This is a genomic window from Rhodoflexus caldus (assembly GCF_021206925.1).
In the GTDB taxonomy this organism is placed as follows: domain Bacteria; phylum Bacteroidota; class Bacteroidia; order Cytophagales; family Thermoflexibacteraceae; genus Rhodoflexus; species Rhodoflexus caldus.
Window position 1 is genome coordinate 461,373 of record NZ_JAJPRF010000001.1, and the last position, 57,671, is coordinate 519,043.

General features: G+C 47.7%; 51 protein-coding genes and 1 pseudogene (2 of these 52 cut by a window edge). 23 read left to right on the top strand and 29 right to left on the bottom strand.

What is annotated here, in order from left to right:
* Nucleotides 1-384, bottom strand: partial view of a proline dehydrogenase family protein gene (locus NDK19_RS01935; protein ID WP_250630141.1) — the beginning only. Its footprint begins 843 nt before the window's first position; the window shows 384 of its 1,227 coding nt (coding positions 1-384); it begins with the start codon at nt 382-384; its stop codon lies off the left edge, out of view.
* 77 nt (nt 385-461) lie between these two features.
* Between NDK19_RS01935 and NDK19_RS01940 the strand changes: the two genes are divergently transcribed.
* Genes NDK19_RS01940 through NDK19_RS01955 form a run of 4 tightly spaced genes read left to right on the top strand, consistent with a single transcriptional unit; the run spans nt 462 to nt 4,510 of the window.
* Nucleotides 462-1,493, top strand: coding sequence for a dipeptide epimerase (locus NDK19_RS01940; RefSeq protein WP_250630142.1), 1,032 nt, complete (start codon nt 462-464; stop codon nt 1,491-1,493).
* 51 nt (nt 1,494-1,544) lie between these two features.
* On the top strand, nt 1,545-2,285 hold the full coding sequence (locus NDK19_RS01945; protein ID WP_250630143.1) for an NfeD family protein: 741 nt from the start codon (nt 1,545-1,547) through the stop codon (nt 2,283-2,285).
* An 18-nt stretch (nt 2,286-2,303) separates the two neighbouring features.
* Nucleotides 2,304-3,035, top strand: coding sequence for a tetratricopeptide repeat protein (locus NDK19_RS01950; RefSeq protein WP_250630144.1), 732 nt, complete (start codon nt 2,304-2,306; stop codon nt 3,033-3,035).
* Between the two features lie 14 nt (nt 3,036-3,049).
* On the top strand, nt 3,050-4,510 hold the full coding sequence (locus tag NDK19_RS01955; RefSeq protein ID WP_250630145.1) for a S1C family serine protease: 1,461 nt from the start codon (nt 3,050-3,052) through the stop codon (nt 4,508-4,510).
* Between the two features lie 224 nt (nt 4,511-4,734).
* On the opposite strand, the gene NDK19_RS01960 is transcribed toward NDK19_RS01955, so the two are convergent.
* The gene (locus tag NDK19_RS01960; RefSeq protein ID WP_250630146.1) at nt 4,735-5,934 is read right to left on the bottom strand and encodes an aminotransferase class V-fold PLP-dependent enzyme; all 1,200 of its coding nucleotides are present in this window, start codon (nt 5,932-5,934) and stop codon (nt 4,735-4,737) included.
* A gap of 129 nt (nt 5,935-6,063) precedes the next feature.
* Here NDK19_RS01960 and NDK19_RS01965 point away from each other — a divergent pair, with 129 nt between their 5' ends.
* Nucleotides 6,064-6,528 (top strand): Lrp/AsnC family transcriptional regulator, encoded by a 465-nt coding sequence (locus tag NDK19_RS01965; RefSeq protein WP_250630147.1) that lies wholly within the window; start codon nt 6,064-6,066, stop codon nt 6,526-6,528.
* 85 nt (nt 6,529-6,613) lie between these two features.
* A complete protein-coding gene (locus tag NDK19_RS01970; RefSeq protein ID WP_250630148.1) occupies nt 6,614-7,321 on the top strand; it encodes a hypothetical protein in 708 nt (235 codons plus the stop codon).
* Nucleotides 7,322-7,351: 30 nt separating this feature from the next.
* Here the strand turns inward: NDK19_RS01970 and NDK19_RS01975 are convergent, their stop codons facing one another.
* Together NDK19_RS01975 and rpoN are read right to left on the bottom strand one after the other, a co-directional pair.
* A complete protein-coding gene (locus NDK19_RS01975; RefSeq protein WP_250630149.1) occupies nt 7,352-7,972 on the bottom strand; it encodes a hypothetical protein in 621 nt (206 codons plus the stop codon).
* Nucleotides 7,969-9,480, bottom strand: a complete 1,512-nt coding sequence (gene rpoN / locus NDK19_RS01980) for an RNA polymerase factor sigma-54 (RefSeq protein WP_250630150.1) — start codon at nt 9,478-9,480, stop codon at nt 7,969-7,971. The genes NDK19_RS01975 and rpoN overlap by 4 nt, the downstream gene beginning before the upstream one ends.
* 118 nt (nt 9,481-9,598) lie before the next feature.
* Here rpoN and NDK19_RS01985 point away from each other — a divergent pair, with 118 nt between their 5' ends.
* Nucleotides 9,599-10,846: a tetratricopeptide repeat protein gene (locus tag NDK19_RS01985; RefSeq protein ID WP_250630151.1), complete on the top strand. Its 1,248-nt coding sequence runs from the start codon at nt 9,599-9,601 to the stop codon at nt 10,844-10,846.
* Nucleotides 10,847-10,853: 7 nt separating this feature from the next.
* On the opposite strand, the gene porV is transcribed toward NDK19_RS01985, so the two are convergent.
* The 3 genes from porV to NDK19_RS02000 all read right to left on the bottom strand — a co-directional run bounded on the left by porV (nt 10,854) and on the right by NDK19_RS02000 (nt 17,304).
* Complete coding sequence (gene porV / locus NDK19_RS01990) at nt 10,854-12,038, bottom strand: type IX secretion system outer membrane channel protein PorV (RefSeq protein WP_250630152.1); 1,185 nt, start codon at nt 12,036-12,038, stop codon at nt 10,854-10,856.
* A gap of 147 nt (nt 12,039-12,185) precedes the next feature.
* Nucleotides 12,186-15,557 carry a type IX secretion system sortase PorU gene (porU, locus tag NDK19_RS01995; protein ID WP_250630153.1) on the bottom strand — a complete coding sequence of 1,124 codons (3,372 nt, stop codon included), beginning with the start codon at nt 15,555-15,557 and terminating at the stop codon, nt 12,186-12,188.
* Between the two features lie 607 nt (nt 15,558-16,164).
* On the bottom strand, nt 16,165-17,304 hold the full coding sequence (locus NDK19_RS02000) for an acyl-CoA dehydrogenase (RefSeq protein ID WP_250630154.1): 1,140 nt from the start codon (nt 17,302-17,304) through the stop codon (nt 16,165-16,167).
* 193 nt (nt 17,305-17,497) lie between these two features.
* Here NDK19_RS02000 and NDK19_RS02005 point away from each other — a divergent pair, with 193 nt between their 5' ends.
* The 3 genes from NDK19_RS02005 to NDK19_RS02015 all read left to right on the top strand — a co-directional run bounded on the left by NDK19_RS02005 (nt 17,498) and on the right by NDK19_RS02015 (nt 20,049).
* Nucleotides 17,498-18,226 (top strand): TerC family protein, encoded by a 729-nt coding sequence (locus NDK19_RS02005; RefSeq protein ID WP_250630155.1) that lies wholly within the window; start codon nt 17,498-17,500, stop codon nt 18,224-18,226.
* Between the two features lie 81 nt (nt 18,227-18,307).
* Nucleotides 18,308-18,565 (top strand): 30S ribosomal protein S20, encoded by a 258-nt coding sequence (rpsT, locus tag NDK19_RS02010; protein ID WP_250630156.1) that lies wholly within the window; start codon nt 18,308-18,310, stop codon nt 18,563-18,565.
* A gap of 65 nt (nt 18,566-18,630) precedes the next feature.
* Nucleotides 18,631-20,049, top strand: coding sequence for an NADH-quinone oxidoreductase subunit N (locus tag NDK19_RS02015; RefSeq protein WP_250630157.1), 1,419 nt, complete (start codon nt 18,631-18,633; stop codon nt 20,047-20,049).
* 100 nt (nt 20,050-20,149) lie between these two features.
* Here the strand turns inward: NDK19_RS02015 and NDK19_RS02020 are convergent, their stop codons facing one another.
* Nucleotides 20,150-22,069: an ATP-binding protein gene (locus tag NDK19_RS02020; RefSeq protein WP_250630158.1), complete on the bottom strand. Its 1,920-nt coding sequence runs from the start codon at nt 22,067-22,069 to the stop codon at nt 20,150-20,152.
* A gap of 334 nt (nt 22,070-22,403) precedes the next feature.
* Between NDK19_RS02020 and NDK19_RS02025 the strand changes: the two genes are divergently transcribed.
* On the top strand, nt 22,404-23,258 hold the full coding sequence (locus NDK19_RS02025) for a DUF2911 domain-containing protein (protein WP_250630159.1): 855 nt from the start codon (nt 22,404-22,406) through the stop codon (nt 23,256-23,258).
* A gap of 70 nt (nt 23,259-23,328) precedes the next feature.
* Here the strand turns inward: NDK19_RS02025 and NDK19_RS02030 are convergent, their stop codons facing one another.
* The 6 genes from NDK19_RS02030 to NDK19_RS02055 all read right to left on the bottom strand — a co-directional run bounded on the left by NDK19_RS02030 (nt 23,329) and on the right by NDK19_RS02055 (nt 30,219).
* Nucleotides 23,329-24,771: a sensor histidine kinase gene (locus NDK19_RS02030; protein ID WP_250630160.1), complete on the bottom strand. Its 1,443-nt coding sequence runs from the start codon at nt 24,769-24,771 to the stop codon at nt 23,329-23,331.
* 1 nt (nt 24,772) lies between these two features.
* On the bottom strand, nt 24,773-25,816 hold the full coding sequence (mltG, locus tag NDK19_RS02035; RefSeq protein WP_250630161.1) for an endolytic transglycosylase MltG: 1,044 nt from the start codon (nt 25,814-25,816) through the stop codon (nt 24,773-24,775).
* A gap of 270 nt (nt 25,817-26,086) precedes the next feature.
* Nucleotides 26,087-27,331 (bottom strand): beta-ketoacyl-ACP synthase II, encoded by a 1,245-nt coding sequence (fabF, locus tag NDK19_RS02040; protein WP_250630162.1) that lies wholly within the window; start codon nt 27,329-27,331, stop codon nt 26,087-26,089.
* 7 nt (nt 27,332-27,338) lie between these two features.
* On the bottom strand, nt 27,339-27,896 hold the full coding sequence (locus NDK19_RS02045) for a TetR/AcrR family transcriptional regulator (protein WP_250630163.1): 558 nt from the start codon (nt 27,894-27,896) through the stop codon (nt 27,339-27,341).
* A 127-nt stretch (nt 27,897-28,023) separates the two neighbouring features.
* Nucleotides 28,024-28,722 carry a head GIN domain-containing protein gene (locus NDK19_RS02050; RefSeq protein ID WP_250630164.1) on the bottom strand — a complete coding sequence of 233 codons (699 nt, stop codon included), beginning with the start codon at nt 28,720-28,722 and terminating at the stop codon, nt 28,024-28,026.
* An 81-nt stretch (nt 28,723-28,803) separates the two neighbouring features.
* Entirely contained in the window at nt 28,804-30,219 is a 1,416-nt protein-coding gene (locus NDK19_RS02055) for a hypothetical protein (protein ID WP_250630165.1), read from the bottom strand.
* A gap of 227 nt (nt 30,220-30,446) precedes the next feature.
* On the opposite strand from NDK19_RS02055, the gene atpD reads away from it, so the two are divergent.
* The 3 genes from atpD to carA all read left to right on the top strand — a co-directional run bounded on the left by atpD (nt 30,447) and on the right by carA (nt 33,437).
* Nucleotides 30,447-31,955: a F0F1 ATP synthase subunit beta gene (atpD, locus tag NDK19_RS02060; protein WP_250630166.1), complete on the top strand. Its 1,509-nt coding sequence runs from the start codon at nt 30,447-30,449 to the stop codon at nt 31,953-31,955.
* 11 nt (nt 31,956-31,966) lie between these two features.
* Nucleotides 31,967-32,218, top strand: a complete 252-nt coding sequence (gene atpC / locus NDK19_RS02065) for an ATP synthase F1 subunit epsilon (protein WP_250630167.1) — start codon at nt 31,967-31,969, stop codon at nt 32,216-32,218.
* A gap of 106 nt (nt 32,219-32,324) precedes the next feature.
* The gene (gene carA / locus NDK19_RS02070; RefSeq protein WP_250630168.1) at nt 32,325-33,437 is read left to right on the top strand and encodes a glutamine-hydrolyzing carbamoyl-phosphate synthase small subunit; all 1,113 of its coding nucleotides are present in this window, start codon (nt 32,325-32,327) and stop codon (nt 33,435-33,437) included.
* A 157-nt stretch (nt 33,438-33,594) separates the two neighbouring features.
* On the opposite strand, the gene sucC is transcribed toward carA, so the two are convergent.
* From sucC to NDK19_RS02095, 5 genes are all read right to left on the bottom strand, one after another.
* On the bottom strand, nt 33,595-34,809 hold the full coding sequence (gene sucC, locus NDK19_RS02075) for an ADP-forming succinate--CoA ligase subunit beta (protein WP_250630169.1): 1,215 nt from the start codon (nt 34,807-34,809) through the stop codon (nt 33,595-33,597).
* 66 nt (nt 34,810-34,875) lie between these two features.
* Entirely contained in the window at nt 34,876-35,505 is a 630-nt protein-coding gene (locus NDK19_RS02080) for a 3'-5' exonuclease (RefSeq protein WP_250630170.1), read from the bottom strand.
* A gap of 442 nt (nt 35,506-35,947) precedes the next feature.
* Nucleotides 35,948-36,304, bottom strand: coding sequence for a hypothetical protein (locus NDK19_RS02085; protein WP_250630171.1), 357 nt, complete (start codon nt 36,302-36,304; stop codon nt 35,948-35,950).
* Between the two features lie 72 nt (nt 36,305-36,376).
* A complete protein-coding gene (locus NDK19_RS02090; RefSeq protein WP_250630172.1) occupies nt 36,377-38,299 on the bottom strand; it encodes an OmpA family protein in 1,923 nt (640 codons plus the stop codon).
* Between the two features lie 77 nt (nt 38,300-38,376).
* Nucleotides 38,377-39,366 carry a glycosyltransferase family 2 protein gene (locus tag NDK19_RS02095; protein WP_250630173.1) on the bottom strand — a complete coding sequence of 330 codons (990 nt, stop codon included), beginning with the start codon at nt 39,364-39,366 and terminating at the stop codon, nt 38,377-38,379.
* Between the two features lie 100 nt (nt 39,367-39,466).
* Between NDK19_RS02095 and NDK19_RS02100 the strand changes: the two genes are divergently transcribed.
* Nucleotides 39,467-40,258 (top strand): SDR family oxidoreductase, encoded by a 792-nt coding sequence (locus tag NDK19_RS02100; RefSeq protein ID WP_250630174.1) that lies wholly within the window; start codon nt 39,467-39,469, stop codon nt 40,256-40,258.
* A gap of 44 nt (nt 40,259-40,302) precedes the next feature.
* Here the strand turns inward: NDK19_RS02100 and NDK19_RS02105 are convergent, their stop codons facing one another.
* The 3 genes from NDK19_RS02105 to NDK19_RS02115 are packed head-to-tail and all read right to left on the bottom strand — an operon-like array spanning nt 40,303 to nt 42,992.
* Nucleotides 40,303-41,385, bottom strand: coding sequence for a hypothetical protein (locus NDK19_RS02105; protein WP_250630175.1), 1,083 nt, complete (start codon nt 41,383-41,385; stop codon nt 40,303-40,305).
* Between the two features lie 12 nt (nt 41,386-41,397).
* Nucleotides 41,398-42,531: a TerC family protein gene (locus NDK19_RS02110; protein ID WP_250630176.1), complete on the bottom strand. Its 1,134-nt coding sequence runs from the start codon at nt 42,529-42,531 to the stop codon at nt 41,398-41,400.
* Nucleotides 42,532-42,536: 5 nt separating this feature from the next.
* A complete protein-coding gene (locus NDK19_RS02115) occupies nt 42,537-42,992 on the bottom strand; it encodes a GNAT family N-acetyltransferase (RefSeq protein ID WP_250630177.1) in 456 nt (151 codons plus the stop codon).
* Between the two features lie 55 nt (nt 42,993-43,047).
* Here NDK19_RS02115 and NDK19_RS02120 point away from each other — a divergent pair, with 55 nt between their 5' ends.
* Nucleotides 43,048-43,521: a DUF4293 domain-containing protein gene (locus tag NDK19_RS02120; RefSeq protein WP_250630178.1), complete on the top strand. Its 474-nt coding sequence runs from the start codon at nt 43,048-43,050 to the stop codon at nt 43,519-43,521.
* Here NDK19_RS02120 and NDK19_RS02125 read toward each other — a convergent pair.
* Both NDK19_RS02125 and NDK19_RS02130 read right to left on the bottom strand, forming a co-directional pair.
* On the bottom strand, nt 43,518-44,561 hold the full coding sequence (locus tag NDK19_RS02125; RefSeq protein WP_250630179.1) for a vWA domain-containing protein: 1,044 nt from the start codon (nt 44,559-44,561) through the stop codon (nt 43,518-43,520). The two genes, NDK19_RS02120 and NDK19_RS02125, sit on opposite strands and share 4 nt — an antisense overlap.
* Nucleotides 44,554-45,450, bottom strand: coding sequence for a hypothetical protein (locus NDK19_RS02130; RefSeq protein WP_250630180.1), 897 nt, complete (start codon nt 45,448-45,450; stop codon nt 44,554-44,556). The genes NDK19_RS02125 and NDK19_RS02130 overlap by 8 nt, the downstream gene beginning before the upstream one ends.
* A gap of 127 nt (nt 45,451-45,577) precedes the next feature.
* On the opposite strand from NDK19_RS02130, the pseudogene NDK19_RS16985 reads away from it, so the two are divergent.
* A pseudogene (locus NDK19_RS16985) lies at nt 45,578-45,880 on the top strand (hypothetical protein); the annotation flags it as partial.
* A gap of 3 nt (nt 45,881-45,883) precedes the next feature.
* Here the strand turns inward: NDK19_RS16985 and NDK19_RS02140 are convergent.
* A complete protein-coding gene (locus tag NDK19_RS02140) occupies nt 45,884-46,624 on the bottom strand; it encodes a geranylgeranylglyceryl/heptaprenylglyceryl phosphate synthase (protein ID WP_250630182.1) in 741 nt (246 codons plus the stop codon).
* A gap of 98 nt (nt 46,625-46,722) precedes the next feature.
* Here NDK19_RS02140 and pyk point away from each other — a divergent pair, with 98 nt between their 5' ends.
* Both pyk and NDK19_RS02150 read left to right on the top strand, forming a co-directional pair.
* Nucleotides 46,723-48,159 (top strand): pyruvate kinase, encoded by a 1,437-nt coding sequence (gene pyk / locus NDK19_RS02145; RefSeq protein WP_250630183.1) that lies wholly within the window; start codon nt 46,723-46,725, stop codon nt 48,157-48,159.
* A 63-nt stretch (nt 48,160-48,222) separates the two neighbouring features.
* Nucleotides 48,223-49,191 carry a PhoH family protein gene (locus tag NDK19_RS02150; RefSeq protein ID WP_250630184.1) on the top strand — a complete coding sequence of 323 codons (969 nt, stop codon included), beginning with the start codon at nt 48,223-48,225 and terminating at the stop codon, nt 49,189-49,191.
* Here the strand turns inward: NDK19_RS02150 and NDK19_RS02155 are convergent.
* The 4 genes from NDK19_RS02155 to NDK19_RS02170 all read right to left on the bottom strand — a co-directional run bounded on the left by NDK19_RS02155 (nt 49,188) and on the right by NDK19_RS02170 (nt 55,623).
* Nucleotides 49,188-49,568, bottom strand: coding sequence for a DUF423 domain-containing protein (locus tag NDK19_RS02155; RefSeq protein WP_250630185.1), 381 nt, complete (start codon nt 49,566-49,568; stop codon nt 49,188-49,190). The two genes, NDK19_RS02150 and NDK19_RS02155, sit on opposite strands and share 4 nt — an antisense overlap.
* Nucleotide 49,569: 1 nt before the next feature.
* Nucleotides 49,570-51,870, bottom strand: a complete 2,301-nt coding sequence (locus NDK19_RS02160) for a peptidylprolyl isomerase (RefSeq protein WP_250630186.1) — start codon at nt 51,868-51,870, stop codon at nt 49,570-49,572.
* Nucleotides 51,870-52,799 carry a M28 family peptidase gene (locus tag NDK19_RS02165; protein ID WP_250630187.1) on the bottom strand — a complete coding sequence of 310 codons (930 nt, stop codon included), beginning with the start codon at nt 52,797-52,799 and terminating at the stop codon, nt 51,870-51,872. Before NDK19_RS02165 ends, NDK19_RS02160 begins: the two co-directional genes overlap by 1 nt.
* Nucleotides 52,800-52,869: 70 nt before the next feature.
* Nucleotides 52,870-55,623, bottom strand: a complete 2,754-nt coding sequence (locus NDK19_RS02170; RefSeq protein WP_250630188.1) for a DUF3352 domain-containing protein — start codon at nt 55,621-55,623, stop codon at nt 52,870-52,872.
* Between the two features lie 111 nt (nt 55,624-55,734).
* Between NDK19_RS02170 and NDK19_RS02175 the strand changes: the two genes are divergently transcribed.
* The 4 genes from NDK19_RS02175 to NDK19_RS02190 form a co-directional block, all read left to right on the top strand.
* Nucleotides 55,735-55,998 carry an autorepressor SdpR family transcription factor gene (locus tag NDK19_RS02175; RefSeq protein ID WP_250630189.1) on the top strand — a complete coding sequence of 88 codons (264 nt, stop codon included), beginning with the start codon at nt 55,735-55,737 and terminating at the stop codon, nt 55,996-55,998.
* 24 nt (nt 55,999-56,022) lie between these two features.
* Complete coding sequence (locus tag NDK19_RS02180) at nt 56,023-56,673, top strand: SdpI family protein (RefSeq protein ID WP_250630190.1); 651 nt, start codon at nt 56,023-56,025, stop codon at nt 56,671-56,673.
* A 96-nt stretch (nt 56,674-56,769) separates the two neighbouring features.
* Nucleotides 56,770-57,171: a hypothetical protein gene (locus NDK19_RS02185; RefSeq protein WP_250630191.1), complete on the top strand. Its 402-nt coding sequence runs from the start codon at nt 56,770-56,772 to the stop codon at nt 57,169-57,171.
* 11 nt (nt 57,172-57,182) lie between these two features.
* Nucleotides 57,183-57,671, top strand: the 5' portion of a protein-coding gene (locus tag NDK19_RS02190; protein ID WP_250630192.1) for an LON peptidase substrate-binding domain-containing protein. The gene runs 138 nt beyond the window's last position; only the first 489 of its 627 coding nucleotides appear in the window; its start codon is at nt 57,183-57,185; the stop codon falls past the right edge of the window.

Genomic DNA, 57,671 nt, shown 5'->3' on the forward strand with positions numbered 1-57,671 from the left:
GTAGTGAATGGTGGCTATGGTTTCCTGACGTGTTTTGTCAAAACCTGCTTCTGTTTTTTCTCCCTCTACCGAGTAGTCCAAAATAGCACCTACGCCAAATTTTGCCATTTGGCGAATAACCGCCTCGCAATCGTTGATGCTCTCACCGCCGCAAAACTGCTTGAACAGTGTTGCTTTGAGCAAGCCTTTAATGGGCAAACCCACTTTCAGCCCCCATTGCACGAGGCCTGTACCCATATTAACCAACCAATTGTAGTTGATAGACTTGAACAACAAATAGCTCTGATACAACTGCGCATCGGTTTTCATGGCAAAAGCCACGGCTGTATCTTCAAAAGAAACGGCTGTACCGAACTTATTGGCGGAAAAAGTTTGCGTGTGCATGGCCTCCATTATGTGTTTGGGTGTGCAATATTAGAACCAAAACCGTAATTTTAAGTTTAGGCTTTATCTTTTTCCTTATGCAAATTTTTCTGCGCCGCTACGTGCTGGAACTGCGCAACCGATTTACCATCGCTCATGACTCGCGAACCCATCAAAACACCATGATTCTCGCACTTTCCGACGGTGAAACCGTGGGTTACGGCGAGGCAACCGAAAACCCCTACTACGGCGTTACTTTTGAAAAATTGGAGCAGGCGCTTGCCTCTTTGCAGCCGTTGTTGAGCAGCTATCGGTTTTCCACTCCTCAACAATTGTGGGCAGATACCAACCCCTATTTACAGGATTTGCCCTTTGCACAGTGTGCGCTGGACGAAGCCGCATGGGACTACTACGGGCGAAAAACAGGCAAACCCGTGTACGAAATCTTAGGGTTGAACCCTGCCCATGCGCCCGTTAGCAACTATACCATCGGCATTGATACGGTTGAAATAATGGTCGCCAAAATGCAGGCGCAACCTTGGCCGATTTACAAAATCAAATTGGGCACGGCGCATGACTTAGAAATTGTTCGCGAACTGCGCCGCCACACCGACGCGCGTTTTCGGGTAGATGCCAACTGCGGCTGGACTGCCGAACAAACCATTCGCTACTCGGAAGCATTAGAAAAATTGGGGGTTGAATTTATTGAACAACCGCTCAAAGCCGACGATTGGGAAGGCATGAAAGAAGTTTTTGCGCATAGCCGCCTGCCCGTCATTGCCGACGAAAGTTGCATCACAGCGTCCGACGTGGCACGTTGCAAAGGCTACTTTCACGGCATCAACATCAAACTGACCAAGTGCGGCGGCCCGACTGCCGCCCTGCGGATGATTGCACAGGCGCGGGAGTGGCATATGAAGGTGATGATGGGCTGCATGACCGAATCCAGCGTCGGTATTTCTGCCATTGCACACCTTGCCCCGCTGCTGGACTATGTGGATATGGACGGTGCGCTGCTCATCAAAAACGATTTGGCCGAAGGTGCACAAGCAACTCCGCACGGCGTTGTTTTTGCCAATCGCAACGGCACGGGCGTGCAGATGCACGACGGTTTTCCGAACACGGACTAACGCATTCCGTCAATTTTGCGTATATTTAACCAAGGATTTTAACTCGTTTCAATGATGGCAAACAGCGGCTTATTATACGATATGGCTTTTTTCTTCACCCAGCCGTGGGTGAGCGCATTCCTGATTCTGACGCTGATGGCAGGTATGATTCTGGAACTTAAAACGCCCGGCACTATCATCCCCTTACTTACCGGACTGTTAGCTGCGGCGGCCTATTTCGGCTCTTACTACCTGATGGGGCTGACCGAGTGGTGGGAAATCCTGATTTTTGCCGTTGGCTTCCTGTTGATGGTTGCCGAAATTTTTGTTGTCCCCGGCTTCGGCGTGGCAGGCATCAGCGGCGTTATTTTGCTGGTGAGCGGCCTTGTGCTGGCTGCATTGCCCAACGAGGGCATGGATTTTGAACAAGTACATACTGCCGATGCCGTTACATCGTTAACTATGGTACTGGCAGGCGTATTGGGCGGCATCATTGCCTTGCTTTATGCGGCCAAAAACATCATCAATTCTCGCTTTTTCCGAAAAGCAGCACTCAATCAGGCACTGGATGCCAAAGACGGGTACTCTATGGGAGTAGCACTGCAAAGTTTGGTAGGCAAACCCGCGCTGGTGCGCACTGTGCTGCGCCCTTCGGGAAAGGTAGAAATTGACGGGAAATTGTATGAAGCCACTTCGTTTGATTCTTTTGTGGAAGCAGGCAAATGGGTATATGTAACCGATGTGGAAGGCAGTATGCTGCGCGTGCGTGCGGATGAGTCAGCGGCAACAGGCTCTGCCATTATGAAAGCATAAATCTGAAATCAATCATTCATGAAATCAATTTTTTCTATTGCAATTGCTCTGGGGGTATGGGCTGTAACGCTGCAAGTAAACGCCCAAACCAAACATTTGGAGAAGTTAGAAATCGGCAACGCATTGTTTCGCGAAGGCAGCTATCAGGAAGCCATTGATGCTTACACGGAAGCAATTGAGTTAGACAGCACACTTACACAGGCCTACAACAACCGCGGCAATGCGTACTTTCGGCTCAATCAGTTCATCAATGCCTTATCAGACTATGACAAGGTCGTTTCCCGCAGCCCCAAAGATGCCGACGCGTATCTGAACAGGGGGAACGTGTATGCCATCATCGGCGATAACTGGCGCGCCGTCCGCGATTACAACACGGCTATTAACCTGAATAACAAAAACGAAGAAGCCTATTACAATCGGGGGTTGACCTATTTTTCGTTAAAAAACTATATCAAAGCCAAAGAGGACATGATGCAATGCGTCAAGCTCAACCCCAAAAATGCAGAAGCACAGAATTATTTGGGCATTTGTCTGTATTTTGAAGGAAAAGCCACCGAGGCGCTCACACACATAGGCAAGGCCATTGAAATTGCTCCTCAATACGCCGAGGCATATTATCATCGTGCCACCGTATATTTCGGGGAAGAGATGTACGGGCAAGCACTGCAAGATATAGAAAAGGCCATCAAACTGGCACCCGATATTGCCGAATACAAGGCATTAAAAGTTGAAATTGAAAAAGTTAAGTAAACCGAAAAAAACTTATGGCCGGTATCAGTAAACGTTGGTTTTTTGCATCGGTGTTTGTGGCTGCCATTATGGGCGGGGCGTTTTCGCTGGGCACTTATTTGTTGTTTTTTCAACAAAAACCATTGCCTCAGCCTGTTTTGGGAGGAACTAACAGTGCAGCAAAATTTACAAGTGCATTTGAGAAGCTGACGAAAAGTTTTACTGTACCCGAAGGTATGAACTTTCTGTTGGCAGCCGAGCGAAGCACGCCTTCGGTAGTCCATATTCGCACACAGTACAAAGGCAGCGCAGGCGCTATGATGGGTTTTTTTGACGATAGCGACGAAAGCAGTCGCCGCGGCATGTCCACAGGCTCGGGAGTCATTATTTCGGAGGATGGCTTTGTGCTTACCAATCACCATGTGATTGATGAAGCCGATGAAATCGTTGTTACATTAGACGATAAGCGGCAGTTTAATGCTACCGTTATTGGGCAAGACCCGACAACTGACCTTGCACTCATAAAAATTCAGGCAAATAATCTTGTGCCCATTGCCTACGGCAACTCCGATGAAGTAAAAGTCGGGGAGTGGGTGCTTGCCGTAGGCAATCCGTTTGACCTGACCTCTACCGTTACGGCGGGCATCATCAGCGGTAAAGCACGCAATATCAACCTGCTGTTCAGCAACGATGGGCTGGCAATAGAATCTTTTCTGCAAACCGATGCGGCCGTAAATCCGGGCAACAGCGGCGGGGCATTGGTCAATCTGAAAGGCGAATTGATAGGCATTAACACCGCCATTGCCACCCGCACGGGAGGTTATGCAGGATATTCGTTTGCCGTACCGGTGAATTTGGCAAAAAAAGTAGCGGAAGACTTATACCGCCACGGTCAGGTGCAGCGCGCCCTGCTCGGCGTAAGCATCAACGAAGTAACGGACGAAGTTGCCCGCAAGTACAATTTAACGGCCATCCGCGGCATATTTGTTACCGGCGTTAATCAGGGCAGCGGGGCTGCCGATGCGGGCATACAAGCCGGTGATGTCATTATTTCCATAGACGGAAAAGAGGTTAATACCGTATCGGGTTTACAGGAGATTGTAGCACGCCACCGCCCCGGAGACAAGGTAGATATCATCATAGAAAGGAAAGGCGAGGAGAAAAAACTTCGCGTTACGCTCAAAAACAAACGCAACAGCATAGGGCTGATAAGTGCTAATCTGCAAGTTCCGCAATGGAATGCAGAAATTGAAGAGCTTAGTTCGGATGAAAAAAAACAACTCAAACTGGAAAGCGGCTTAAAAATCACCCGTCTCGGTGATGGATTGCTGAAATCTAACCGCGTGCAAGAGGGGTTTGTAATTACGCATATTGACAAAAAAGCCGTGCGCTCCATTGCAGAGTTGCAGCGCCTGTTGGCACGCAAAAAGAATAAATTCCTGCTGGAAGGGATTAACAAACAAGGCGAACGCGCATTTTTTGGTATCGGGTTTTAAGGATGTCGGTTAAACTTATACAAAAATGCAAGTGATTTGCGAAAAATGCTTTGTGTAAGTTATTGAAAATCAAATATTTAAACCTGACAGGTCTTACATACCTGTCAGGTTTGTGTATAACAGGGAGGCAGGACGCACCTTGCCCCCATTGAGCAAACAAGCAAAATCAACCGATATTCGGATTTAACCCGTATTGCAATCGGCGCTTCGTAAAATCTGATTTTCTAAATTGTTACGGCTTCCACACAACGGGCAATCCGTCGGAAAATCTCTTCCATATCGTTGTCCAAACCCACCGAAATGCGCACCAGCCCGTCGGTAAGCCCCATTTGGATACGCTCCGCCTCAGGGATTTCCGAAGAGGTGCTGCTGCCCGGCGAGCTGAACAGTGTGCGGAAGAATCCTAAACTCACTGCCAGATAGCCTACTTTTTCCTCCTGCATGGCTTCCATCAGGTCATAAGCGGCCTGTTTGGTACCCATGTCAATAACGACCATACCGCCGTAGCCATAGCCCGGGTTGAGCAGAGTGCCAAACAAACGGTGCTGTGGATGAGTAGCAAGCCCCGGATAAATAGTGCGCACTCCCATATCAACAAACGACTGGGCAAGGTAGGCCGCATTGTGGCTGTGCTGCTTCATGCGGACGTGCAGGCTGCGCAGGTTTTTCAGCACACTCGCCGAACGCATACTATCCATTACAGGGCCGAGCAGCATGGTTGCGCCAAAATTTACATCGCTCAGGTTGTTGATAAATGCCTTTCTGCCGCAGATAACGCCTGCTACCGTATCGCTTGTGCCGTTGATGTACTTTGTCAAGCTGTGGATGACCACATCGGCTCCTAATTGGGCAGGAGAAACCAGCATGGGGGCAAATGTGTTGTCCACTACCAATTGCAGGCCGTTTTCGTGTGCCAATTGCGCCAGTGCGGGGATATTGGCCACTTCCAGCAGCGGATTGCTGACTGTTTCACAATAAATAATCTTTGTGCGCGGCGTAATGGCTGCGCGGATTTTATCGGGATTGGTAATATCCACAAAGTGCGTAGTGATACCAAAGCGCGGCAGGAAATTTTTGAGCAGCGCATAGGTGCCGCCATAGACCATGCGCCCGCAGATAATCTCATCGCCATTGCCGCAAAGTTGCATCAGCGTAGCACTGATAGCCGCCATACCCGAAGCAGTAACTTGTGCAGCTTCCGTACCTTCCATCGCCGCCAGCGCATCGGAAAGGTAGCGGTTCATCGGGTTCCAGTGGCGTGAGTAGAGATAGCAGCCCGCCATCTCTTTCTCAAACATTTCTTCCATTTTGTCGGCATTGAGGAACGTATAGGTAGCCGAGTCTTCAATGGAAGGATTCACACCTCCAAATTCGCCGAAATATTGGAGGTCTTGCAGGCGCATAGCAGGGTCTTGGCTTTGCATAATCGTGTGTTGTTTACCGGTGAAGGACTAATGACAAGTGTTTGACAAAGCAAATAAAAATTCCGATTGATTTTTCAGAGGCAGAAAAAAATGCTGTTAATTTGACCAAAGCAGAAAAACATACTACAAATGGAGGATTTAGACGCAATAGACCTAAAAATTTTACGGATGCTGCAAGCCGATGCCCGCATGACGCACAAACAACTTGCCGCAGCCTTAGACCTGACCATTACGCCGGTGTTTGAGCGGGTGAAAAAATTGGAACGGCGCGGCTTCATTCGCGGCTACGTAGCCCTGTTAGAGCCGCAAAAAGTAGGTAAAGGCTTAATTGTATTTCTGACCGTTCGCCTTTCGCAACACAAAAGCGAGGTTTTGCAAGGGTTGCGGGAAGAGGTCATGCGTTTGCCCGAAGTAATGGAGTGCTACCACATAGCAGGCGAGGAAGATTACCTGCTCAAAGTAATGGTGCGCGATATTGCCGCCTACGAGCAGTTTCTGACCAATAAACTAACCAAAATTGCCCACATCAGCCACGTAAAAAGCAATTTTGTGATGTCTGTTATCAAGCAAACAACAGCTTTTGAGCTCCAATGACCAATTTGTGCAACTATCGCATTTTTTGTACTTTGAGTAACGGTTGAGGCAGCAATTTTTCTTGTGTTACTCTTTTTTTAATCCGATGAGAAATTTGGCCATTTGGGCGGCAGCACATCCTGTCGATGCCCGCTTTTTAATTGCAATGGGGCATATTTTTTTGGTATTCAATGCTTTGTGGCTTGGCTTCTTGCTATATGCCGCCAACATCCGCATACCGCAACAACTGACTTTGTTGCTTTTGCTGCTGTTTGCGGCTGTGTACTTGTTGTACCCTGCCAAACAAGCAAAATACTACACCTTCGGGCGACGCAAAGCGGCCGATTTCATTCTCATTGCAGCCTATACCTTTGCCATTGCGGGATATTATAACGCCGATTGGCTGGCCGAAGAAAAAGCCCGATACTTGGCAGAACGGCAAAGCGTTACCTTTATGCAAACAGCCACTCGCGCCCGCGAGCAACCAAGAGAGAATCTTTCGGCTTTCGGACAGGTGAAACAGTTGCGCAAGGAACTGCGTGCCGCACTCCGCCAATTAAAAGAAGACAAACCATTATCGGGCGGCATGAAAGCCTTGCTGATTGCTCTTTCCATATTAGGATTGCTCGGAGTGGCATTATTAGTTGCCGGTATAGCCTGCAATATTGCCTGCTCCGGCAGTGAAGGGCTGGCATGGGTAGTGCTGATTTTAGGCTGGTCGGGTATTATCTTTTTGGCGGTGCTATTAATAAGGGGCATCATACGCCGCCCAACCAAGCGGAAAGTACCGCAAACCGTTGAGCAAACGCAATAAAAAGGGCTTACGCAGCAGGTTGTGTAGGTATTAAGCCAACAGCAGCAGCCCTGCATAGCAAGTACCAAACCCCACCACAGAGCCGACCAGCAATTCACCGGGCGTGTGTGCTTTCAGCGCAAGTCTGGCCGAAAGAATAACGCCCCAAACCAGTACGGCAGCCATCAGCGGATAGAGAAAATCCGAGTCGGGGAAGGTTTGCTGCAAACTTATCAGCGCACCCGCTACTCCACTGATGCCTGTTGCATGAGCACTGATTTTATAAAAAAACGTAGTCAGCAATACTATAAAAACCGCTATGCAAATAGCAACCATCATTGCCGGCAGCAATATAACCTGCGGCAATTTGGTGAAAAAGTAAAATGCCGCTCCGCCATAAGACACGAGGCTAATCAGAAAAGGCAAAAAACGGTCTTTTCTTTCGGGTAGTGTCAGGTCTTTAATGATGCCGATTTGGTGCAAAAACACCAGTGCCATTGCCGGCATAAGAAAAGTCGTAATAAATACCAACCCCAACAGCATCAGCCTGAGCGAATCGGTGTATTGTAATAACTCGGCAGGGCCATTAAAAAGTACCAATGCGGAAAGATAAGTACCCATTAGCGAAGGGTGCATCACTACCGAAACAAATTGCGCAAGCGGTTTGCTCATAGCTCTTTGCGCAGGCGCGCCACAGGAATATTCATCTGTTCTCTGTATTTGGCAACGGTACGTCGCGCAATGTTGTAGCCCCTTTCGTTCAACATTTTTTCTAATTTATCGTCCGAATAAGGTTTACGCTTGTTTTCGTTGTCTATAATTTCTTTAAGGATAAACTTCACCTCTTTGCTGCTGACATCTTCCCCAGAGTCGGTGCTGATGCTTTCCGAGAAAAAGTGTTTGAGCGGGAAAACGCCAAACTCTGTTTGTACCGATTTGCTGTTGGCCACGCGCGAAACCGTAGAAATATCCATCCCGATTTTTTGTGCAATATCTTTGAGAATCATGGGTTTCAACTTGCTTTCATCGCCTTCTCTGAAATACTCCTGCTGATACTCCACAATGGCGTTCATGGTTTTCAACAGCGTCTGCTGACGTTGTTTAATGGCATCAATAAACCATTTGGCAGCATCCAGTTTTTGTTTAAGAAACATCACGGCCTGCTTGAGTGTTTTATCTTTTTTGCTGCCTTTTTCGTAAGAATCAAGCATCTCCATATAGGAGCGGCTGATGCGCAAGTCGGGTGCGTTGCGGGCATTCAGGGTCAGGTGAAAGCGCCCCGCATCATCGGTACGCAAAATAAAATCGGGAGTAATGTAATGGTTGCGCGAAAAGTCGCTGGTGCTTTCCCCGGGTTTGGGGTTCAGGTGCACAATCACATCCACCGCTTCTTTGAGTTGATCTTCGGTGATATCTAATCGCTTTTCAATTTTGTGGTAATGCTTCTTGATAAATTCATCGAAGCACAGCGAGATAATGCGCAGCGCATTGCGAACGTTGGGGTCGCGTTGGTCTTTGCGCTTCAACTGCAATTCCAAACATTCCTGCAAATTGCGGGCAGCAATACCCGGCGGCTCAAAGGTCTGAATTTGGTGCAGGATTCTCTCCACCTCTGCCTCGTCGGTCTCAATGTTTTGTGTAAACACAAGGTCATTGACAATGCCCTGCAACTCGCGGCGGATGTATCCTTCACTGTCTATGTTGCCTATCAGTTGTACCCCGATGGCATATTCGCGCTCGTCTAAGTCTAAATATCCGAGTTGAGACATCAGCGAGTCGGTCAATGAATCGCTGGTAGAAAGAGGCATTTCGCGGTCTTCCTCGCTGCCCGGCCCGTCGCCTTGCATTTTGTAGCCTGCATCGTCATTGTCGGGCATGTAGTCCGACATGCTGAAATCCATGCTGTCCAAACTCTCGTTTTCTTCGTGTCCATATTCTTCGTCTATGCCTTCGCCCAAATCATCCACTTCGTCGTAGTCATCGTCAGCCCCGCTTTCCTCTTTTTCTTTGGCATAATCATCCTCGTCGCTGCGCCCCTCTTCTAATGCAGGGTTTTCTGCCAATTCTTCCTCAATACGCGACTGCAACTCGGCAGTAGGCACCTGCAAAAGTTTGATAAACTGAATCTGCTGGGGCGACAGTTTCTGCGTAAGCGACTGAATCTGTGTTATCTTCTGCATAATCGTCGAGTTGAAAAGAAGACAATAATATGGAACGCTTTTTGCTAAGTTACGCGTTTTCCATAAAAAGAGTTTAACTTACCTATAATATTTTTCATTGCAACGCATGGCTCTCCTTATGAAACTCCGTATCGTTTTGGCACTTTTCGCGGGATTTTTTTGGGGCATAGCCACTGCACAGCCCCCTGTCAGCTATTTCTCCATCAGCCGCGACTCGGCAGCACAGCAGAAGGCTTTTTACCTGAACAACGCCGATGAGATAGAAGAACATGCCAACCGATTGTTCAATCAGGGCAATTTTGCCGCCGCATTAGTTTACTATGACCGATTGGTCGGTGTGCAACCTCAACAGTGGCGTTTCTACTTTGGGCGCGCGCGCTGCTTAGAAGAGATGCAAGCCACCGAAGAAGCCTTGGAAAACTACGACTACGCACTCGCCCTGAATCCTGATTTTGCCGATGCGCTGTTCAATCGCGCCAATCTTCGCTTCCAAAAGGGGCTGTACGGATTCACTATTGCCGATATGGATAAGCTGCTGGAACTGCCCGATGAAAAAATGCCTTCCACCAACGCCATTTACTTTGTGCAAAGCCATGCCGGAACAGTGGGCGCTTTCAGTATGAAAACCCGCAAGATGCCTGCCTATAGGTTGCGGGCAAAGGCCAAAGAAAAAACGGGGAATATTGCCGGCGCAATTGAGGACTACACCGCTGCCATTGGCGACGGACAAACGGCAGATGCAGACCTTTACTATGCGCGAGGAAGCCTGTACAAGCAGTCAGGACGGGCAAAAGAAGCTCAGGAGGACTTTCAGCGTGCCTTGGTGAAAGACCCGCAACACCATCAGGCAATGCTCGCCTTGGGCATCAGTGCGGGAAAAGCAAAGAAAAACCGCTTGGAGGCCATCTTAGCCGAACAGCCCGAAAATGCCATTGCGCTTGCTCAAAGGGGGGCTGTTTTGCTGGAAGAAAAAAAGTATACGGCAGCACTCACCGATTTTGACAGTGCGGAGTACTACGGCTATCGGGAAGCCGCACTCTACATCAATCGCGGTATAGCCAAAGAAAAACTCAATCGGATAGAAGCTGCACTGGCCGATTTTTCGCAGGCCATCGGCATTTCCCCTGTTGCCAAAGCCTATAACCTCCGCGCCAACTGCTATTTTAAACAAGGCAACTACGAAAAGGCAATTGCCGACTATACGCAGTCGCTGGCACTGGATGCTGCACAGGCAGATGTTTACTATAACCGCGGCATTGCCTGCCACAATGCCCGCCGAAAAAGTGAAGCCTGCGCCAACCTGAAAACAGCCGTTTCGTTAGGCCATCAGGCAGCGCAGGCTGCATATGATAAACTTTGCAAGTAATTGAGGCTTACTCGGCTGCCGGCTCGGCATCGTTGCCCACAGCGTTTTTGCCGCCAAAGTTGAACAAGAGCGAAAAGCGGAGCGAATCGGCAAGCGGCATGTTTTGGCGCATCGGAATCAGGTAGGCAAAGTTGATATTCAAGGTGTTGAATTTCAGACCTGCGCCTACGGTTGCAAACTTGCGCCCGCCTTTGGTGTCCGACTCGTGGAAATAGCCGCCACGCAGTGCAAAAATGTCGTTGTACCAATACTCTGTTCCAAAAGCAAGCATAATTTCCTGTATTTCTTCGCTGAAAGGCGCATCGGTAAATGAGCCAAAAATACCCGACACAAGCGAACGGTTCGGGATAGTCAGCCTGCCGTTTTGCACCACCGGCGAAGGCACCATCAGCTTGTTGATGTCAAAGGCCAGCGTCAATTTGTTGTATTCGTCAAACTCGCCTGTTACGGCAGTTCCCAAACGCAGGTTGGTAGGAATAAAATCGCGGCTTTCGGGGTCGTTGTAGGTCAGTTTCAGACCTACGTTGGAAATATTACCGCCAAATGCCACCGTTGCCGGAATGTTGCCTAATGTTGTTTGAGATTGGTAATAAACACCCAAATCAACGGCAACAGTATTGCCGGGTTGTGCATTTACATTGGTTCCCGCATTGCTGATATTGCCCGCCAAGTTGGAGTGAATGAAACGAAAGGCAGGTGCAATACTCAAATTGCTGGAAAGTTTACGGGCATACGTAATATCAACTGCTATTTCACGGGGGTTAAACTCCTGCAAAGGATTGCCCACCAAGTCGGTAAATTGCATACTTCCCAAATTCATGTAGCGGATAGAGCCGCCAATGGTTTCCAGTTTGCTTAACCGTTTGTAGCCCGACAGATAGCTCAACCACATATCGTTTACCAAGCGCATCAACCATGGGTTGTAGGACAAGCTAAATCCGCTGGCTTGCTCAATAAATGCCAACTTTGCCGGATTCCAATGGATAGCGTTTGCATCAGGGGAAATTGCAGCACCTACATCGCCCATTGCTCCCGAACGGGAATCGGGTGCAATTGTCAGAAACGGCACGGCAACGGGAATCACGCGGCGGTTTTGGTCTTGCCCCAATACGCTCCCTGAGTTTTGTGCTGACAACCAAAAGGGTAGAAAACCAAAACAGAGTACTGCAAGTGCTCTTTTGTTGAAAAACATAAAGTTTGAAATTAAGAGAAATGTAACTTTACCAGAATAAAATGTGGGTAAAGAATAGCGGCATAGGCAAAAGGCTTGCGGATGAATTTTAATAAAAGTTAAAATATCAGCAATATTAATTTCTGGAAGCCAAAAAAGCAAAACGGCTTACCTCATTACGGCAAGTCTGCCGGTAAATGCGGTTTGCTCTTTTTCGGCGGTTAATGTCTCTACCGTAATCCGATACATGTAGATGCCTTTGGCAAGCGTGCGCACCGTTGCGTCAAACCCTTCCCAAATCAGTTCTACCTGCTCATTTCTTACATTGTACAGGTCTGTTTGTTGTTGCATGATTTGCCTGCCTGTCAATTCATAAACGGCAACCGTTACCTTAAAATCCGCCCCGATGCGGTTGTGCGTAAATTGCCAACGCACTTGGTCAGTTGCTGCCGTTACGGGGTTCGGATATACTTTGGTATTGTCCAAACGCAGCGGGTCTTCCTCCACCACAAAGCGAATTTCAGCTTCGGCGGGGTTATTGTGCACGTCCCAAGCCTTTACCCGCAGGGTGTGTTCTCCCTTGGCGAGGTCGTGCAGCGGAAACCGCAGGCTGCCGCGCCGCGAATCGTCCAAGGCAGCGCGATAAAATCTGTTCAACAGGAAAACTTGCTGCCCGTCCAGCGTAGCGGTAATGTCTTGACCAATACCCATACTGCTGATATTGATACCTGTATCATCCTGCAAAAAAGCCAGTAACTCTGTATCAGACCGCGTGCGCCCACCGTTTTGAAACTGCTCGTTGTCCATAAACAACCTGATTTGCGGCGGTGTATTATCCGATACAACCGTTGTTGCAGTGCCTCCCACGGTGATATTCCATGCACCGACAGCGTCGGTATTGCGGGCGGCATCCATCGCATAGGCACTAATGCGCCCCTGCCCGAAGGCATAGTTGATGTTTTTAGGCATGGTGAACTGCACGGCAAACCGCCCCTGACGCACGCTCACTTCTCCGCGGAACAGTGCAGCGGGTCTGTCGCGATAAACGGCAGGCGCATCCTCATCGCCAAGCGTTTGCAACTCAAATTCCTTTTCCAGCACTTCTATTTGCAGCGTACCGTTAAAATTCGCATCTAACATGCCCTGCCTTCTGATTTCGCCTGCAAGTGTAACATTGGCCAGCGCTTTGAGCGTATCGGGAGCATTTGTCAGCACAATTTCTTGGGCAGGATAGGCAAGGCGCATGGAGGGGTCGCCCAGCAGCGCAAAGTTCCGATTGACTACGCCATTCACGCTGTTGTTTTTGGTTTGTCGCTGAATGTCGCCAAGCCGTGGCATCGTGCCGTTCACGGGTGTAAACGCCGCATTGTAAAATGCTTCATTGAGGATAAAATTCGTACTCGAGAAAACAGGTCGCGTAGTGGTAACTAAGGCAATCGCCCCTCCGCGTGGATTGAGCAATGCAAATTCTGCCCCCGAAGTAAGAAAAGGGTTGTCATAACGGCCAAATTCGCAGGTAGCCGTTATCATCAGCGGCAAACGGTCGTAGTTTGTCCAGTTGTTAATTTGTACCACATCCAACACTGCCTCCGATGCCCAGCCCGTTTCCGAACCGTGTCCGGTATAGTTTACCATCAGCGCGCCATCGGCAATTTGTTGGTTGAGCGCATCGCGTGCTGCCGGCGAGCGCCGCCCCGTAGGTGTGGCCACTTGGGGGAAGGCATCAATGTAAACTTTCTGTACCTGAAAATTGCGGCCGCGCCGCTGTGCCAACGACGAAAGTTGTTCGCTGTCTGCCAAATGGATATTGAAATCGCCGTCATCGGCTACGAACACAAGGCGACTGCGCCAGTTGCCCAATGCGGCGGCAGTGGTGTAATGTATCAGTTTATCAACCATTGCGGCTGCCTCGCGGGCTGTTTTGGCAGGCAGGCGACCCACGCCTATTTCCATGTTATACACGCTGCCGAAATCTTCTTCCCATTCGCCCTCGTGCTCATCAAAAAAACCGAAGTAATCGTCTGACGAAAAACTGAAAATAGGGTGCAGCGACTCATACGACTCGTACACGGGGACAAAGTTCGTATTGTTCGGGTTTCGGTCTTTGTAGTCATAAGAGGCATCGCCAAACAGCAGCAGGTATTTCAGGCGGCTTTGCGGTTGCAGGTAGCGCAGTCGGGCAAAGTCGCGGATGGCGGTCAGGTCTTTTCGCCCCGAGGCAAACTCATTGTATATCTGCGTGGTAGTTACTACTTCCACCGCCAGCCCGTCGTTCTGTTGACGAAATGCCGCCAGCCGTTGCGCTTCCGGCAGAAACTGGGGGGCTGTTACTATCAGCAAGTCGGGGTTAGTGACAGTACCGCGCAGGTTTTGCCGCGCTGATACGCCCGTAAAACGCGGCTCCGGCAGACCTTCCATGCGAAAAAGGGCGTACTCGCGCAGTTGCAACTGGGGATTGGCAACACTAAAAATTGCCTCGTTGCCCGCATTGCGCAATGCAATTGTTTGCGGGGCGGCAAAGTTGGTAACATCCCAAACTTGTAAGTCGGCCGTGGCATTGGCTATGCGAAAAGTGCTTGCCCTTTGCTCCGCCGCTGCAAACGACCGAAAAAAAGTGGCGTTGTCATACAGTTGCAGGCGGCGCTGAAAATTAAGCGACACGTAGTCCAAATGCCCAAAAGCTGCGTTGTTTCCTGCCCTGTCGTAGCGAATACGTACTGCGAATTCATTGTTGGCAGGCGTGGCGGCAGGTATGATATTAAAAGTTGCTTCGGCAATAGTTCCGCGGCGCGCATAGGTAGAAATAGGTACGGCACCTATGCGACGGCTGCCCAGTTCTTGCCCGTTCAGTTGCCAGATAAACGAGGTTTCCGTGGCAGATTGCGCCATCACGGCCGACTGCACTTGTACCGCTGTGCCGCTTACCCACCCCGTGGCAGGAAAGCGCAGCGTATGTTCGGTCAGGAAGTCAAAACGTTCGCCAAACCAACGCCGCCCCGAATTGACGATGTTAAACTCGTCTTTTTCGTAGTACAGAAATTCCTGAAACTCTGTAATGGCATTACCCGATTCGGGGGCAGGGCTTTGTTGGCTGATGCGTCGGCCGTTAACGCTGCCGATAATAAGGAAACAATAATTCAGGTCGTCGTAAAGGTTTTTTTCATGTTGCAGCAGGCGGCGGTTGCGGTCGGCAGTAATCTTGTCCGCTCCCTGCGCATAAAACAGAATGAAGTCTTCTGCATCAAATCTGCCGTCCTGTTCGCCCTGTACGTAGATAGCAAGCTCGGTTAATGGGGAGCGTGGCGCACTGTTGGCCTGTGGTAACATGCCGCCCTCGCTACTGAAAATCTGAATCCGTCGCGGGTCTATCTCTGCGGCATTGATACCCATAGACGTTAAAAATGCCCGATTGATGCGATAGATTCCGGTTTTAGGAATTGCCATGCGATAGCTGTTGCCACCGGCAAGAGGCTGTGCGTTTGCACAGAAGCCCGCAACGGCAACAACAAGAACGATGAACAGCAAAAAAAATCGGTTCATGGATGAACATAGCTTGGTTTGTTCAAATTTACACCGATAATGTCAAGATAAAAAAAGAACCTGCTCTCAGGGAGGGCAGGCTCTACAGCTTTAACAATTAAACCAAATAATCCTTAAAAAATGTCGAATCTTGTTCTTCAACTCTCTCTGGTGCAAATGTAGACAATCCTACAATACGATTTTCAGCTATTCGACGAAACGGGCGTTTTATCCGATGAACCTTCTAAGAAAAATCGATGAAACAGGCATTTTATCCGATTTCGATAAAAGGTGCATTTACCCTAAGCCCCGTTTTGTGCCTGCATCCTCAACAAATTTGGTGCTGTATAAGCCGTGTTTCGTCGTTGTCCAATATTGATTTTGTACAAGTTGATACGCGAGCATAAAAAAAGAGCCTGCTCTCAGGGAGGGCAGGCTCTACAGCTTTAACAATTAAACCAAATAATCCTTAAAAAATGTTGAATCTTGTTCTTCAACTCTCTCTGGTGCGAAGGTAAGCAATCCAACAATACAATTTTTAACTATTCGATGAAACAGGCGATTTTTCCGACGAAGTCCTCAAAAAGCCGATAAAACGGCCATTTTCCCGATTTTTATCGGGGATGAATTATTTCAAAAGTCCGCGGGAAATTACAATTTTCTGAATCTCGGAAGTGCCCTCATAAATTTGGGTAATCTTCGCATCGCGCATCAGACGCTCTACGTGGAACTCCTTCACGTAGCCGTAGCCGCCGTGGATTTGTACCGCTTCTGTGGTAACATCCATTGCTACCTGCGAAGCAAAGAGTTTCGCCATTGCACTTGCATGTGCATAGTCGGCGTGCTCATCTTTCAGATAAGCCGCTTTGAGGCAAAGCAGGCGTGCCGCTTCTATCTGAGTAGCCATATCGGCGAGCTTAAAGGCAATCGCCTGATGTTTATGAATTTCCTGACCAAAGGCTTTGCGCTCTTTGGAGTATTTCAGTGCCAATTCGTAAGCACCGGAAGCAATGCCCAATGCTTGTGCGGCAATACCGATACGCCCGCCGTTGAGTGTTTCCATGGCAAAAGTGAACCCGAACCCGTCTTCGCCGATGCGGTTTGCTTTGGGCACTTTTACGTCGGTAAACATCAGCGAGTGGGTATCTGAACCGCGGATGCCGAGTTTGTTCTCTTTTTTGCCAACCACAAAACCGGGCGTATCGCGCTCCACAATCAGCGCATTAATCCCTTTGTGTCTTTTTTCGGGATAAGTTTGTGCAATCACAATGTAAACAGAGGCGCTGTTGCCGTTGGTAATCCAGTTTTTAGTACCGTTGAGCAGGTAATAGTCGCCCATGTCAATGGCTGTGGTGCGCTGGCTGGTTGCATCGCTGCCCGCTTCAGGCTCTGAAAGGCAAAACGCACCGATGATTTCTCCTTTTGCCAGACGCGGAAGGTACTTGCGCTTTTGCTCTTCGGTACCGAAAGTTTCCAACCCCCAGCAAACAAGCGAATTGTTTACCGACATACATACCGAAGCGGAAGCATCTACTTTGGAAATTTCTTCCATAGCCAGCACATACGAAATCGTATCCATGCCGCTGCCCCCGTATTCGGGCGACACCATCATACCCATAAAACCTAACTCTCCCATTTTTTTGATTTGCTCGGCAGGGAAAATCTGGTGCTCATCGCGTTCAATTACACCCGGCAGCAATTCGGTTTGTGCAAACTCACGTGCAGCCTGCCGCACAGCCAGGTGCTCTTCTGTCAGTTGAAAATTCATAATCTAAATGCTGTTTGGTTGGAGAAATATACGGCTTCAAATTTAGCGGCTTTTTTGCAGGAATCGGATATGTTTTACAAAAAAGTATGCGTGCATACCAATTACCTCTTGCAGCGGATTTTATTAAATCGGCCGCCATTTCTGCATTTCACATCAGTTCTCGTAAATTGCCGCGTTTTTCATCTGAAACACTATGTTCGACGTATTGTTTACCTCCGAAGGCATCATCAGTTTGCTTACGCTGACTGCCCTTGAAATTGTTTTAGGCATTGATAACGTAATTTTTATTTCCATCATCGCTTCCCGACTGCCTGCCGCACAGCAACCAACAGGCAGAAGAGTGGGGCTGTTATCTGCCTTGGTTGTTCGCTTGCTGCTGCTTATGGTCGTGCAATGGATTATAGGGCTGAATGCAGACTTGTTTACCTTTATGGACATTGGATTCAGCGGAAAAGACCTGATTTTGATGGCCGGCGGCCTGTTTCTGATAGCCAAAAGCACCTCGGAGATTCACGCCAAAATGGAACACGCCGGCAAAACGGAAGACGAGCTAAAAAACACAATCACGGCCGGTTTTATGCTGGTTATGGCGCAAATCATTTTTGTGGATATTGTTTTTTCTTTTGACTCTATCCTGACCGCGATTGGCTTGGTAAAAGAAATCATCATTATGGCTATTGCCATTATTATTTCCATTGGCGTAATGGTAGCATTTGTAAACCAAATCAGCGAATACGTAGAACGCCACCCCACGGTAAAAATGCTGGCACTGTCATTTCTGATTATGATTGGCGTATTGTTGGTTGCCGAAGGTTTAGATTTCCACTTTCCAAAGGGTTATGTGTACTTTGCAATGGCCTATTCCTTCATTGTAGAACTGCTCAATATTCGCTTGCGCAAAAAAAGCGGCGCAAAGTTTTGATAATAAGCAAACTACTTCTAATTTTGCAGTCCTTATCGGAATTGCAACCAACCGTTTCTGACGATAAATATATTTTGAGCAATGGCAAATCATAAGTCTGCATTAAAAAGAATTCGCTCTAACGAAACTAAGCGTGCGCGCAATCGTTATCAGCATAAAACAACTCGCACCTTGATTAAGAATTTGCGTGCGATGAACAACAAGGAGGAAGCACAAGCTCTGCTGAAAGTTGTTTATTCCAAACTCGACCGTTTGGCTCGCAAAAACATCATCCATTGGAAGAAAGCTGCTAACAACAAGTCTAAACTGACTAAGTTTGTTGCTTCAATGGCTTCTTAATTGAGCCTTCGTTCAAAAGAAATGAAAATCAGCCACCTTCAAGGTGGCTTTTCTGTTTACAGGCTGTGCAACTTTTCCCCGAAAATATCACCCGCGACTTATGGCTGCTGTGGCCTGAAATAGCCGTAGCTGCACTGACAGTGGTTTTATTGATGATACAAACAGCTCTTGGCAAGCATCGCAGGCAGTGGTCATCGTGGGCTGTCGGTGTCGGATTGTCGGGTATATTAGCCGCCCTTGCCGCTCAACCTGTCGGCGAAACACAGGTGTTTTTCTCAGAAATGCTGCTGGCAAGTCCTTTGGTGTGGCAGTTCCATATGCTGTTAGTGAGCGGAACACTGCTAACCATGCTTCTGGGGCAGATTTTCCCGCCCAAACCATTTGCGGATGACAGCAAACCCGAATATTACACTCTGCTCTGCGGTGCATTGCTTGGCTTGCTGCTGATGGTGCGTACGCAAAACCTGCTGATGCTGTTCATGGCGCTGGAAACGATTTCCATATGCAGCTACGGCCTTGTTTTTTTTGCTTCCGGAAAAAAAACGACAGAGGCAGGGGTAAAATATATTCTGTTCGGTATTTTCTCAAGCGCTCTCATGCTTTATGGCATTTCGTTGTGGTGGAGCGCAACAGGCAGTCTTTCTTTGGCGCAAGTTTCTTCCGATGTGCTGCCTGTGTGGGGGGCAAGGTTGGTTTTCCTGCTCATTTTGAGCGGACTGTTATTCAAAACTTCTGCCGTACCGTTTCACATCTGGACTCCCGATGTGTTGGAAGGAGCACCGCTGCCTGTTGCCGCCTTCTTTTCCGTTGTGCCCAAAGCGGGTGCATTGGCTGCTATTATGACGCTGCTCACACCCGCCACAAGTCAGCCGCAGGCGCTCTCAATGCTTTCGGTGCTTGCCATATTGGCCGTACTTACTTTGATTATAGGTACGCTGGCGGCTATTCGGCAGACCAATATGCGCCGTCTGATGGCATATTCGGCTATTGCGCAGGCAGGTTTTATACTGGCCGCAGCAGTTGCAATGGCACCCACAGCATTAATTTACTATTTGTGGGTATATCTGGCGCTCAATTTTCTTGCCTTCGGTGTGATGGCATGGGTAGAGCCTGAACGGCAAAGTCAAGAGATTGGCGCATTTGCAGGGGTTGGCAAAGCAGCACCTACAGCAGGAGTTGCTATGTTGGTGGCAATGGCAGGTCTAATCGGCTTACCGCCTACGGCAGGTTTTGCCGCTAAATTACTGGTGTTTTCAGCACTTTGGCAGCAGTGGCAACAACTGCAAAGCACTTGGCTTATCCTGCTGTTTGTCAGCGGCTTATTTGCTACGGTGATTTCCGTTTACTTCTATTTCAAAGTTCCTTACCAAATGTTTTTCCGTGAAGGGCAAGTATTGCGCCGACTCTCTATTTTACAGCGATTGTGGCTGATAGTACTCTCCATAGCCGTTATTGCCCTGTTGGTACTGAACAATTTTCACTAATTGGTGGTATTGGCAAACAGGCGCAGCGTTTTACCGCATTCGCCTACTCGCTGATTCATCAAATCTTGCATCCTACTTCCTAAATGTCGGTTTGTGCTGCTCACTTGGCAGCCTTATTGTCCGCATCGTCATTGGTCAGGTATTTCAGGATTTTTTCGCGAAGGAATTGCTTGTCAAACGGCTTGGCGATAAAGTCGTCCATACCGGCAGCCATGCATCGGTCTACCTCGCCTTTGAGTGCCGAGGCAGTCATTGCAATTATCGGGATGGCGGCTTTGCTGCGGTCTTCTAACCGACGGATGCTTTGTGCTGCCTTGTAGCCGTCCATTTCAGGCATTTGCACATCCATTAAAACGAGGTCATAATTATTGCGACTGACTTCTTCGACCGCCTCTCGTCCATTGCCGACAACGGTTGCTTCCATGCCCCATTTTTTGAGCAGTGCAGTAACCAATACCTGATTGAACTCATTGTCTTCTGCCAACAAAATACGCGCAAAGGCAGGGCGCTCCGATTCCATAGGAGTACCGGAGGGTTGAGGCGATTGAATGATGGCCGGCGCTGTTTCGGCCGCTTTGCCAAACCCCATCCGGAAAGTAAATTTACTGCCTATGCCCGGCTTGCTTTGGAGGTGGATAGTACCGCCTTGTAACTCAACCAATTGCTTGCAAATAGAAAGCCCCAAACCTGTACCACCATACTTGCGCGCCGTATCGCTGCTGGCCTGTGTGAATGTCTCAAAAATTTGTTCGTGCATATCCTCCGGAATACCTATGCCGGTGTCTTGTACAAACAATTCCAGATGGATTTTATCCCCTGATGAGTCCAACAGCGTAGCACCGATGGTTATGCTCCCCTGCTCGGTAAACTTAATGGCATTGCTGAATAGATTGACCAAAATCTGATTCAGCCGAACGGGGTCGCCTATAAAAACGGCCGGTATTTGCTCATCAATAATCACGTGAATGGACAACCCTTTGGCATCGGCTTTGGGTTTGTGCGAAACCACTAAATTCTGGATGATAGTTCGCAGATTAATCGGGCGCTTTTCAAACGTCATTTTACCCGACGCAATTTTGGATAAGTCCAAAATATCGTTGATAATCACCAGCAGGTGCTCCGATGAACTGCGGATAATCTCGAGATATTCGCGCTGCATAGATGTCAGGCGAGTATCGAGCAAAAGGTCTGTCATTCCTATAACGGCATTCATCGGTGTACGAATTTCGTGGCTCATGTTGGCCAGAAACTGTTCTTTGGCTTTGGATGAGTTTTCGGCTTGTTCTTTGGCAAGAAGAATTGCATCATTTTGCTGTTTGATGCGTGCCAACATCTCATTGAAATTATCCAATAGAACGCCTATTTCATCGGTGCGATGGCCCAAATTAGGAGCAGACAGGGTGTAATCATAGTTGTGGGAGATGCGCCGGGTCATAGCTGCCAGCGACAAAAGAGGCTCGGAAATGGCCTTTTGCAATCGTGAAGCCAACAAGAAAGACAACCCCAGCGCTATCAGAAAAACAATGCCAAACACATTGCGATACTGCCGTGCACGCACATAAAGTGGTGCAAGCTCGGAACGAATATATACCTCTCCCTCTTTTACGCCTTCATCGCTTACATAGCGTTTGTGTATTTCCAGAGAGTTTCCCAAAAGGTTAAAACTCACCTCCTTGTCGGCGGGCAATCGCAAAGTATTGTTTACTATGTTACTATCGCGACGGTAGTCAAAAAAAAGTTGTCCGGCACTGTCATAAATAGCGACGGTTGTAATATTAGGCTCGCCAAGCATTGCTGCGCGCACATTGCGCTGTACGCGGGAGAGCGTATTATAGCGAACCAAGTCTTTGTTCTTTTCGTGTATTTGCAGTGCCTTTTGCTCCAACTGAGCACGCATTTCATCTTCTTTATTGAAAAAATCGAACACAAAAAGCACAGACATTGCCGACAGCAGTGTTATGGTGCTGACCAATAAGGCAATGCTGGTAATTTTGTACTTAATCGATATATTTTCAAACATCGAGGGAACGTTTATAACAGAAACGGTTTTGAGCAATAAAACATTTACTTTTCTTATGAACGAAAGCACTTTCTCAAAAATTGTTTACGGGCTGCTGATATTATTTGTTATCGGCACAAGCAGCTGTCAGCGACGCTCCCATTGTCCTCACTACATGACCCCAAAGGAGTGGCAAGACAACTATAACAAAAAGATTGAAAAAGATGCAGCAATCAATAAAAGAAAGCGCGACCAGCCCGGCAAACGGCGATAAAACCGCTGCAACTCACAAAAAGCAGACTAAATTGGCGTACTTTTGAAACGATATTACACTTAAACACAATCTGCTACCATCATGAAAAATCTGCGTATGAAGCATTTTGTATTTACGCTCATGGCCATTGCCACTGTCGTAACTGCAAAAGCCCAACTAAACACACCACAACCAAGCCCTGCTGCCAAAATTTCTCAGGCAGTCGGTTTAGGCGAAATTACCGTTTCTTACTCGCGCCCGTCCATGAAAGGCCGCGTTATTTTCGGCGACCTTGTTCCGTATGGTGCCTTGTGGCGCACAGGTGCTAATGCCGCCACGAAGTTTACTTTTTCCGAAGATGTAACCATTGGCGGAAAAACTGTTCCCAAAGGCGACTACTCACTGTTTACCATCCCTAACCAAAACAGTTGGGTTATCATCTTTAACAAAAATGCCACTGCGCAAACCAACAACTACAAACAAGAAGAAGATGTAGTGCGATTCGAAGTGAAGCCTGAGTCGCTGCCAACCCCTGTTGAATCGTTCACCATCAACTTTGCTGATGTAAAACCCAACAGTGCGGTAGTGGAAATTATGTGGGAAAAAACTGCCGTTCGTTTCCGCATTGAAACCGAAGTAGACAGCAAAGTAATGGCACAAATTCAGCGCGCCTTAGACCCTAAGAAAGATGCCGGTTTGTACTACCAAATTGCCAGCTATCTGTACGACAACAACAAAGACCAAGTACTGGCATATGACCTGATTACCAAGTCGGTAGATATGCAGCCCCAATATTGGACAGTACACCTGAAAGCAAAAATTGAGTATAAGCTCGGCAAATTCAAGGAAGCAATTGCCACTGCCGAGCGCTCGATGGCTATGGCAAAAGAAGCAGGCAACAACGACTATGTGCGCCTGAACGAAAAACTGATTGCCGAGGCTAAAAAAGGCAAATAGGTTAAGTATCGTACTCCCATAAAAATCCCGACGGTTTTTGGAACATTGTCGGGATTTTGCTTTTTAAGCATCAGAACTTCAAAATAAAATCCGTACCCTCGCCTACTACCGAATGAGCCGTCAATGTGCCCCTGTGTGAGCGCATGATTTGGCGCGAAAGGCTCAAACCAATGCCCGAGCCTGATTTTTTGGTGGTAAAAAACGGAATAAAAATGCGCTCCAATGCGTCGGGGTCTATGCCCGGCCCGTTGTCGCGCACCATAATGAACGGATGGCTTTTTTCATCAAATCGAGCCAGCAAAATAATGCGACGACCATTTTCCCGTTCCACATCCGCAAGCGCCTGAATGGCATTTTTAACAATATTGATGAGCACCTGCTCTATCATCTCGCGGTCAGCCGTAATCACTAAGGACTGCGGCTCTACCTCAACCTGACATTTTACGTCATTGGCTTTCATTTCAGGCTCCATCAGCGTAACCACGTGTGCAAATATTTCGGCAACCGGCACATTTTTGAACTGAGGGATTGGCACGTGCGTAAGGTTGCGGAAGTCGCTGACAAAGCGAATCAGCCCCTCGCTGCGCCGCTGAATGGTTTTGATAGCCATTTGCATATCTTCCAAGTCTTCGGGGCGCAACTGTCCGCTGTTTTCCTGCAAATATTCCACTTCGCCTTCCAGCGTGCTTGCCAGCGATGAAATCGGTGTTACCGAGTTCATAATTTCATGGGTCAGTACGCGGATGAGTTTCTGCCATGCGTCCATTTCCTGCTCTTCCAGTTCGTTGTGGATGTTTTGCAGGGTGATGAGTTTGTATTCTTTGCCTTGCAGATTGAGCTCTATGGCATACATTGCCAGTTGGATAATTTCCGCGCCGTGTACAATTTTAATCAGGTCGCGGTTGCCTGTGCGCAGCCGTATAAACTTTTCCACCAGCTCGGGGCTGAATGTGCCAAGTTCTTGCACATTGCGAACGCTGCCCGTAATTTTAAACAGACGCTTGGCAGCAGTATTCATAATTTGCACGTTCCCCATGGCATCAAACGATACCAACCCGATGCCGATATGATGAATAATGGTTTTCAGGTACTGATAGTGCGCTTCTTTGTCGCTGCGGATTTCTCTGAAATGGCTGATAACATTGTTAAAGGCTGCTGCAAGTTCCTGAAAAGTTTCGCCTTCGGTGGCAGGGCGATAGTGATAAGAAAAATCGTCGTAGCGAATGGCATTCAGGAAGTGAATCACTTCGCGATTGGTATTTTCCACCTTGCGAATGAGCCAAAGTGTTTGGGCGATAATCAGGCCGCCCAGCCCAAGCCCCGTGATAGCATAACCGGACTGTCCGATAACACCGGTAAATGCGAAAATGGTGGCTGAAAGTGCCCCCACACGCAGGAAAATATTGGTTCGGAAATCATTTAACCGGATGTTGCGTTCCTTCAGCCAGTTGTTGATTTGCTGACCGGCACTGCGCACCGCAGGATGTCCCCTAAAACGCTCTATCAGGCTCATACTACTTCATAATGCCCGCGCGATTCAGTGCATCGCGGTAGCGGGCAGCATTTTTCAGGTGTTCATCAAAAGTCTCGGCAAAGGCATGGTAGCCGCTGAAATCCTCTTTGGCACAAAAAAACATGTACCTATGTTTTTCGGGATTCAAAGTGGCCTCAATTGCCTGCAAAGGCGGCACGTTGATAGGGCCGGGCGGCAGGCCTGTGTACAAATAGGTATTGTACGGCGAATCGTACTTCAAATCATTGAAAGACAAGCGCTTGATGTTAAAATTGCCTATGGCAAATACTACCGTTGGGTCTGCCTGTAATTTTTCGTTAGCATTCAGGCGGTTGAGGTAAACCCCCGCAATTCGCGGTGCTTCGTCGCGCTTTTTGGTTTCAGCCTCTACGATAGAAGCCAAAATGGAAACCTGTACAGGAGTCAAACCAAGCGCATCGGCTTTGGCTTTGCGCTCTGCCGTCCAAAATTTTTCATATTCCCGATGCATTTTTTTGAGCAGCTCTTCTTCGGACGTATTCCAGTACATCTCGTAGGTGTTGGGAATGAACATTGCCGGAATAGTTGCAGTATCAAAACCATATGCAGCTACAACCGCAGGGTTGTTGAGCATTTGCAACAGTCGGGCAGAGTCTGCCATCAGATGCCGCGTGATGCGGCCTGCTAAGTCTTTTTTAACACGCACGTTGTTGAAAGTTACGCGCACGGGGTCTTGTGCACCGCTGCGCAGTTTGCGCACGGCAGCCAAATTGTTCATGCCTGCTTTCATGACGTAGCGCCCCGGCTTTACGCGCCCCGCATCCTGATATTTCAGCATTTTGGCAACAAATCGAAAAGAAATTTCATCATTGAGAAACGCTCCTTTTTTGAGTGAATCCATCACCTGTTCAAAACCTGCACCGGGCGGGATGTACAATGCCTTATCCTTTTTATCAATCAGAAAATTAGCGGCAAAAAAAAGCTGATAGAAATACAAGCTGAATACGGAAGCCAAAACCGACAAACCGATAAAAATGCCGGCGATGATTTTTGTTTTCTTGTTCATGGATGCGTGAATGCTTCCTCAAATATAAGCAGTTGAGCAGATTAAGACGTGCTTTTCAAGAACGTTGCACGCGCCGTTGCACGCGCCGTTGCACGCGCTACAATTTTTGGCAGATATACACAAGCCCGACAGGTTTTAGCAATCTGTCGGGTTTTAAATAACTGTTTTTTTTCAACAATTAAAAACGGCGAGCCACTTGATTACCACAAGACCGCAAAAACTTCGTGGTCTTGTAGAGAAGTAACATCAGGTAATGTAGTGAGCTTTTGCTTATCCGCGATATTTGGCAAACAACACCGTAGCAATGTGTCCGCCAAAGCCGAATGTGTTGCTCATGGCATAGTTCACTTCTTTGGCAACTGCTTTGCCCAGCGGAAAATGGAACAGGTCTTTGTACTCAGGTTCTATTTCTGTTGTGTTAATGGTAGGCGGTATCAGGTTGTGAACAATACTTAGGATAGATGCAATAGCCTCCACGGCACCGGCTGCCCCCAGCAAATGCCCCGTCATGGATTTGGTGGCGCTGATGCTAAGGTTTTGATTCGCTCCGAAAACGCGCAGTGCAGCTTTTAATTCGCTGATATCGCCCAATGGGGTAGAGGTAGCGTGCGTGTTCAGATAGTCCACCTGATGAGGAGCGATACCGGCCTCTTCCAGCGCTGCCATCATGCCCAAGTAAGCACCTTCGCCTTCGGGGTGCGTTCCTGTCAGATGGTAAGCATCGGCTGCTGCGCCGCCGCCTACAACTTCTGCTATAATGGGCGCATTTCGCCTTTTGGCATGTTCTAATTCTTCCAGCACCAGCGCGCCCGCACCTTCACCCATAACAAAGCCATCGCGGGTTACGTCAAACGGACGTGAGGCTGTTGCTGCATTTTCATTATTGGTAGAAAGCGCCTTGGCTGCATTGAACCCGCCAATGGCACTTTCCGTAATCGGAGCTTCCGAACCGCCGGTAATCACCATATCGGCTTTATTCCATTTGATGTAGTTAAACGCCTCAATAATGGCACTTGTGGAAGTAGCACAGGCAGAAACAGTGGTGAAATTCACACCGCGCAGGCCGTATTTGATGGAAATAATCCCCGAAGCGATGTCCACAATCATTTTAGGAATGAAAAAGGGGCTGAATCGCGGTGTGCCGTCGCCTTTGACAAACTCTGTAACCTGCTCCTGAAAAGTCTGGATACCGCCGTTGCCCGAACCCCAGATAACACCGATGCGGTCGCGGTTGAGTTGCTCAAAGTCTATTGCGGCATTTTTAATAGCCTGCTCGGCGGCAATCAGCGCATACTGCGTAAACATATCGTAGCGCTTTGCCTCCGACTTTTCAATAAAATCCAGCGGATTAAAGTTTTTCAGTTCACAGGCAAACCGTGTTTTAAACTTACTTGCGTCAAATTTGGTGATAGGCCCCGCACCGCTCTCTCCGTTCACCAAGCCATTCCAAAAGTCCGCCACATTATTGCCTAAGGGAGTCAGCGCTCCCATACCTGTTACAACTACTCTTCTCATAAATATTTCAGGGATGAATTGTCAAATCGTTTAAAATGCTTTGGCAGATAAGGTCAAAATCTTGCTCACCGGTTAGGCGTACCAGTTGCAGCGCAGCCAGCAAATTGGTGATAATCAGCAGCGCTTTGCTTCGCGGCGGCATGTCAAAAACTATTTCGCCATTCTCCCGCCCCTGAGCCAGCACTTCGGTCAGCCAGTTCAGCGTGCGGTCGGTCAGTTGCTGCAATGCAACCTTCACAGGCTCTTCCACCGTGTGCAGGTCGGTAGCCAGCGAACCTATCACGCAAACCTGCCCGGCGGATTGATACCATTTGTACACCTTCGTAAACGCATCCAATTGCTCTAATGCGGGCTTGCCTGCCAATTGATGTATCAATTGTTCCAATCGGCGCATATGTTCCTGCACCACTGCCACCGCCAGCAATGTTTTTGTCGGAAAATAGTAATGAATAGAGGATGTTTTAATCCCAATGACCGCGGAAATATCTTTGTAGCTGAAAGCATTAAAGCCCTTGTCGCGGATGAAGCCGTCAGCCGTTTGCACAATAAGTTCACGCGTATTCATTGGCAGGAATCACTATTCGGGGCGCAAATATATCTACCTATGAGTAGGTAGGCAAGTATTTTAAAAAAATCGGTTCGGTGGAAGTTTTCAAAGCCGCCGAACCGATAAATCGGGAGAGGTAGTTTACTTAATTGGCCGGCCGTATTTTTTGCAACAGGGAAGCATGTGCCCGCAAAATTTCGGGATTGCCCTTGTAGCGCACATTGCCGATACCGGAAGAATTTACTTCCATTTGCTTACGCACATTAATTTCTATGTTGCCGATGCCATCCATGGAGATATCGACAGTATCGCTTTCCAACTGAAAGGCTCGGTAGTTGCCTATGCCGCTTTGTCGCACAATCTGTTGGGCAGCTTTTCCGCTGACTTCCGTATTACCTACGCCGCGCACGCGCATGTCCAGCGTTTGAACGTCCACTTTCAGGTACATATTACCCGCACCGTTCGTTTCTACAATCAACTTTTCGCTGCGGATAGTATCCTTGTTGCGGATGACGTAAGCACCCTTGGCCGTTAGTTCGTGCAATTCGCGGCAAGTAATTGTCAGAAGCACTCTGCGCGATTCGCGGTAGTCGTAATCATTGCGCCGATGTTCAACATACAAGCGGCCGTGGCGCATCTCTGTTATTACATCCGACAGCACGGAAGTGCCGCGGGCTTCAATGTGAACCGTGTGTTCTTCTCCTTGAATCAGTTCTACTTCAAAGGGGCCTTTGAGCTCGACGGCATTGAAAGTATCTAACCGACGCGTTTCTTCATCGGCACCCGTAAAGGCCGAAAAAAACAAAGAGGAGACAATAATGAGCGAGGCGAGTATTTGTTCCATGACGATGAAGGTTTTTGTTTTCACCGTAAAGGATAGCCGCACCTTGGTAAAGGTTGCTTTTTGGCTTAAAAAATTACCTGTTTACTGCGCCTCTACAATACGCAATCGGAATCCCGCTACTTTGTCGGGGCTAAGGTTATCTATGATGTACACGCCATGATACAAACGCACCTGACCGCGCCTGAGTTTAGCACCGGAAGCAACCACGGCATAGCGCTCGTGTAAATCAAGCGATTTCCCGTTTTTGTCTAAGTACTCCACCGCAAACTTGACCTGCGACAAATGCCGATTACCCGTATTTTTGAACTCCAACACATAGTGGTGGGTTGTACCTTTCTTGCCCAGCGAATATTCAGAAAATCGGCTTTCGCGAACGGCAGCAGCCAGATTGATGTTAGGCGATTTTTCAAAATTCCAGATGATTTCTATCGGTTGAGCAGCCGCATAAGAGGGGGCGGCATCCTCCTTGCGCATTTCCTGCACCATTAAGCGCACGCTTCGGAGAGAGGTGCTGTTTTCGCCTTCTTTGTACAGGAGAAAATCAAAAGGTATCAAATCATCGGGGCGGAAGGTTTGCCCGGAGGTTAAAGAACCCGCAGCATCTCTGTATTGCGTGAATAAAACTTTGCCGTTTTCGTCCAGTCCCTCTATTCGGATTTTGAGCTTTTCAATTTCTGCATTTTTTACCTGAAAATAGCCTGTCAGTTTGTAAGCATAACTACCGGGGTACAAGCTCAATTCTGAGTTTTCCAACTGAAAATCAAGGCTTTTTTCCAATGATTCATCAAAAAAAACACCGATTTGCGGGGTTGGTTCGGCAGTAGTTGTCGGAGGCGTTTCTTTCTTAGAAACCCCACTCTTTGGTGCAGGAACTGCGGCAGATGTTGGCGCTTCCTCTACCTGCGCAGGAACTTCTGCCGCAGGAGTTGAAGGCATAGGCGTGCTGCCGCGAGGCGACTCCACAGGAACAGGAGAAGATTGCCTTGCAACAAAAACGACGGCAACCGCCAGCAACACGGCAACCAATAAAACAGCTATCAACGCCCATGCTTTTTGTGGCGTATCCTTCGGTGCGGTCGGGATTGCAGGGGGCAGTTGAATCGTTTTGAGTAGCTGATAAGGTTCCTGTTCGGCGGGGAAAAGGTCAATAGCACTGCGGATAGCCGCTACGGCCGCCTGACGATTTTCAGCCGTTGGTTGGGCAAACCACTTGCCGTAGCAGGCCTTTGCAAGGCCCAGTACAGCCGCTTGAAGGTTGGGGTGCAAAACCATGCACTCATTAAATTCAGCGATAGCTTCACTGAACAAACCATTCTTCAGAAACGATTCGGCTTTTTGCAAATGACGGTCGCGAATGGTTTTTACGTCCTGCCAAGAAACCCCCAATTCCAGCGATATTCGCTCCAAATCCGCCTCTGCCAACACTATTTTCTTGCTGTCCTCTATGCTCAGCAATTTGCTCAGATACGCTCTGAGTTGTTTTTCCGCATCATCCATAATTTTCGTGTCGGGCGATGTATGTAAGATAGCAAATTAACCAATGATTTCAGCCCATGTGTTGGTTGGTAAGCCCATAATTCAGATAATCAGGCGCTTTCACAAAAATCTGATTCAATATTATTTGTAGGAAACAATGTTACACTCTATTTTTGCGCAACTTTTGGCAGTGCCTAAGGCTGCTGCTTGAAAACAAGCATTTTAGACGCATTACATTTATATAATTCATGGCAAATATTGGCAAAATTACGCAAGTGATCGGCCCGGTAGTGGACGTTAGCTTCGAGGCAGAGGGTGCAAGGCTACCCCAGATTCTCGATGCGCTTACAGTAACCAAAGAAAACGGACAAACCATCGTGCTGGAATGTCAGCAACACCTGGGTGAAGACCGTGTACGTACCATTGCAATGGACGGCACGGAAGGTTTGACCCGTGGAATGGATGTGATTGATACCGGCGGGCCTATCAAAATGCCAATTGGCGAAGGTATCCGTGGTCGCCTGTTCAACGTAGTGGGTGAGGCTATTGATGGTATTGCGCAGCCTTCTTCCGACAAAGGGCTGCCTATCCACCGCCCTGCTCCTAAGTTTGAAGACCTTTCTACAACTTCCGAAGTACTCTACACAGGTATTAAGGTAATTGACCTGATTGAGCCTTACGTAAAAGGTGGTAAAATCGGTCTGTTCGGTGGTGCGGGTGTAGGTAAAACCGTATTGATTCAGGAATTGATTAACAATATTGCCAAGGCTTATTCAGGCCTTTCAGTATTCGCCGGCGTAGGTGAGCGTACTCGCGAAGGTAACGACCTGCTGCGCGAAATGATTGAAGCCGGTATCATCAAATACGGCGAGGCTTTCAAACATTCTATGGAAGAAGGCGGCTGGGATTTGTCTAAGGTAGATTTGGAAGAACTCAAAAACTCTCAGGCAACCTTCGTATTCGGCCAGATGAACGAACCTCCCGGTGCTCGTGCCCGCGTAGCTCTGTCAGGTCTGACCGTTGCCGAATACTTCCGCGATGGTGAAGGCGACGGCGTAGGACGCGACATCCTGTTCTTCATTGACAACATCTTCCGTTTCACACAGGCCGGTTCCGAAGTATCGGCCCTGTTGGGTCGTATGCCTTCTGCAGTAGGTTATCAGCCTACACTGGCTACCGAGATGGGTGCCATGCAAGAGCGCATTACCTCTACCAAGCGCGGTTCTATCACCTCTGTGCAAGCGGTTTACGTACCTGCCGACGACTTGACCGACCCTGCTCCTGCAACAACCTTCGCTCACTTGGACGCAACCACCGTATTGAGCCGTAAGATTGCCGAGTTAGGTATCTACCCTGCGGTAGACCCGCTGGATTCTACTTCACGCATCCTTACGCCGGACATCGTAGGCGAAGAGCACTACAAGTGTGCACAGCGCGTGAAAGAAACCCTGCAACGCTACAAAGAATTGCAAGACATCATCGCCATCCTCGGTATGGACGAATTGTCGGAAGAAGACAAATTAGTTGTACACCGTGCACGCCGCGTACAGCGCTTCCTGTCTCAGCCTTTCCACGTAGCGGAAGCCTTTACAGGTCTGAAAGGCGTACTGGTAGATATCAAAGATACCATCCGTGGTTTCAACATGATTATGGACGGCGAATTAGACCATCTGCCTGAAGCCGCTTTCAACTTGGTGGGTACTATCGAGCAGGCTATCGAGAAAGGTGAGCGCCTGATGGCAGAAGCGAAAAAATAATCTGAAAAGCCATGCAAGTAGAAATTATCACCCCCGATAGAAAAGTATTTGAAGGCGCTGCCACAGGCGTTCAAGTGCCGGGTACAGGCGGCTCTTTTGAAGTACTTGAAAACCATGCGCCCATCATCAGCGCATTGGAAAAAGGCAAAGTGCGTGTGCGTACTCAAAACGGCAGCTATCAATACTTTGAAATTGACGGCGGGGTTATTGAAGTGCTGCAAAACAACGTAATTGTATTGGCTGAATCCGCAATTGCTGTTTAAATTATCGCAGTGCATTCAATCCATCAGCATATCAAGGGAAGTTGTCCGACAAACGGCAACTTCCCTTTTTTACAAATCATTATTTTATTTCCACCTCCCTGCACCTATGAATAACAAAGTTTCCTCGCGCAAAGATGCCATTCTGATGCTGGCAGATGGCACTATTTTCAAAGGACAGTCCATCGGAAAGCAAGGCACTTCCGGCGGCGAAATCTGTTTCAACACCGGCATGACGGGTTATCAGGAAATTTACACCGACCCCTCCTATTATGGGCAGATTATTGTAAATACCAATGCGCACATTGGCAACTATGGAACCAAGCGGGATGAAGTGGAGTCGGGCAAAGTTCAGATTCAGGGGTTGGTAGTAAAAACTTTCTCCGATGTGTACTCTCGCCACAGCGCCGATGAGGCTTTGCAGCAGTATTTGGAAGAGGCCGGCATTGTAGGCATTTGTGGCATTGACACCCGTGCGCTGGTTCGCCATCTGCGCAGCAAAGGTGCCATGAATGCAGTTATTTCTTCCGAATTGAGCGAAGAAGAAGCGCTCCGCCGCTTTTTACAGGATGTTCCCGATATGAACGGTTTGGAACTCTCCTCGGTTGTCAGCACACAAGAACCTTACTTTGAAGGCAACAGCGATGCATCTTTCCGCGTTGCCGTGCTTGATTTGGGCGTAAAAGGCAGCATTGTAAGCAACCTGACACGCCGCGGTTGTTACTGCAAGGTGTTCCCCGCCAAAACAACATTCTCCGAAATGCAGCAGTGGAACCCGAACGGCTACCTGATTTCAAACGGCCCGGGCGACCCTGCCGTAATGGACTATGCCATTGAAACCGTACAGCAAATATTAGCTGCCGACAAGCCCCTGTTTGGCATTTGCCTTGGTCATCAGATACTTGCGCTGGCAGCAGGCGGCAAAACTTTCAAAATGCACCATGGGCATCGCGGGCTGAATCACCCTGTTAAAAATCTGCTCACAGGCAAAGGCGAAATTACTTCACAAAATCATGGCTTTGCCGTTAGCATGGAGGGGATAGCAGACCACCCGCAAATAGAATTGACACACATTAACCTGAACGACAATACGGTAGAGGGCATTCGTATCAAAGGCAAAAAAGCGTTTTCAGTGCAATATCACCCCGAGTCATCGCCGGGGCCGCACGATTCGCACTACTTGTTTGATGACTTTGTAGCGCTGATGAAATCGGCGGGTTAATGCTCCTGCAACGCGAATTATTTGCTATCAGCTTGGCAATCAGTTTTTTTTGCATAAAGCAAATCCGAAGCATTAGCGCAAAAATGTGCAATAAAAAAACCATCTCTGCTACAATCGGAGATGGTTTTTTTGTTTTTTGCCGAAACAATGCTTGTGCTTATTCTGCCAGAGCTTGTTTCACCTTCTCGGCTGCATCTTTCAGAAGAATGGCAGAAGTTACTTTTAATCCTGATTCTTCTATTACGCGTGCGCCTTCTTCGGCATTCGTGCCTTGCAGGCGGACAATAATCGGGATGTTGATATTGCCAATTTTTTTGTAAGCCTCTACCACACCGTTGGCCACGCGGTCGCAACGAACAATACCGCCGAAAATATTAATCAAAATAGCTTTTACGTTCGGGTCTTTCAGGATGATGCGGAAGCCGGCTTCCACTGTTTGCGCATTTGCACCGCCGCCCACATCCAAGAAATTGGCAGGCTCGCCGCCGGAGAGTTTAATAATGTCCATGGTAGCCATTGCCAAACCTGCGCCGTTTACCATACAGCCCACATTGCCATCTAGTTTCACGTAATTCAGTCCTGATGCAGATGCTTCCACTTCCAACGGGTCTTCCTCGTTCAGGTCGCGCATGGCTGCAAGTGCCGGCTGACGGAACAAGGCATTGTCGTCTAAGTTTACCTTCGCATCAACGGCAATGATTTTGTTATCAGAAGTTTTCAGGCAGGGGTTGATTTCAAACTGAACCGCATCGGTAGCATCATAGGCTTTGTACAGCGCAGTAATGAACTCTACCATGCCTTCGTGAGCTTTTCCTGAAAGGCCAAGTTTATCGGCAATTTCTTTTGCCTGCTCGGGTTGCAAACCCTGAACAGGGTCAACCCATACTTTGATAATTTTTTCGGGAGTATGTTTGGCTACTTCTTCAATTTCAACGCCGCCTTCGGTACTTGCCATAATGACATTGCAAGCCTTGGAACGGTCTAAGAGAATTGCCACATAGTATTCTTTGGGTTCGCTTTCGCCCTTGTAGTAAACATCCTGTGCTACCAATACTTTATTCACTTTGCGGCCTTGTTCACCGGTTTGGACAGTTACCAGCGTATTACCAAGCAGGTTGCGGGCTACGGTTTCTACTTTTTCCAACGAAGTGCAGAATTTTACGCCTTCCTGTTGCGTTTCTTTGGTTTTGCCTTTGCCGCGTCCGCCTGCATGAATTTGTGCTTTTACAACCCAGCCTTCCGTACCTGTAGATGCCTGCAACTGACGCGCTGCCTCAACAGCCGCCTCGGCAGTATCGGCTACGATACCTTCCTGAATGCGAACGCCGTAGCTTTTCAGTATTTCTTTTGCCTGATATTCGTGAATGTTCATAATGGGCGAAAATTTGATTTTTTTTGGACTGCCAAAATTACGCAATCCCGACGAATGAACAACCTTTTAGTCATCCTCGCCTTCCCAAAATGCCAAATCGTCTTCCGATACGCGAAACTTTTCGGCATTTTTTAGAATGAGCGCCAAACAACGACCTGTGAGAATGGAGTCTTCCAGCGCATTGTGGGTTTCTGTTTCGCGCTCCATGCCAAAGTAAGCCGCCACGCTTTTGAGGCTCAACGATTTAGGCCCGGCAATCCCGTTGGCTTTCAGGATGCGGAAGTAAAAATTGGAAAGCACAAACAAATCCAACGGCCGATAGGAGAACTCCCAACTCATTTGCGATTTTTTGTAGGCAAAGCGTAAAAAATTAATATCAGTGGTTACACTTTGCCCGCATACAACAATTCTGCGAAGGTCGCTGCGGGTTTGCAAGTTGAGTTCATCCATCAACCAATCTTCAAAGTCTTCCAGCATTTCGTGAATCATTGGCGCATCGTCCAAGTCTGCAACGGTTAGGTTATGCACCTCCGATGCGGGAATAGAAAATCGCTCAGGATACTCGGGATAAACATTGCTCAGGTAGGTGGAAATTTCGTTCCATCGGTCATCGTATAAAACCGCCCCGATTTGTATGATTTCGTGATAATCCGGCTCTAATCCGGTAGTTTCTACGTCAAAAACAAGATAAGGCATGAATGATATGGGTTTATTGGCGATTTTTTTCGCGTGGTGGCGGATTCAGCATCCTGTGCACTGTTGCACTTTCGCACTGCATAGTCTGCTTCTTGCCATACAAAATGCAACAGATTACTGCACAAACCGCAATTTAGCACATAAAAAGGCACATCAAATACACCATGCAATTGAGTCAAACAAACCGACATTTCGCAAGTCGGATTTGAGATTTTAGATTTATGCAAAACTCTGAAAAACAAGTATTTAAACCTTACGTAGCTTGAAACACCATCGGGTTTGTGTATCAACAAAGCGCGCTGAAAGTTGTACCTAACTATCTGCAAATGGGGATGCTTACGATATAAAAACCCGATAGACTGCTACGACCTATCGGGTTTAATCTGCTGATATTCAGAAACTTAAAAAATCTTCTTTGCTAACCGCCCGTACTTTCACACATTTAGCGAAACTTCTTGCGGTCGGCAATAATTTTGGCAATTTCGCCGCTGAGCATATTTTCCTGACCGGCAGGGGGCAGTTCTTGACCGGCGCCGCTGCTTTCTCTTACTTGTTTAAAATCGGCAGAAATATCGCCAAGCGTTACAATCGTTTCCAGATTTTCAATCCGCTGACGCAATTCCGCATTCTCTTTGGCAAGCGACTGTGTCATTTTCAGTATTTGCTCCAATTGGGCAGATGTCTGATTTTTTTCTTTGCCTTGCTGAAGTTCCAGCTTTTTATATTTCAAAAAGGTAGCCGATAGGATTGCCGTTATAGGCACCGACATAATCACCCCTATGATAAAGATATCTTCCACCGTATTTTGTTTATGTTTTGCTACATTAAAGATACGGATTTCACGCAAAAAGTTGCACAAAATGCCATTCGTTTACAGCAATTTAAACTCAATGCGCCGATTTTTGGCGCGGTTTACATCGCTGTCGTTAGGAACTTGCGGCATTGTTTCGCCATAGCCTTTGGCAATCAGCCGCGATGCGTCAATGCCATTTTGCGTGAGGTAGCTGACCACTGCTTGCGCTCGTTTGCGGGAAAGTTCCAAATTGGCAGCATCTGAACCTACATCATCAGTATGCCCGCCAATTTCCACTTTTAGTTGCGGATTTTGCCTCATCAGAGCAGACAGTTTGCGCAGTTCCGTAACCGATTTGGGTTGAAGTTCCCATTTGCCTGTTTCAAAGAAAATATTGTGCAATACGATTTTAGCGCCTTTGTTAATCGGTTCCAGTTCAATGTCTATCTCAACATCTTTGCCGTCCTGTTCGGCATAGTTAAAAGTCAGGCTTTTGAAAAGATAGCCTTCCCGATTGACATAAAGTGCGTATTCCGAACCTTTATTTAACACAATCAGGTAGCGGCCGTTGGCAGCATCGGAAGAAACTTGCTGCTGTACGCTGTCGGTGGCAAGGTCTATCAACTCTATGCGGGCTGCAAGCGTTTTTTTAGTAGCAGCATCGCGCACAATGCCTTTTACATAGTTGGAAGCTACTGCCGGACGAATTTCTTCGGGCAGGTCAAACATATAAATCCGACTGGAAATCAGTTGATTGCCTATATTTTCCTCGTGCGAATAGTAGCCTTTTTTACTGTCGGCCGTAATGAAAAGCCCCATTTGGTTGCGATGGTCATTGATGGGGTAGCCCAAATTGACAGGCTTGCCCCAACCTGCGGTCGTGCGTTCCGATTTGTACAAATCGTAGCCGCCATAGCCCGGGTAGTTATCGGAAGCAAAAAAGAGTGTTTGACCGTTTACGTGGATAAAGGGCGCAACTTCATCGCCGCGGGTGTTGATTTGAGCCCCCAGATTGACGGCTTCACCCCAGCGCCCACTTTCGTGGCGTTGTGTAACCCAGATGTCATGCCCGCCAATGCCTCCCGGGCGGTCGGACACAAAGTACAGTGTGCGGCCGTCAGCCGAAAGAGAGGGTTGCGTATCCCAGTGACGGGAATTGACCGCAGGCCCCATATTTTGAGGCTCTGACCATCGGTCGCCCGTGCGGTAGCTGATGAACAGGTCGCAACTGCCGTATATTTGCTTATCTCTGTTTTCGCAAATGGTAAAAATCATGGTTTGCCCGTCGGCAGAAATCGTACACGTGCCTTCGTTGTAGGGGGTGCGCAATTCGTCAATGACTTTCGGTTGTGTCCATTTGCCATCTTGCAGATAGCTGATGAAAATATTCTCGTCTTGTGAACTGCCAAAACCTTCGCGCGCCGTGTAAATAATTTGCTGTCGGTCGGCAGAAAGAACAGGAAAATACTGCAAAGGCAGGTGATTGAGCGGTGCAGGCACGGGCTCGGGTTTAAACTCTACCGGCTTTTTCATGCCTTCTGCCGCATATTTGCAGGAAGCTACCCGTTTGCGCGCATCTTGTATCTGGTTGTTATTGCCGACTCCCATTGCCAAAAACTTTTCCAACTTGGCTTGTGCGGAAGCATAATCGCCTTTGCTGAAATCAATAACACCAATCTGGTAATAAACAGGCGCAAGTTTTCGGTCATCGGGGCTGATGGTGAGGCACTTGCGATAGTGTACCTCTGCCTCTTCGGTGCGGCGCAGCGTATTGAGTGCATTTGCCAGTGCATAATGCGCTTCAAGGAAATTGGGGTCTATATCTACGGCCTTTCGCAGTTTTTCTATACAACGGTCAAAGTCGCGGCGGCGCAAGAACTCCTTAGACTCTTCATACAGTTTTTCCGCTCTTTTATTGTTTGTACTCAACTGCGCATAAGAGGTGGCCGTAATCAACAGAAAAAAAGCAAGCCCGCAAAAGGCTAAAATTCGTTGAAACATTGTCGTTGGAAATGATAGTATTTCCATAACGACAAAAGTTATGCAAACTGCATACAAACCTGCCAAAAAATACACCGCTACCGGAACATGCGCAGCAGACGAATCAGGCCGGCAGGCAAACGGCTACGGTTGGCAATCTGCAAAATTTCGGGGTGTTGTCTGCAAAAATCGGGTGCCTCTTCGCGCAGAAAAACCGCCAATCGGCGTGCTTCGGGCAGGGCAAGCGCTTCATACAGGAAACTCAACCGCGCCAGTGTGTTTTCAAAAAGTGCCCATTGCAAAGCCTCGGGCGGGATGTTCCTTTTGACTTCGTAGCGCGCCTCCTCTGCCAACAATAAACCTGCATCGGCTGCCATGCGCAAGAGGTGCGCATCGGGCGACGACATACTATTGAGCAATCGCGCAAAAATGCGGGCATAGTCTTTGGCAAAACGTGCTTGTACGGCTACTCCTTTGGCATCTTTGTGCAACCGATAGCCCGATAAAACGGCTGTTGTCCCGATGAAGTCGCGCCCCTGCAAATACATGCGAAGGAATAAATCATAATCCATCCCGTAGTGCAGCGAGGTATCTATCAGCCCCACGGCTTGCAGTGCCTCTCTGCGAAAAAATGCCGAAGGTTGCGGAAAAGGCAGTTTGGCCAAATAAAGTGCCTCGGAGCAGGGAACGGGCGCTCCCTTTTCGGTTGTGGGGAAACCTTCGCCGAAAAGATGTGTTTTCCCATGCACAACCCATGCCTGCGGATGTTTGCCAAACAACTCGGCGACTGTATAGAGCGCATTGGGGAACAACACGTCATCGCTGTTGAGCCAAGTGATAATATCTCCGCCGGCTCGTTGCAAGCCTTTATTGATGGCATCGCTTTGCCCGTTGTCTTTTTCGCTGACCCACCAGTTGATGTGCGCGGCGTAACGGCGAATAATTTCCACAGAGCCATCGGTACTGCCCCCGTCTATCACAAAAAATTCCAGATTGGGGTAATCCTGTGCTATGACGGACTGAATCGTCTGTTCCAGAAAAGCTGACTGTTGAAAAGAGGGTGTAATAATGGTGATGCGGGGTAGCATGGGCGATACTGTGCAGTAAATATTGAGCAAAAGTAGCAACAACCGAGCGGTTAGAACAGCAAAACAACCTAACTTTAAGCGCAAGAACACCGGTTAAAATATGAGTCAAGTTATATGGATTACAGGGGCTTCCTCGGGCATAGGTGAGGCGCTTACTTATGCCTTCGCCAAAGACCCGAGCGTAAGATTGATACTTTCTGCCCGTCGGCGCGAAGAATTGGAGCGCGTGGCAAAAACTTGCGGGCTGCCACAGGAACAACTCCTGATTTTGCCCTTAGACCTTGCCGCAGGCCATACGCTCCCCGAAAAAGCCCAAGAAGCACTTGCCCAATTCGGCAAAGTGGATATTATGGTGCACAATGGCGGTGTCAGTCAGCGGGCGCTGGCCAAAGACACGCTTGTAGAGGTGGACAGGGCTATTATGGAAACCAATTTCTTTGGTGCACTGATTCTTACCAAGGCCTTACTGCCTTCAATGCTGGCGCGAAAGTCGGGGCGTTTTGTCGTTATCAGCAGTTCGGTCGGTAAGTTTGGCACACCTTTGCGCTCTACCTACGCCGCATCTAAACATGCGCTGCACGGCTTTTTTGATTCGCTGCGTGCCGAATGTTGGCGTGAAAATATCAAGGTACTAATCGTTTGCCCGGGCTACATCCGCACACAGGTTTCCGTAAATGCGTTCATCGGAACAGGCGAAAAACAGGGCACAATGGACGATGCACAAGCCAACGGTATTCCGGCAGAGGTCTGCGCAGAACGAATTCTGGCAGCCATCCGCAGCGATAAAGAAGAAATCAACGTGGCAGGCGCCAAGGAGTTGCTGGGCGTTTACGTGAAGCGATTCTTCCCTGCATTGTTCTCTAAAATGGTTCGCAAGATGAAAGTAACATGAGTGCGGATACGGCAACGCAAGCGATTTGCAAAAAGCAACAGGTCTTACAGCAAATCAACCGCGCCTATTTCCGCCACTTGCACCTCGGAGGGCTTCTTATCGGGCGATTTATTTACCTCCCTCACCTTGCGCCAAACAACGGCAATCACTCGGTCAATGGGTTGATTGTCTTTTAAACTCGTTCCTCGCACTCGCATGATGAGAAGGTTGTGATTTTTGCCCAACGATACGGCATAGCCGACACAGTCGGATTTAGGGTCTATATCGCTGACGCGGTCGGGGGGCAAGCCCTTGAACCAATGCCCTACGCCACTGTTGCAGTTGATGTTGGGTTGCATTTTGCTCATAAACAAATAGGCTTTCAACTGCTGCACCACTATCATATTGGCAGGTTCGCGCAGGCTTTGGCGGATGGAATCGTCGGAATAGCCCTTCGTGCGGCCGGCAAAGTCGTTGAACTGTTTCTCCATCCCGCGAAACAGTTGTACTGCCTGTTCGCCGCGCGCCTCGCGGTACTCTTCCAAATCAATATTGAGCAGCCCGAGGTTTTTATTGATTTTTGCCTGCAACTCACCGTATTTTCTCATGGTGGGATGCGTTCGCATATCTTCCATTTCATCGCCTACATTGCTGCGCCCCATGTCTTGCTTGGCAAATTTTATCAGGCAACAGAGTTGCGTTTTAATACTGTGCAGCGTTGCCTGCTTTTTGCGCAGTTGCTCATACATCCCGGGTGTCTGATGTATCTTTTCTACTCGGCGGCGGCGGCGGTCTTGCTCGCGCCTTGCCTGCTCAATATTGCGGTTTGCCGCATAAATAATATTGAGGTCTATTTGCAGCGTATCGTAATAATTGGCAAGAAAAGCGGCCTCCACCTGTTCAAATACGATGGAGTCGCGCAGGGTTTGCGGGCAGCGACAATCGGAAGTAAGTTCCTGCCTGCGCAACTCCGCAGCCTGCGCTTTTTTTTCATCGGCCGTATTCGTTTCTGAGGGCGGCGAATCTATGACAACCGCCATATGAGCAGGCAAGCCAAAATTACCGTTCGTGTGCCTGTCGGTTGGCAGCCACTCACCAAGCGCAAATACAAACGCTGCCAGAGCTGCAATGAAATATGCTCTTGTCATGGTACTTGTTGCTTATTCCAGCCGCTTGGCCAACTCTTCCTTCACATGCTCTACATTTTCTTCAATGGTAGTTTCATGTGCAGGCGCAGTTGCCGTAGCAGGCTCTTTTACAGGGAACAACAAAGAAGCAACAATACTTATGCCCAAAATTCCCAAAATCACATACAATGAGTGGATGGTTGTGAAACCAATTTCCGACAACCAATGATGGGCTATCATTTTCGTACCGATAAACACCAGCAATAAAGACAGCCCTACTTTGAGGTAGTGGAAAATATGAACAATATTGGACAGGAAGAAAAACATGGAACGCAGCCCCAGAATAGCGAAAATATTGGAGAAGAACACAATGTAGGGGTCTTGCGTTACGGCAAACACTGCCGGAACGGAATCTACCGCAAAAATCAAATCGGTAAATTCTATAATCATCACTACGACAAAAAGCGGGGTCAGATGCCAGTGCTCGTGTTTTTTGACAAAAAAGCGATTGCGTACATAGCGCGGATATACCCGAAACCATTTGGCGGCTATGCGCACAACAGGATGCTTGGCAGGCTCGATGGATTCTTCCTCATTTCGCTCGAGGAACATTTTGATGCCGGTATATATCAAAAAGCCGCCAAACAGATACATCACCCATGCAAAAGTCTGTATCAGCGCTGCACCAACGAATATAAAGATGAAGCGCATCAGAATTGCCCCCAAAATGCCCCAAAAAAGTACTTTTTTAAAGTACTTTTCGCGCACGCCGAAGGAAGTGAAAATCATGATGATAACGAAAATGTTATCTACCGAAAGAGAATATTCCAGCAGATAGCCTGTAATAAATTCCAGCGAAATGGTATCGCGATAGACGGCTAAACTTCGCTCAAAATCATCGGGATAGAGCACAACTTTGCCCGCCATGTAGGTATTAACAACCCTTTCCAAGTCCTGATAACTTTGTATGTCGTGTATCAGATGCCCTTGGCGGTCTAACAGGACATAAAAACCCAGCGCAAAAAGCACCCAAACGGCACTCCACGCAGCAGCTTCCTTGAACTTGACTATGTGGTCTTTTTTAGAGAACAGCCCTAAGTCCAACGCCAAAATGCCGATTATAAAGACCGTAAAACCGGCAAAAAAGATTATTTCATTAGATAACATTGTGTTTATTTCGCTTCATTTTGGTTAGGCGGCAGCACCATCTTGTAATGCCATATATCACATTCGGAAAACATTTCGCCTTCTGCCCGAAACCCAAATTTGGCATAAAGAGGCATAGCTGATAACTGTGCGTGCAGATAACGTGTTTTGCCTTTACTTTCAGGATGTTGTCTGATGTCTTCCAGTACAGCCGCCACTAATGCAGTGCCCACCTGTTTACCTCTAAAATCAGCCAATACGGCAAAACGTTCCATTTTTATTCCCTTATCAGTAAATCGCCAGCGCGCTGTTCCGCACGGAATGCCATCTGCTATTGCCAAAAAATGACGACTGGATGACTCAAACTCGTCATATTCCTCGTTTTCAGGTACTTGCTGTTCTATAACGAAAACGTTACGCCGAATATTGAAGGCTTTTTTAAGTTCTTCGTCCGCAATAATATGTTTTACGGAAATCTGCATAAAATGATTTGTGTTTTGCCCTATTTTTGGGCTTTAAAATTAGTTTTTGTTACACATGATTCAACGCATACAATCGGTTTTTCTGTTATTGGTGATGATTGCCATGACGCTGATGCTGTTTTTCCCTGTATGGAACAAACAGAACCCTGAAACAGGCGCCAAAGCATCGCTGACTATTGCCACCCTGCTGCACGAAGCCAACGGACAGGTTGTGCACAAACAAAACGTTATCTATCTGGGAATCGGCGCTGCGGTGGCCATTGTATTGGCAAGTATCTCACTGTTCAGCTACAAGAACCGCAAGTTGCAGGTAATGATTAACCTGATTAATACTTTGGTAATTATCGGTGTACTGATTGGAGAAGTGCTGTTGTCTTTCAAAGGCGAAAAGTTTTTCTTGCCCGCCGTGAAAGGCGCTTACGGCATCGGCTTTTACATGCCCGGGGTTGCGCTGGTGTGTAATGCGCTGGCCAATCGGTTTATTCGCCGCGATGAAATGCTGGTGCGCTCCATGGACAGACTGCGCTAATCTTCCAATGCATTCATAATGAATGTATTTTTCAGCAAAAGCCACAATAGGAAGAAAATCAGCCCCCACATCAGATACACCTGATAGTAATCTTTTACATCGCGGAAGCGTTTTTCTTTGACCTGAACTTTTTCGTAACGGTCTATCCGACTGAAAATTTCTGCCAGTGTGCTGTTGTCCTGCGCGCGGAAATATTGCCCTTCGCCAATTTCCGCCAGTTTGCGAAGGGTGCTTTCGTCCATGCTGTTTTCAATATAGCGCGTATCGCCAAACACGTTTTTGCCAATCGGTACGCGCCCTTCTTTGCCCACACCGATGGTATAAATGCGGATACCATCGGCAAATGCCAATTTAGCGGCATCTTCGGGGGCTATGTTGCCGGCGGTATTTTCGCCGTCGCTTAGCAGGATGATTACTTTTGTCTTCGCCTGCGATTCTTTCATGCGGACGGTAGCCACTCCCAAAGCACTGCCGATAGCCGTACCGCCGTCGGGAATCATATCAAAGTTGATTTCCTTCAAGTAGGTTTCCAACAAGTTATAATCGGTTGTCAGCGGGCTGAGGGAATAGGCTTCGCCGGAAAAAACCACAATACCGATTTTGTCTTGTGTGCGACCTGCCACAAACTTGCGCGCCACTTCTTTGGCGGCTTCCAGCCGATTGGGGCGAAAATCTTCTGCCTGCATAGACTCGGATATGTCTATACACAAAATAATATCTATGCTTTCCAGCGAGCGTTCTACCTGCTCATTGGTACGCTGCGGACGTGCTAAAGCCAGCACGAACATACTCAGCGCCAATAACAGCAATATACTTGGAATATGCCGCAACCATGCCCATGCGTCGTCGGTAGTATCGCGCTCCAACAAAGCAATTTCCAACTTCTGACGATTGCGGAAGTGTATCAGCCAGCGCAAAATATACAGTACCGGCAACAACATCATCACAAAAAAGTAATACCCCTGATAGGGAGCCGTACCCCAGTCAAACTGTTGCAGGGTAGCGGGCAGAAACCATTTCCACGACAACCACTCAGGCATTGCGCACCTCCTCTACTTTACGGCGATAGGCATCTTTGGCAAAATCTGCCAGAAAAACGGTGGCCTGAACTGTTGTCGCGTCTGTCTTCTTCCCGTAAATTGCCAAATCAAGTTGTCTAAGGGTTTGCTGCAAGGCCTTGTCGGGCAAAATCTCGGCTATTTCTTTGGAGGTATAAGTTGTGTATGGGATACCCTGCAATCCTTGCAGGTAGCTTTTCCAGATGGCAAGGGCGTGCTCGGCATCTGCGGGATTGAGCTGTCGTTGCGTATAGGGCAGGTATTCGTTCATAAAGCGTTCAAAGCGACGGCGCAGGCGTTGCAGGCGAAAAGCCTTGCGGATTCGCCCACCGAAAAGCCGATAAAAAACGCCCAGAAAAATCAGAAAGCCAAGGATGCCCGCACCGATGTAGGGGTAATTCCAACCTTTGTTTACTTCAAAGTAGTCGGTTGTCGGGATGAGTTTGGCACCTTCCACATCGGCGGCAGGAACAATTCTTTCCACCAAAACAGAGACGGAATCCGTCCAAAGAGTAGTGGTATCCCCGTTGCGCATGACAATTACCGGTACTGCAAAATGCAGCAGGCTGTCGGTCTGGAAGGTCGTCAGGATGTAAACGGCGCTGTCGGTGCTGATGCCCTCTCGGTCGGTGCGTGTATCAAAATATTTTTTGGAGGCCAACTCAAAGGGTTTGTAGTTGAACAGCGTATCGGGGAATCGCACTTCCATTGACGACGGATGCCGCAAAACAAGGGTATATGCCACCTGTTCACCCAGTTTAATCGCTTTTTTTTCAAAAGCCCCGACAGGCTTTACCTGCTGGGCAAAGCACTCATTTGTACCGAACAACATCAGTACAAGCACCTGAAAAGCATATAAAAACTTACGCAAGTTGTTCAACTGTCAATGCTGACAAAAGCAAAGATATAGATTTTACAACTTGTTGCCTTTCTGCATGGCATTCACTAAGGTCTCGGAAATAATTTTTGATACGCCGCTACCCATGGCGCTGTTCAAAATGCCTAAATCCAATTTGCCCGACAGTTGCTTCATCAGGTCGTTTTGCAAACTGTTCTTAGCAGCGGCATCTAATGAAAGCCCCTTGTTGGCATCTCCGAGCGCCGAGAGTTGTTCGCTGCTCAAAATACTGCCGATTACGCTGCCAAGTTGTTGTAAAACAGTCATAATCATTTGTTTTTCAATAGCCTCATTCACAAATGGCAAATCTACGGAAGCGTTGATTTTGTCTGCCAAAGCATTCAGTTGCGCAGGTGATAACATATTGCTTGTTCGTTTTTTGTGGCAAGATAGCTTTTTAGTCGGACTAATTGCCGAATTTGTTTCTGACGGCAATCATCTCGGCTATGATTGCGGGATTTTGCTCCCAAGCCGTGCCGACAACGGCAATATCCGCCCCGGCCAGATAGGCGTTTTCAAGCGATTGGGCGGAACGGATGCCGCCGCCAACGATTAACGGCAAACCGACCGCCTGCCGAACGGCTGTTATCATAGTCGGCGGTACAGGGTTAGCCGCTCCGCTGCCGGCTTCCAGATAAATCATTTGCATACCCAGCAACTCGGCTGCCATTGCCGTGGCAACGGCCACATCGGGCTTGTTGGCAGGTATCGGTTGCGTATTGCTGATGTAGGAAACGGTTGTCGGTACGCCCCCATCTACAAGCATATAGGCCGTTGGGATAGCCGCAAGATTCATCCGCCGAATCAAAGGGGCTGCTGCCACATGTTGGCTTATCAAAAACTCGGGGTTGCGCCCCGAAACCAAGGAGAGCAACAGCAGCGCATCGGCTGCGGGTGTCAGATGCTGATAGTTGCCCGGAAACAGCCATACAGGCAAGTCAAAACGGGCTTTGAGCCATGTAACAGTTTGGTGCACATCTCCAAGGGTAAGCAAACTGCCGCCTACCAACAATAAATCAGGACGATGCCTGCCCAATAACTGCCATACGGATGATTTATCATCAAATGACATTTTATCGGGGTCTATCAATACGGCAAGCAACCTTTGCCCGCCGTCAATTTTCTGCCGAATCAGAACTTCTGCCAATGTAGCACCTTTAATTTCTCAAAAAAACATAACTTTAACGCCGACAAAACTAACGGCAAGTGCGCTTTTAACCATGCGCCTGCATCCGAACAGGAATTATGATGACTGAGAATTACAACAGAACAAAGATAGTTGCAACCGTAGGCCCTGCCTCCAACTCCCGCGAAAAATTACGCGAACTTATGCTGGCAGGTGTAGATGTTTTCCGTTTGAACTTTTCGCACGGCAGCCACGAAGACCACCTGAAAGTTATTCGGCTCATTCGTGAACTGAATGAGGAAATGGAAATGACTGTTGCCATTCTGCAAGACTTGCAAGGCCCCAAAATCCGCCTGCGCGAGGTAGAAAACAACGGTATTATGGTAGAAGCCGGCGAAAAGGTCGTTATTGCCTATGAAAAAGGCATTGGTACCAAAGCGCGCCTGACCTCTACTTACAACCTTGCCAAAGACGTGAAGCCCGGCGAGCCGATTCTGATTGATGACGGAAATTTGGAGTTTGTAGTAGATAGCGTTACCGAAACAGAAGTTTTTGCGACGGTTGTATATGGCGGCCTTATCAAATCAAAAAAAGGCATCAACCTGCCCAATACACTGGTTTCTGAGCCTTCTCTGACACCCAAAGACATGGAAGACCTGATGTTTGGGCTTGCCAACAATGTGGATTGGGTTGCCCTCTCTTTTGTACGTCAGGCAGAAGACCTCAACGACTTGCGCCGCATTATCAACGAAAGCGGCAAAGTAACCAAAATCATTGCCAAGATTGAAACCCCGCACGCGCTGAAAAATATTGACGGCATTATTGCGGCAACAGATGCCATCATGGTTGCACGCGGCGATTTGGGCGTAGAAATACCGATGGAAGAAGTGCCACTCTGGCAAAAGAAAATTGTGCAGAAATGCGTAGAACAGGCCAAACCTGTGATTGTTGCTACACAGATGATGGAGAGTATGATTACCAACCCGCGCCCGACACGTGCCGAAGCCAACGATGTTGCCAATGCCGTATTGGACGGAACGGATGCAGTTATGCTCAGCGCCGAAACTGCCAGCGGGAAATATCCTGTTGAAGCCGTTAAAAGTATGGTGCGCATACTGACAGCAGCAGAAAATCACGGCGGCATCTATAACAAATACCATGACGTGCCCAAAGAAGGCAACAAGAACGAGTACAGTGCCAACATGATTGGTCATGCTGCCTGCCGCTTGGCCGAGCTGACCGAAGCCAAAGCACTCATCTGTATCACCCGTTCAGGATACAGTGCTTTTCAGCTTTCCAGCCGACGACCCAATGCGGGCATATTCGTATTTACCGAAAATAAGCATCTGCTAACTACGCTGAACTTACTTTGGGGCGTTCGTTGTTTCTATTATGACAAATTTCAAAGTACACGCCTGACACTTGAAGCAACAGAAAAAATTCTCGTATCAAAAGGTTATTTGCGGCAGGGAGATTTATTTATCAGCACTGCTACTACACCTATGAGCGAAGAGTCGCGCCGGACAAACATGCTCAAATTACACTGGGTTGAGTAGATTGTTACTTCGGCTAAACCATGTATCTTAGTGTATCCGTAAAAGCCTAAAACAAAAATCAGTTTGGTAGAAAAAGTCATTCAACTGGAAGATGTTTCACTTGTAGATTTCTTTGGTGCAGAAAACAGCAATTTGCGCCACATTGCACAAGCCTTCCCGCATACAAAAATTATTTCCAGAGGCAGCGAACTGCGCATACAAGGCAACAACGCCGAGATTGTTCGCATCAATGAACTTATCAACGGCTTGCTGGAATACTACAACAAGTTTGGCAAGGTTACGCCTGATAACATAGAGGCCTACCTCAACGAGCATAAAGACGAATGGGCAATTCGCAAAGATGCGGACGAAACCATTCTATACGGCGTACGCGGCGAAGCCATTAAGCCCCGCACTGCCAACCAGCGCAAGTTGGTAGAGGCAGCCATGAATAATGATATGGTTTTTGCGCTCGGCCCGGCCGGAACAGGTAAAACTTTCTTGGCAGTAGCATTAGCAGTACGCGCCTTGAAAAACAAGCAAGTAAAAAAAATTGTTATCACGCGCCCTGCCGTAGAAGCAGGCGAAAACCTTGGCTTCCTGCCCGGAGATTTAAAGGAAAAGATAGACCCCTATCTGCGCCCTGTATATGATGCCTTAGAAGACCTGATTCCTGCCGAAAAACTTAAATTTTATCAGGAGCGAAATATCATTGAGATTGCCCCCATCGCCTTTATGCGCGGCAGAACACTGAACCATGCCTTTATCCTCATAGATGAAGCGCAAAATACGACTGCCATGCAAATGAAAATGATTCTTACCCGTTTGGGGCCTCATTCTCAAATGATTATCACAGGCGACCGCTCCCAAATTGACTTGCCGCGCAAGCAGCGTTCGGGCTTGGTTGAAGCACTGAAAATTCTGCAAGGCATTGAAGGTATCGGCATTGTTGAGCTGCACGAGCGCGATGTTGTGCGCCATAAACTCGTAAAGAAGATTATTGCAGCCTACGACCGCTACGAGAAAAAAAGCGACGAGGAAGAAACAGACTAAGAACGGACTGCCGCCCATGCAGCATATGCCCAGCCAATAATCATAAGCACACCACCCACAGGCGTTATGGCGCCTAACCAGCCAATGTTCAACAGACAAAGCGCGTACAGCGAACCGGAAAAAATACACGTGCCGGCCAGCAACAACCATCCGGCGCGTGTTACTGTCTGTTGTTCGGCTACTTTTGCCCATATTGCCAATATCATCATGCCTAAGGCATGGTAGAAATGATACTTGACTGCTGTTTCAAAAGTTTCCAGCCTGCCGCTTGCTGCCAGCATAGGTTTGAGCCCGTGCGCACCAAATGCCCCAATGGCAACCGCCAAAGCGGCAGCCACAGCACCTGCCATAAATAATTTCTGAAACGAAGCGTTCATTTTATTTTTTGCGAATCAGTTGGTCAAAAACATTTTGCTCTAAGCGCAGCGGATAGCGATTTTCCAGCTCTTTGAGCCACTCAGCCTCCAAAAACTGTTGATAATCAGCCACAACAATTCCTCTGGTTTCACTTAACTCTTTCAGGCGCGCCGGTTGTACTTCGTGGATAATGACCCAGTGCCATCGGCCGCCAACTTGCAACTCATAATCTCCTTTGCGCCAAGCCGTTGCATCTACTATGGGGTTTTCTCCCTTGCCGAAAAGCCCTTCGGTCAGTTGTACAGAGAGCGGGACTTCACGATTCAGGTTTTGCACCATAATTCTTTTGTTACGGCCGTACACAGTCAGCTTGGCTTGCGGCGTACTGCCTTGTTTAATGGGCTGCAATGCTTCGGCAATACGCAGCGGACTAATACCGGCAGCAATGATACGCTCTTTTAATCGGCGCATCCTTTCCTGTGCGATTTGACGGCTTTCCCGAGGCGTATAATCAACACTCATCTCTACGATAGAGGTTGTATCGCGTCGCAAAAAGTTAAGCAGTTGAGCAAGGGACTTCCCCGTAACCGAATCGGGCAGCGTTTGGCCGACGGCGTAGGTTATCTGCCCCAAACCCGACATATCGCTGTCTAAATAGTAGTCTTTCTTGTATTCCTCTTTCACCTTTTGAAGTACCTCAGCCGATGAAACCGTATAAATACTCACCTGCGCACGGTCAGGCCACTGGTAGCGGTTGCGATTGTTATTAAAAAAGTTTTGCAGCCCTTCCTTGTCGGTGAGGGCTTTGCCCCATACCCGCTCCTCCATAATCTTAAAAAGCAAAATGCCTTCGCGGTACTCATTAATGAGGTAGGCATATTCGGGATATTTTTCGGCCAGATGTTTTTCTTCGTATTCAATCAATGATTGAGCGACAAATTGCTCGTAAAGTTCATTGACAAAGTTTTTCAGCACTGTGCCCGGTCGCTGCCCCATCCCTTGATTATTTTCCAGAAACAGCGCCGCATCGCGCAGCAAGTACGGATTGCCGTTGATGGTAAAAATTATTTTGGAAAGGTCTTTAGAGGCGCGGTCATAATTCCATTCGCCCTGCAAAATAGACGCATCGGGCATGGCAAGCAGTAGCTGCTTTACTTTTTCATCTTCTACCCACCGATTTTCTTTTTTGAGCTTGGCCACTAAATACGTTCGGCTGATTTGCCCGCGCGAGTCTTTATTGATTTTTTGGCGAAGCAGCGGCTCTAATTCACTAAACGGCTCTATGGGGCGTCGCTCTTTGAGCTTGATTAAGTGCCATCCGTACTGTGTTTTCACAGGCTCGGATATATCGCCAATGTTTTTCAACTGAAAAGCCGGTTCTGCAAATGCAGGAATCATGGTGCCGATGCTGAACCATTGCAGTTCGCCGCCAATATCACGCGAGTTGGCATCATCGCTGTAAGCCAAACAAAGAGAATCCCAAGAAGCCCCCATTTTTAAACGCCTTTGAATAGCGCGGATGCGCTCCAAGGCGGCTGCCGAGTCGGCAGAAGTGCCTCTTTCGGGGAAACGCGCCATAATATGCGCTACTTTGATAGCCCCCTGATTAGGACGGCGGTCTAATACTTTGACGATGTGATAGCCAAACTGTGTGCGCACTATGTCGGAGATTTGCCCGACAGGTGTGTTGTAGGCCGTTGTTTCAAAGTCATAAACCATTTGCAAGGCAGTGAAGTAGCCTAAATTGCCTTTCTCTTCTTTTGCCGAAGGGTCTTCCGAATAAGTGGCAGCCAACATGCCAAAGTCCTCGCCGGCAAGTGCTCTGCGGCGCAACTCCTGAATTTTACGGAAAGCCGCCAGCGTATCTTGCGGCGAGGCATCCCGCTTGCAACTAATCAGGATGTGCGAAGCATTGATTTCTTCCTGCAACCGCTGGTAAGCCTCTTTTACCATACGGTCTGTGTAGGCATTTACGGAAAGATATGGTTTGGCAAGTTGCTTTTTGTATTCTTCAAACTCCGATTTGTACTCGCGGGTAGTATCATACCCCAACGTGCGCGCCTCCATTACTTTCCGTTTAAATTTGACGAAAAGTTCCAGATAGTTTCTCAAATCCTGTGCAGAGTAGGCCGTTGAGTCGGCGCTATTGTTTTTTTCATACAAATAGCGAAACTCTCCTACGCTCACGGGTTGTGTGCCGATGTAAGCGAGTGTGCGGCTCTCGTTAGTTGTACCAACGGTTGTGCGTTGCGTGTTACAACTCCCAAGAAGTCCCATACCTGCTATTACAGCTATGGAAAATCTGAAAACAGGCGTTCTCATTAACGTTTGGACTTTTGCTTATAAACAGAGCTAAGATTTTGGTCTAATAACCGGAGGCTGTTGCCGATACCAACTACTACGGCAGAGAAAAATTCAGGTTGTATGCGCTCAAATGTATCGGTGGGCTTGTGATAGTCTTCGTGGTCTTCCGTACCAAAATAGATAAAAGGAATGCCTTTTTGATGAAACGGTGCATGGTCGGAGGCATTGCTCCAATCATCGCCTGTCTGTCCTTTATGGGGTTCGTCGTGCCCGAATTTGAGCGAAAAGCCTTTAAAGGTTTGGCCGGCAATAATTTTTTTCAGTAAAGGATAATGGTAGGTGCCTACGGCATACAGTTCCTTCGTATCGCTGCGGCTTACCATATCCATATTGATATTCAGTGCCAGTTGCTCAATTGGGAACGGTGTGTTGGCAACAAAATAGCGGGAGCCGTGCAAGCCCATTTCTTCCGCATCGGGTGTAAGAAAAAGCATGTTATGCTGGGGCTTTTCTTTGGCAAATCGCTCTGCCAGCGCTAAGAGGGCAGCTACGCCGGAGCCGTTATCGTCAGCACCCGGGAAAATATCGTTTCCTGTTTTTCCCAAATGGTCGTAATGTGCACAAACCACTATCCATAGGTTTTTGTTGCGCCCTTCAACCACTCCTGCCAAATTAACGCCCTGCAAAGTTTCTCCGCGTCGGGTTTTAAACTCAAAGGGCTGCTCATAGCTGTTGCCAAACGCAGGTTTCAGCCCAATTTCCGCAAATCTGCTTTTCAGAAACTTTCGCGCCTTGGCGGCTCCTTCCGTACCGGTTCGCCTGCCTTCCAGTTCAACAGAAGCAAGTGTGCGCAAATCGTCTAACAGTCGGCTTTGAGTAGAGGCGGTTTGTGCCGAAAGGCTAAGCGATGCGGCAATGAATAAGAACAGGAAAATTGATTTTTTCACGTGTGTGGTGGTATTAAGAATAGTGGTAAGCGTTTTGCAAAATTACTGCAAAATTTAATGACGACAGTGCCTATAATGCCACCTCCCAAGCCTGTAATTTATTCTGATTGCCGACAAACACCTGTAATATCTGCTTTTGTTCATTTAAGCGAACAGATACCGGCAAACGAGTAGGTATTGCTTCACGTGTCAATAAATCCCCATTGGTAAGATACAGTTTACAAGCACCTATTTTTGTGTTAGTTACGGCAACCACATCGGCTCCTGCACCAAAGCCGAAAAACTGCACCAAATGAGGGCTGTCGTCTGCCAACAAAATACGGAACAACCATTTTCCGTTGATACCGCTGCCTGTCAGCACATTATTCACCTGTCGGGTTACTATCCATCGCCCGCTGCCGCTGCGGTCGGTACAAAAAGTGAAATAACCGCCACCGGCATCGTCGTAGTACTGCTCGCGGGCTACAATTTGCCCATTGAAATTAATTTTTAATAACTCTCCGTTTTCAGTAAGCACCCTCACGCAATAGGCGGCAAAATCCGTCCCGGGCTCTACCAAAGCCGCCGGATAGACCCGCTTTTGCAACAGCACCGGAAATCCGGAGTAGCTTTCGCCGTTTCTTTTCATGAGCATCACCCCGCCGTCTTCCTGAACGGCAACCATGCAGTCCTTGGATTGTGTGCGCACATGCATCAGAGGCACTGCCGCAGTACCCGATATTTTTCGGGGCGCCCATCCTTGCAGCAATTGCCCGCTTTTATTGAGCAGAAAAATATCTCCGTTATTGGTTGAAACTGCAAACCTGTAATCTTTGGTATTATCGTAATCTATCACCCCCAACTGGTCTAAAACCCCTCCCCAGTCATGTTTTATCGGAAATCCGCTAACTACTCGCCCCAAACGGTCTATCAGATAAACCGCATGAGTTGTTGTAAAAAGATATTGCAGCTTGCCGTTGTTCAGATAATCTATTTGCGAGTAGTTACTTGTAATCGCTGCGCCCATCGGCAAACTCCATAACTTTTTACCGTTGGCCGATACCAAATGCAGGTTATTATTTTGGTCTTGAAAAATCAACTCTACGGAGCGGTCATTATGATTGATAACCAACTGGGGCTGCTCGCGCAGCGGGCTACCTACGTTTACCTCCCATAACTTCACAGGCTCTCCGCTGCCTGTATTTTTCCTGTCGCTATGCCCCAATACAACCCTTGCAGCAAAGTGTCCTTGTGGTTTTCCGTTCAACTCCAAGCCGAAGTGCGTAAAAAAAAGCCATCTGCGCAAATAAGCAATCGCGCGCTTTTCTGTTTCCGGGTTCAGATAATTTTGCTGCCGACTCCAATTGCGTTTGTGATTAACAATCAAGCTCACATGCGATGCGGAATCCATTCCGTCAAACAGATATTGCTTTTCCGGCAAAGCCCATGTATTGCCTCTGTCAATATCATCCGCATAGCGCTTGATAGCAGCTAAACTGTTGCCAAAAATCAGATGCTGCTCATTGGCCGCCGCAAATACTTGCCTGAATCCTCCGAAACCTTCGCCAAATAATAACTTGGGCAATTCGGGTAAGGGCAACTGCACTATCCGCAGTTTGCCATACCGCTCGTTAAACAACGTATCTTTGGGCGTAGGCAATATCTCCTTCGCCGCTTGTTCCAATATCCGCAAGGCCTTACGCGTATCTTTGGCAGCTACCAGCGCCCATCGGTCTGCCATGCCTTCGGCAGAAAGTTCTGAAACAGCCAACGCCATTTCACCACTCAGCAATTGATAAAAAGCCTCTGTATCCAGATTGCTCTTATCTGCCAGCGAATCCATCGCATCGAGCAATAACGGCTGATGAACCGACCAATATTTTCTCAGTTGCCGGTACAGCAAGCCCCCGTCTGCCGCAGCCAAACGATATAAATAAGCCGTTTCGCCGGGTATTCGGCCTGCAATAGGCCGCAACGGCAACGGTGGATTGTCTTTTAAAAAATAAGTCAGTTGATTTTCCCGTTCATTGGCCGTTGCCCCAACCCAACGCAACCTGTTTTTCTCTATCTCCAGCCCAAGCAACACATCATCTGTCAAATGTGCCAACATATCCATGTCGCTTGCTTCGGCAAAAACCCCTATCCACTCTTTCAGTTTTTGGGAGTTTACATACAAGCGCACGGGCGTATCGGCCACCAACTGCCTTGCCGTAAAAAGGCTTGCATGAGCACTCTGAAAATTATTGCGACCCAAACTGTTATACGTCCGAACCACATCTTCAATCAGATACGGCGTAAAACTGCCTACCCAATAGTCATCTGCCAGCAAAAAAGTAAATACGCGGCTGTGGGTTTTGTCCATAAGTTCATACAAATTCTCCCCCTGATATACCCGCGTTTCTCTGGGCATTGGCTGAAAATCGACAAAAAGCCGTTGCAGTTTCTGTAATACATCCTCCGTAGACGATTCAGCAGGAATATAAAATACCGCATCAAAATCATTCTTGGCCGTTACATGCAAACTGACATAAATTGTTTGCTCATTTATTAGCAGAGAATAGTCTGCCACTGCACTGTCTAAACGTGCTGCCTGCTGATGTATCCGACTGAAAAAAGGCACTTGCCGAAGTTGTTCCCACGCAGCGCTATTACGAATATTGCGCCATTGTGTACCCGCATCCCTTATTTCAAAAACAGCCACCGCACCGGCCGGAATTAACGGCCATGCCGGATGATTGCGATACTTATCAAGTAAATAATATGCAGATTGCACAAGCCCAAAAACCAGTACCCCTATCAGAATCGCAATAATCAGACGTTTATACTGTTCCCAAATCCCGTTCATCAATAGCAGCGTAGTTTATCTTTTTCAAAGTTATGCTAACTGTACCGAAAAAATTTCATGCAACTTTTCATATATTTAGACGTTTATCTAAATATCTAACTCACTTTAAGCGTGAATACCATCTTTAAAGCCTTAAACGACAGCACCAGACGCGAAATACTTGAACTACTGAAAGACCGCGACCTGACAGCAGGCGAAATAGCCGAACATTTCCAAATCAGTAAACCAAGTATTTCGCATCATCTTGACCTGCTAAAACAGGCAGAACTTGTGATAAGCGAAAAAAAAGGACAGTTTATTGTCTATTCCCTCAATATGACCGTCGTAGATGAGATTTTAGAGTGGCTGTTCCGATTCAAAGCACCCAATAAATAACCATTCACCTCAATTCCGATGACTATGAAACTCAATCGCACCGATTTACTGGCCACTTTGCTCATAATAGCCCCTTTGGCCTACGGGCTGTGGTTATATCCGCAACTCCCCAATCCAATGCCTGTGCATTTCGGCCTCAACGGAGAAGCAGATGGCTTTGCGCCCAAAAGTTTATTTTATATTTTTTTGCTGCCCTGCCTGAATGCAGGCGGTTATTTCTTCACCAAACTACTTGTACAACTTGACCCCAAAACAGCCAAAAGAAAAGGCAATATATCAGTCCATTTAGATAAAATATTGCTTTCCGTTGCCCTTTTACTAAGCATCATTTCATTTTTCGTTTTCCAATCTATGGTAAACGGAAGTATCGCCTTGGGGGCGGGCCGACTTATCCCAATAGCCTTAGCCTTATTTATCAGCGTTATAGGAAACTACATGAACAACATTCGGCCTAACTACTTCGTCGGGTTCCGCACACCTTGGACATTGGAAAACGAAGAAGTATGGCGTAAAACACATCAGTTAGGAGCTAAAATATGGTTTTGGGGCGGCATTGCAAGTGCTATTATAGCCACATTCAGCACGCTGCCTATCGGTATTGCCATTGTGATAACATTCATCGTAACAAGCGCAATTTTTATCATGTACTATTCGTACAGCATATACCCCAAGTAAAATATATCCGAATAAATTTTGGTTAAATCAGATTTTGTCATTGGCGATAAGCAATTTCTGTCCTAAATTTATCATCATATCAACCTCATAAATATTATGGAAACGATTTTAGCCAATGACTTTATCGATGTAAGTTACGATGCCATGCATCAACTTATTATCGCTGTTTGGAAACCGGCCTCAGAACACATGACAGATGATGATTTCAAATTTGTTAATCAAACCTATCTGAAAACCTCTCAGGAAAAAAAAGTACGCCTGATAGAAATAGATACCCGAAACATGCGCTTTGCTATCCACCCCGATTTACAGGCATGGGTAGCAGAAAATATTGTTGTCCCTATGGTAAGCAACGGCGCCCAAAAATTAGCGATTATTGTAAGCGAAGACCTGATTGTGCAACTCTCCATTGAACAAACAATGGAAGAAACTGAATCCATATTCCAAACCCGCTATTTCAGTAATCAGGAATCCGCAAGAAAATGGTTACTGGCATAATCTGACTCAACATGACGCTACCCTTCTTTCCGCTAAACATCGTTGTTTATCCTTACGAAACGCTCAACCTGCACATATTTGAACCCCGTTATCGCCAACTTATCGGAGAGTCGCTAAGCAACCATACTACATTTGGTATGCCTGTGTTTTTGGATAATGCCGTTCAGGAAATCGGTACAGAAGTGCGAATCAAAGAGCTTGTAAAAAAATATCCGGACGGCACGATGGATATAAGAGTAGAAGGGACTCGTATTTTTCAAATCAATGATTTTTTCCAAACGATGCCCGGCAAACTGTATGCCGGCGGCAATGTCTCATTCCTCCCGATTGAAGACGACAGCGATATCATAGCCCGCACACAAATTCTTGAACAAATAAGCGAGCTTTACCGATTAATGAAAGTCCAACATCACTTTGAAGCTGATGCACCATTCCTCAGCTATAAAGTTGCACACAAAATCGGACTTTCGCTTGTACAACAATATCAGGTATTAAGTTTA

What these genes read in the sequence shown, in the direction of transcription:
- NDK19_RS02170 (WP_250630188.1), bottom strand. Translation starts at nt 55,623, where the DNA reads ATGAACGGGATTTGGGAACAGTATAAACGTCTGATTATTGCGATTCTG.
- NDK19_RS02100 (WP_250630174.1), top strand. Translation starts at nt 39,467, where the DNA reads ATGAGTCAAGTTATATGGATTACAGGGGCTTCCTCGGGCATAGGTGAG.
- fabF (WP_250630162.1), bottom strand. Translation starts at nt 27,331, where the DNA reads ATGAGAAGAGTAGTTGTAACAGGTATGGGAGCGCTGACTCCCTTAGGC.
- porV (WP_250630152.1), bottom strand. Translation starts at nt 12,038, where the DNA reads ATGTTTTTCAACAAAAGAGCACTTGCAGTACTCTGTTTTGGTTTTCTA.
- NDK19_RS02090 (WP_250630172.1), bottom strand. Translation starts at nt 38,299, where the DNA reads ATGTTTCAACGAATTTTAGCCTTTTGCGGGCTTGCTTTTTTTCTGTTG.
- NDK19_RS02160 (WP_250630186.1), bottom strand. Translation starts at nt 51,870, where the DNA reads ATGAGAACGCCTGTTTTCAGATTTTCCATAGCTGTAATAGCAGGTATG.
- NDK19_RS02080 (WP_250630170.1), bottom strand. Translation starts at nt 35,505, where the DNA reads ATGCCTTATCTTGTTTTTGACGTAGAAACTACCGGATTAGAGCCGGAT.
- atpC (WP_250630167.1), top strand. Translation starts at nt 31,967, where the DNA reads ATGCAAGTAGAAATTATCACCCCCGATAGAAAAGTATTTGAAGGCGCT.
- NDK19_RS01975 (WP_250630149.1), bottom strand. Translation starts at nt 7,972, where the DNA reads ATGAGCAAACCGCTTGCGCAATTTGTTTCGGTAGTGATGCACCCTTCG.
- NDK19_RS01945 (WP_250630143.1), top strand. Translation starts at nt 1,545, where the DNA reads ATGATGGCAAACAGCGGCTTATTATACGATATGGCTTTTTTCTTCACC.
- NDK19_RS02055 (WP_250630165.1), bottom strand. Translation starts at nt 30,219, where the DNA reads ATGGATGATGCGGAAAAACAACTCAGAGCGTATCTGAGCAAATTGCTG.
- NDK19_RS02155 (WP_250630185.1), bottom strand. Translation starts at nt 49,568, where the DNA reads ATGAACGCTTCGTTTCAGAAATTATTTATGGCAGGTGCTGTGGCTGCC.
- NDK19_RS01940 (WP_250630142.1), top strand. Translation starts at nt 462, where the DNA reads ATGCAAATTTTTCTGCGCCGCTACGTGCTGGAACTGCGCAACCGATTT.
- NDK19_RS02120 (WP_250630178.1), top strand. Translation starts at nt 43,048, where the DNA reads ATGATTCAACGCATACAATCGGTTTTTCTGTTATTGGTGATGATTGCC.
- NDK19_RS01985 (WP_250630151.1), top strand. Translation starts at nt 9,599, where the DNA reads ATGAAACTCCGTATCGTTTTGGCACTTTTCGCGGGATTTTTTTGGGGC.
- NDK19_RS02050 (WP_250630164.1), bottom strand. Translation starts at nt 28,722, where the DNA reads ATGGAACAAATACTCGCCTCGCTCATTATTGTCTCCTCTTTGTTTTTT.
- atpD (WP_250630166.1), top strand. Translation starts at nt 30,447, where the DNA reads ATGGCAAATATTGGCAAAATTACGCAAGTGATCGGCCCGGTAGTGGAC.
- pyk (WP_250630183.1), top strand. Translation starts at nt 46,723, where the DNA reads ATGATGACTGAGAATTACAACAGAACAAAGATAGTTGCAACCGTAGGC.
- mltG (WP_250630161.1), bottom strand. Translation starts at nt 25,816, where the DNA reads ATGAACAAGAAAACAAAAATCATCGCCGGCATTTTTATCGGTTTGTCG.
- NDK19_RS01965 (WP_250630147.1), top strand. Translation starts at nt 6,064, where the DNA reads ATGGAGGATTTAGACGCAATAGACCTAAAAATTTTACGGATGCTGCAA.
- NDK19_RS02185 (WP_250630191.1), top strand. Translation starts at nt 56,770, where the DNA reads ATGGAAACGATTTTAGCCAATGACTTTATCGATGTAAGTTACGATGCC.
- NDK19_RS01955 (WP_250630145.1), top strand. Translation starts at nt 3,050, where the DNA reads ATGGCCGGTATCAGTAAACGTTGGTTTTTTGCATCGGTGTTTGTGGCT.
- NDK19_RS02180 (WP_250630190.1), top strand. Translation starts at nt 56,023, where the DNA reads ATGAAACTCAATCGCACCGATTTACTGGCCACTTTGCTCATAATAGCC.
- NDK19_RS01970 (WP_250630148.1), top strand. Translation starts at nt 6,614, where the DNA reads ATGAGAAATTTGGCCATTTGGGCGGCAGCACATCCTGTCGATGCCCGC.
- NDK19_RS02125 (WP_250630179.1), bottom strand. Translation starts at nt 44,561, where the DNA reads ATGCCTGAGTGGTTGTCGTGGAAATGGTTTCTGCCCGCTACCCTGCAA.
- NDK19_RS02025 (WP_250630159.1), top strand. Translation starts at nt 22,404, where the DNA reads ATGAAAAATCTGCGTATGAAGCATTTTGTATTTACGCTCATGGCCATT.
- NDK19_RS02105 (WP_250630175.1), bottom strand. Translation starts at nt 41,385, where the DNA reads ATGACAAGAGCATATTTCATTGCAGCTCTGGCAGCGTTTGTATTTGCG.
- NDK19_RS02020 (WP_250630158.1), bottom strand. Translation starts at nt 22,069, where the DNA reads ATGTTTGAAAATATATCGATTAAGTACAAAATTACCAGCATTGCCTTA.
- NDK19_RS02030 (WP_250630160.1), bottom strand. Translation starts at nt 24,771, where the DNA reads ATGAGCCTGATAGAGCGTTTTAGGGGACATCCTGCGGTGCGCAGTGCC.
- NDK19_RS01950 (WP_250630144.1), top strand. Translation starts at nt 2,304, where the DNA reads ATGAAATCAATTTTTTCTATTGCAATTGCTCTGGGGGTATGGGCTGTA.
- rpoN (WP_250630150.1), bottom strand. Translation starts at nt 9,480, where the DNA reads ATGCAGAAGATAACACAGATTCAGTCGCTTACGCAGAAACTGTCGCCC.
- NDK19_RS02000 (WP_250630154.1), bottom strand. Translation starts at nt 17,304, where the DNA reads ATGAATTTTCAACTGACAGAAGAGCACCTGGCTGTGCGGCAGGCTGCA.
- rpsT (WP_250630156.1), top strand. Translation starts at nt 18,308, where the DNA reads ATGGCAAATCATAAGTCTGCATTAAAAAGAATTCGCTCTAACGAAACT.
- NDK19_RS02115 (WP_250630177.1), bottom strand. Translation starts at nt 42,992, where the DNA reads ATGCAGATTTCCGTAAAACATATTATTGCGGACGAAGAACTTAAAAAA.
- sucC (WP_250630169.1), bottom strand. Translation starts at nt 34,809, where the DNA reads ATGAACATTCACGAATATCAGGCAAAAGAAATACTGAAAAGCTACGGC.
- NDK19_RS02045 (WP_250630163.1), bottom strand. Translation starts at nt 27,896, where the DNA reads ATGAATACGCGTGAACTTATTGTGCAAACGGCTGACGGCTTCATCCGC.
- NDK19_RS01960 (WP_250630146.1), bottom strand. Translation starts at nt 5,934, where the DNA reads ATGCAAAGCCAAGACCCTGCTATGCGCCTGCAAGACCTCCAATATTTC.
- carA (WP_250630168.1), top strand. Translation starts at nt 32,325, where the DNA reads ATGAATAACAAAGTTTCCTCGCGCAAAGATGCCATTCTGATGCTGGCA.
- NDK19_RS02110 (WP_250630176.1), bottom strand. Translation starts at nt 42,531, where the DNA reads ATGTTATCTAATGAAATAATCTTTTTTGCCGGTTTTACGGTCTTTATA.
- porU (WP_250630153.1), bottom strand. Translation starts at nt 15,557, where the DNA reads ATGAACCGATTTTTTTTGCTGTTCATCGTTCTTGTTGTTGCCGTTGCG.
- NDK19_RS02005 (WP_250630155.1), top strand. Translation starts at nt 17,498, where the DNA reads ATGTTCGACGTATTGTTTACCTCCGAAGGCATCATCAGTTTGCTTACG.
- NDK19_RS02095 (WP_250630173.1), bottom strand. Translation starts at nt 39,366, where the DNA reads ATGCTACCCCGCATCACCATTATTACACCCTCTTTTCAACAGTCAGCT.